This window comes from Leptolyngbya sp. BC1307 (assembly GCF_002286735.1).
Lineage (GTDB): Bacteria > Cyanobacteriota > Cyanobacteriia > Phormidesmidales > Phormidesmidaceae > Phormidesmis.
On the sequence record NZ_NRTA01000021.1, the window covers coordinates 1 to 57671 of the forward strand.

Genomic DNA, 57671 nt, shown 5'->3' on the forward strand with positions numbered 1-57671 from the left:
ACAGGCTGATACTACTCACAAAAAGGCTTTGAAAACATTGTTATCCTTAAACTTTCAATCCTTCAAGAATGTCCATATATCAAGCGTCTAGAGTATACCCGGCAGCGTTGAAGCGACAGTCAGATGAAACTCCGTACCCAAATTCTGCAATTAATAACTTGCGAATTATTGAGCGAGGCAACTTGAGCCAAAGGTTTGAATGTACCTCACGCGAGCAAGAACCGCTATATTTCAGCATCGGTGACTCTGAAGATAATGACGGTGTCGTGGGTACAGGTAATCCGTAAGCATCGCTACTGCTGAGATGAAATCCTCGTGATAGGGTCTGTCGTCAGATCATAACTATAGGAATCTATTTGTGGAGCGAACATTTGTCGGAACCCTTAAGACGCTCTGGCGCTATCCGGTCAAGTCGATGCAGGGTGAAGCTTTAGAATTGTCAGAGATTGGGGAGGGAGGGCTGCTGGGCGATCGCGCTTACGCCCTTTGGGATATGAAAACAAGCCGGGTGGCCAGCGCCAAAAATCCTAAAAAATGGGCTGATTTGCTGAACTGTCAGGCAACGCTTGAGAAAATGCCCCAGGTCAGTGAGCCCATCCCCGCTGTGCAGATTTCTCTCTCAAATGGCACGACCGTGACGAGCGCCCAACCCGACATCGATGCGATACTCTCCGGCTGGATTGAAAGAGACGTACAGTTTCTCTCTTCTGTCCCTGAAACCCCCAGCTTGGATCAGTATTGGCCCGATGTAGAAGGGACCCCCCACCGAGACACCGTCACCGAGCTATTGATGCCGCCCGGCACCTTTTTCGATTCTTGCCCCATTCACGCCCTGACCGTAGCCACTCTCGAACGACTCAAAGCGCTCTATCCAGCCGGTGAGTTTGATCCCTGTCGTTTTCGGCCTAACTTGTTAATTGATACGCAGGCTGAGCAGGCAGACTTTGTCGAGCAGAATTGGATTGGCTGCGTTCTCTCAATCGGAGATTCTGTGACGCTCAAGGTAGATACGGCCTGTCCTCGGTGCGTGGTCACAACGCTGCCACAGCAGGGACTGCCGCATGATCTCGATATCTTACGAACGACCGCACAGCACAACGATGTGATTGCTGGGATTCGGCTGTCGGTCATGCAGGCGGGCACAATTCGCAAAGGAGATTCTGTCTGGATCGAGGCGATCGCTTCAAGTTAATCCTCACTCGGACTGATGGCTGAGAACCCCGGTCTTTCGGTCGAATCGTCAGGCGATCGCACCTGGAAGTGAACGCGATCGCTCAACTCTCCACTCTTCACTTCCAGCACCCAATTTCCTAGCTCCATCGGCCAAAAAACTTCATGCTCAGCCACAGTCTCCAAAGGCCGACCGTTCAGCCGTCACTCCACTGCCTCGCCCGCTGGTGCCGCAATCTTAAACGCTAGCCGGGCCGCATCCGCTGCCACAAAATAAGCATCCTCACGCGGCGTCAAAATTCTTAGCTCGCCGGTCGTCAAAGCCGCCTCAGGTTGACTCGCTAGCCACTCGTCATACTCCGGCGGTAGCTCAAAGGGCTGATCGGCTGAATGGTCATAGTCCGCCAGATCATCGGGCGCAAAATACTCTTCTACCACCGTCGTACAGTCGGCAGTTGGCTTACGCCCAGAAATCGCACAAATCGGTCGTTTCTCCCAGTCGGTCAGGGGCGGAAAGTTCTGCGGATCTTGCTTTTCGTGCAGATGCAACAGAATTCGCTGCCACAGCGGCGCGGCTCCCATCACCCCAGAGATTTTTAGTCGCCAGCGACTGTACAATCTGTTGAACCTGCGCCTGTACAAAATTTTGCAGGGGCAAATCGAGAGTTGTTTGTAGTTTGGCAGGGTGGGCGTCCGGCAGTTGCTCAGCCAGCCAAAAGAGAAAGTGGGGCGCGGCCTGAATGCCCGGCGATCGCTGCTGCAAATCTACCTGCTCTCCAGCCACCCGCTGAGCCTGCTGCAGATTCAAAGCGCCATCGGCCACCATGCGGCTGAGCACATAGCCCTGCCGCTGCTTCAGCGCCTGCCAGTGAAAATAAGGGTCTAAATCCACCGGGTTATTCGGCAGTGCTGCCAGCAAACTCGCCTGGGCCAGATTCAGCTCCGAGGCCGGAATGCCAAAGTAAACCTGCGCCGCCGCCTCTACCCCGTAGATATTGCTGCCCATCGGCAGGCGGTTAATATAAGCGGCCAAAATGTCATCTTTACTCATTCCCGCTGCCAAGCGCCAGGACAGCCAGACCTCACTGGCTTTATGCGCCAGCGTTCGAGGCGCAGACTCCAGCATTCTGGCGAGCTGCATCGTAATCGTCGAAGCCCCGCTGACAATTTCACGAGCCTGAGCAGCTTCTAGGAGCGATCGCCCCACCGCTCGCAAATCCAGCGGCCCATGCCGGTAAAACCGCTGATCTTCAGCCGAGAGAATTGCCTGGATAAAGCTGGGTGATACCTGTGCTAAAGGGACAACTGCTGTATGTTCCTGATCGCGGGTGAGAATTGTGCCTAAGCGGAGACCATGTCGATCGCTAAACTCCACCGCGAGCTGATTCTGCGCAATATCAACCGCTCGAATCGGAACCAGAGACGGAATAAACCGGATGACTATAATGCGCGCTAGTAGCCCTAACAGCCGCCGCTGCCAGAGATGATGAGGCGATTGAGCTCGCTTATACAGTCTGTTCATGACCTACATTTTATCGAGCCAGTGACGCTTTGACAGGCTCCCCGCGCTGAACAGCAAGGCATCGACGGATGGACCGACCCAGTGTCGCAAGAGCCATGAGACTATTGCCGCCACCGTTCTTGGGCATGGTTCAACTATGGGATTAGTCAATAATGACCCTTGAAATGTATTAAAAGTTAATCATGATTCTCATTCTTAAACGTACTCAGAGCAACGTACTCAGAGTAATTTGACCCAGAAACCTTAACTCTTACAGTCTGCTAAGTCGGTCAGTCTGCTAAGTCGGTAGGTGCTGATTTGCCAGGGCTTGATATGAGTAGGATACTCATTTGCGGTAGGCATTTCGAGGAGGTTTGTGTGAATTGGGTTGGGTATGGCGCGACCATCACTTTCCAAACTCGCAAACTCACCAAGCCCGAGCGTCTGGCTGCTCGCTAAAACTGCACTTTCACCATGCGCTTCGTAACAGCGCAGGACAAATTCGTTGGGATCTGATTCTGCAGGCTTGAGCGCAGAGAGAATTAGGTTGGGATTGTGGATTTGTAGAAAGCTGTGCGCCCCTTTTTTCAGGCTTTGATCTAACTGTTTGGGCTGTCCTTGATAGACAATAGGCGGAATATTCAGTTCGCGAGCATGGTGGACGGTGCGAGCTGATTGCCAGGTACCCGAATGAGGGTAAATAGCGTAGGTGAAATGGTGATGGCCTTTGTCAGCAGAAGGATCTGGCCAGATAGGAGACTTGAGGAGAGTAAGCCGCAGGTGGCTTGGGCCAGCGTCAAAGCCGTGTTTGCAGTCAGTCAGGATGCTGACGCCAAAATCTGGGCTGCCGATATCGGCCCACCGCAGCGCAGGTACTTCCCACTGAGCTTTTTCGGCGGTGGTCTGTGGGCGGGTGATTCTGCGAATGGCCCCAAACGGGATTTCGTAGGTAGCTGTTTCTGAGGAGACAGTAAAAGAGAAGTTTGTTTTTAGGAGAACTTGGGTTTCTTGCCAATCGATATCAGTTTCGATTTTTAGATAGGGAGTACCTATTTCAAGACTGTAGATATGGCTAATGGTCGATTGTTGAAACTGGTAGGTAACCCTTAGTCTTTGATAGATGTCACCGTTTTCGAGCCAGCGAATAGACTGCAGTTTGGGGGCTGGTAGGGGATGATTTGCATAGTCCGGATCGATATTCCAGGCGTCCCAATATTGGCCTTTGTCTTGAAATGCCTGGAGCTGGTTGCTGGAGGCGCTAAGGGCTTCTGTCTGGGTGATCTTTTCTACCAGGCTAGCAATACATCCTGTTTTAGGATCGAGGGTTGCTTTGAGAAATTCGTTTTCTAAAATATATTGTTCTAGTTGCAGAGCATGAGTAGGGCGATCGCCAGGACATAGCCAAAAGGACTGATAGCCAACAGCAGGAATATCGGCTGAGAAAGACACGTTGCAAACAGCCTGTCCTGAACGAACTGTAGAGCTTGTCTGACAAGGGATTGATTGGTTCTCTGAATTATAGATAGCCCAGTTGGGAGACAGCTTATCAGATGTCTCTGAGATTGGCAGAGTGATGACTGAGCTACGGGGCCAGCTGAGTGAATTAAATATGACGATAGGTTTAGCTTTTGGATGAGGCGGCTGGGAGAGATTAATTTGGCTGGCGATCGCCCCAATGCTCTCTCCTAAAACGCGCTGCCCAATGTCGCTAACTTTCTGCCAACCCTGATTGGCATCGACAAACACTTCAGGAATAGCTGTACCCGGCAAAATATCGTGAAATTGATTGAACAGTAGCGCCTTCCAAGCCGCTTCTAAATCAGCTTTGGGATAAGGCTGGCTGGCCGTGAGCTGGGCAATAGTCGCGAATACTTCAGCCTGATATAGCAAGTCTTCGCAGCGGCGGTTTTGCTGTTTTTGATCGGCGTGGGTGGTGTAGCAGCCTCGGTGGAGTTCCAGGTAGAGTTCGTTGTTCCAGGTGGAAAGAGGGGAAGGGGGCAGGGGAAGATTGTCGATGTAGGTGTTAGGAGTGATGAATGTTAGCTGGGGGAAGAAGGGTGACTTTTCCCAGCGCTGCGCTTTTTCGAGCATGTCGCGGGTGGGGCCGCCGCCATGATCGCCTAAGCCAGGCAGCCACAGGGTATTGGGTATCCCGGTGCTGTCCTCCCACTTTTTGGCATGAGCGGACATTTTTACAGGATCGATGTCGGAGCCGATGGGGGGGAGCATAAGGCTGAGGATGCGGCTACCGTCGGGAGATTGCCACCAAAAGAGCTGATGCGGGAATTCAGTGGTGTCATTCCAGGAGAGTTTGAGGGTGGCAAAGGTTTCGATACCGCCTTGGGTGAGCAGTTGGGGCAGTTGCCAGCAAAAGCCGAAGGAGTCAGGCAGCCAGGCGATTTTGCTGATTTGGCCAAATTTTTCCTGGCAGTAGCGCTGACCGTAGAGCAGGTGACGAGCGATCGCTTCTCCACTAACCAAATTAAATTCAGGCTCGATCCAAAGCCCGGCGTCAATGCTCCAGCTACCCTCTGAAACTTTTTGCTGAATTTGCTTAAATAGTTCAGGGCGGTTGCGCTCTAGCCATGCGAAGAGAGCTGGGCTGGAATGCGTGTAGGTAAGAGTGGGGAAATCTTTCTGTAAATCTAGAACAGATCGAAAAGTGCGTTCAGCAGCGTCCCAGGTGTCGGCAACCGGCCACAGCCAGGCCATGTCGAGATGGGCATGACCAACGCATTGAATCTGTCGCTGTTTGAGCGTCGCCGCTAAAGGGATAAGGTTTGCTCTCAGTTGAGCAAGAGACTGTTGAAAAGGGTGGTTTGCCAGATCTTGAACGGTTGCAGCCTTAGTTAAGCTGCTCCAAGCTAGCTGAGAGAGGGCGGTCTGTATCTGGGTTTGGCAGGCAGGTTCAAGGGTTGCTAAAACGGTGAGTTCGTCAGCGACAAAGCTGGGCTCGGGTGTGGGTGAAGCGTCGGGTAATTCGTAGAAAAGATGCGATCGCACTAACGCCCCCTCGTCATGACCGGGGCTAACCAGCCGCAGGGCTATTTGAAACGTCTGACCTGCCATGACGCCAGGGCTCAAGCAAATGCGGGTGAAGCATTCAAACAAGTCTCCTGTCTGCACTAAGTGCCCATCGACATAGATCTGCGCCTCATCAGCCCACCAGGTCAGCCCGAGCCGCAAACTCATGCCCGCCAAGGGATAACCGTGAAAATCAGACGGTACCGTAATCGTCTGATAAAGCCAGAGAATATGACGACCGCGCTCCCAAGCGATATGCTGGCGGTCGTTTAGAGCAGCAATAGGCGCGTTGGTTGTAAAAATGTCTGCCAGGGCGATTTCTTGAGAATGCTGCCGCCAATTGGCTTGAATACTCTGAGTATTAAGCTGACGCAGGCGGTCAAGATTGGCTTGGAGGGCTGAGGGAATGGCGAGATTAACGTCGGCAGAGGCCATAACTTCCGTTAGAATTTAGAGCAGCGAGGGGGCAAATGACATGACTTCTAGCCCATATCAAAGTAATTTATTACGGTTTGCGATCAGTCAGTATCGGCGCGGCAGGGATCGGCATCGCCGCGCTGTTCGTCAGGCCCGAGGGACGGCGACGCTGGGCGTGAGTTTAGGCGTCGCCCTGACCGTGTTTCCAGTGTACGCCCTGGTTAAGGCGTCTCGATTGGCCGGGCAAAGGCTCAAACAGTCTGTCAATAATATGCGTTTATCTGGCCGTCTATTCGGGTCGGATGCAGGTACGAACGAGCTGATAGACTTTTCGGACTTTGATGCGCTTCCTACTGCACTTGAGCCCTCGCCGAACGTGGGGCCTGCAAGCAGTTCAGAGACATCATTATTAATGGCGCAAACGCTGATGGCCGTTGGTGCTTGTCTTTCTCCTGTGCAGGTAAAGCTGCTGCGGGCAATGCGCAGTCAGTCGGACGATCTATCTACTGGTCTCTCTACTGCCGAGGCAGGTGCCTGCATGACGGGTCGGATTACCGCGATCGCCAGTGACTTAGAGACGCGATCGCTCGTCCTCGTCTTGGGCCATACCCTTGTGTGGCGCGGTCTGAGCGTAGCGCAGCAGCAGCAGCTTTGGGAGCAGATAGCCCGGCTCATCAGCGGCGGCTATCCCAAACGCAGCTCTTTTCAGGCTGGCACATCAGCGGCTTTTACTCCCAACCCAACGGCCAAAGTACTGCCGGGTCAGTCTCGCGGTCTGATGCAGCCTGTGCTCCTATTTTGGATTGAGGTGCTCAAGACCGTTGCTCAGCGGCAAAAGCGGTCTAAGCGTTTTAGCAGCCGTATTCCTAAGCTATCTAGCGGTTCTGGCAGACTGTCAGATTCATCGCCCAAACCGAGACTAGCGCCTGGGCCTGCGCTTATAGAAGCGGCTTCAAATTTACAGTGTGCCTTGCCCGCACATAGACCAATTACATCAGCAGTAAAGTCCGTGGGCAGCGCCAGCACAGCAGACTGGGAAGCAGATGTCTTGGCTGCGAGCTATATTGAGCACCCGTTAGAAAAGCTGCTGAAGTGGATGGATCAGATTTTGCTGTGGTTAGAAACTCACTGGCAGACGCTGAAGTCTTGGCTATCGTCGTCGGGATCTTGATGATTCTTGCCATAAGCGACTAAGCCCTGGCGCAAAAAAGAAAGCCATCGAATGACTTCCCTCTATTGAGAACAGTTAGCTCATGGCTACATAAAGTAATCTAAAGATGATGGCAGCATCAAATTACTTTTCTAGAACCATACTCCAACAGGCTAGTACTCGCGAGTTCTGATTTTTGAGAACCCTATTTCCCTTATTCATTGGGAATCATATGCGCAGATTGGTCTGATATTTAGTTACGCTGCAAAATTTTAAGCAACCGTTCATGAACGTTCTAAAAGCTGTCGCTGCCTCAGATTTTAAGTGTGACTTCCAGCATTTAGTCAGTCAAACGATTGAGATTATGGCCTGCTATGGGAGCGATTGCCGATACCGCGCCGTCAGTCCAGCGCTGACTGAAATCCTGCAGTGTTCTGCTGAAACCTTGGTGGGTAAAACAGATTCGGCGCTGGCGCAGATGGCAGATCAACCGGCTGACCTCAGAGCGTATTAGCCGGGCGATCGCGCCGCCTGCCGCTCCCATGACTGCTCTTGTTGGTGTTGAAATGCCAGGATTAGAGACCGCTTCACTGGCAAACTTGCCGTCTACTCACTCCCGCTCAGCCTCGTATCACTTTGACGGAAAAGTAAAAAAAAAATACCGGCAATCGCAACAACGTCGAAGCAACGCCGACCTATGAAATGGCCGAATTTATGCAGATTGTGCTCGACAGCATTCCCCAGTACATTTTCTGGAAAAATCGAGACTGCATGTACTTAGGTAGCAACCGTCGCTGGGCCGAAATGGCAGGACTGGGCGATCCAAACAATGTTGTAGGCATCACCGATAACGACCTGCCCTGGACCTCAGAGCAAAAAGACTGGTATGCGATGTGCGATCGCAAAGTGATGGAGACCGATACGCCCATGCTACGGATCGAGCAATCTCAACGTCAGGCCAATGGCGAGCTGAGCTGGCGAGAAACTAGCAAATTTCCCTTGCACGACACCGAAGGCAACGTCGTTGGCCTGCTGGGCACCATCGAAGACATTACCGAGCGTAAAATTTCTGAAGATCTGCTGAAACAGTCCGTAGAAAAGTTTCAAAATCTGGCCAAGCAGGGAGAACTATTGAACCAAATCTCAACTCAAATTCGCCAGTCATTAGAATTAGAATCCATTCAGCAAATCACAGTCAATGAGGTGCGACAGCTATTCTCCGCTGACCGGGTATTCATCTACCGCTTCGACTTAGACGGGAATGACCAGGTTGCCGTAGAATCTGTGACTGAGAGTGGTTACTCCATCCTGGGCAATGCCGGGATGAACGGAAGATTTCATCATCAATATATCGAACAGTATCAGGAGGGTCAGATTCGAGCCCTCCCCAATCTCACCACTGCAGACCTTGACGCGCATTACAGCGACTATCTGCAAATTCTCCAGGTACAGGCCAGTTTGACCGTGCCTATTCTAGTACAAGACACCCTCTGGGGACTGCTCATTGCCCACCAATGCTCAAAGCCGAGGGACTGGGAAGATAATGAGATTAATTTGCTGCTCACTTTAGCAGGTCAGGTCGGTGTTGCCATTCATCAGTCAACGCTATTTGCCCAGACTGAAAGCAGCGCTGCAGAGGCCAGAGAAAAAGCTCACCAGTTGGAGGAAAATGTTCAAGCGCTAAAGCGAGCCCAGGCACAGCTTATCCAAACTGAAAAAATGTCCAGCCTGGGACAGATGGTGGCAGGCATCGCCCACGAAATCAACAACCCAGTGGGTTTCATTCATGGCAATCTCAGGCATGTAGAAAACTATATTCGCGACCCAGATAACGCTGCGTACCGAAGCCTGCGCCGATAATATTGTCATTAGCCTCACTGACAACGGTACGGGGATTCCACCCGCGATTAAAGATCGAATTTTTGATCCCTTCTTCACGACGAAAGCGGTCGGAAAAGGCACCGGTATGGGGATGGCGATTAGCTATCAGATAGTAGTTTAGAAACATCATGGCCAGATTGAATGCTTCTCTGAAGAAGGCATTGGCACCCAGTTTGTGATCACAATTCCAGTACGACTGCCAGCTGCTGTATAGCGACGACAGTGCCCCTTACCTGTTCGTTTTCAAGAAGTCTCAGGTTACGAGTGCTAAAAATTGCTCAACTAAAGCGGTCCCCAGATGCATCCGGGAACCGCTTTAGTTCACTGAGTAGTACCCCTTTTTGCTTTTCGTTGCGGACGGCTATACCTTATACAAACCACTCTTCTACGGCTTCTGCTTTGGTGTTGGTATTGCGTGATAGCGTTTGCCGCTCAAAGTCCATATGGATAGAGCGGGTTTGCTCGCCGTCTTTAGCCACTGCCACAACCGGATAGCGCAGCACGCCATCTTGGAAAGACATTTGGAACCGGAAAGTGCCATCGGCATTGAGCGTGATTGGCTGACCGTCGATGGTGACCGTCGCATCTGGCTCAGTCGCACCGTATACGATTAGCTCAGCGTCCGCTATCAGCCAGAACTTGCGAGGCTTAACCGGGGGCGCAGAAGCAAATAGTCCAGCGCCAGACATATTGATGCCAGAAGCTGTTGGCAGTGCCCACAGCCCAGCGCCAGACGGAAAGACAAAAGAACTAACCGCTTGCTCAGGCACCTGCTGCATAGAGCCAAACAAAGACCCCGCTATCCGCTGCGCCTCAAGTGACTGAGCGCGAGCAACCATTTCGTTGTAAAGCGGATTTTCACCAGTCAGTCCGGCGGCCTGTCCGGCTGCTCCTGCTCTTTGGGTAGGCGAGACTAGCTGGGTAAAGGTGCGGCTTTGTAGACCTGCTTGCCATTCGATGGTGAGGAACTGATCTTCTACCCAGTCGGAGGGGTAAACCGGTGGAATTCGCATAGAAGCCGAGCGCGTCAGCACCAACCAGCGACCATCGTCACAGATATAGCCAATTTCTACGGTGTAATCGCGATCGCTTACTGGCACCGGCAAATACCATTCCCGCACCATCTCCCCACATTCGTACTGCTGCAGGCTGTGCGGGCTCTGACTGTTGATATCAATATCGGTGACATCGTAAAACCGCAAGGCCAGGCGGCTACCGCCCTGATCGCGAAGCGACTGCTTGTGCTCATTGGGAATATCCCAGTAAGCGTAAGCCCACTGCGGGTCTCTAGTAAGCAACACAATCCGGCTTTCGCCATAGCCACTCGGCAATTCGCTGAGGTTATCATCCACCGTCGCTAGCGCTGCCATATCTGGTCTGGCCGCTGTCGGCATGGCGACGGCTGTACCGGCGCTGCTATGGCTACTTTCTAACTGGCCAACGGCTTGATTTGATGGCTGCATATAACCCTGTGCCGGATTGGCATACTTAGCCGCTTCCGCCTCTGTTTGTCCATCTACAGCGGCGGCGACGGGTGTACGCACGCCTGCTGCTATCTGCTTTTGCTTAATGGCAGCCACTAGTTCCACCTTACGCATCCGGCTGTAGCGTGAGACTTCGTATTCGCTAGCAACTCTGCGGAGCTGGCGCAGCGTCATTTCCTCTAGCGGAATGTTGGGTGTAGGGGATGACATAATCGGCTGTTCTCCTAGCTGAAGGGCAATCGTGATCCCGTGGAAGTCCGCAGATGCCTCTAGAGGGCATAGCACTGGGATCACTTTCGGGATCAATGTCGTCATAATATGACAAAAAGCTGTATGGGGATCAAGAAAACCTGCCTATTTATGCCAAAAGCACGCCGATCTACAGGGTTTCGGGATCAAAAAGTCATTAAATCATGACATAAGTGGGATCTGTACTCGATCCCGCAGGCGCAGTTTGGCATCCGTCTTCTAAACCATTCCTGAGATAGCGCTGATTCAGTCGATAATAAGGCCAGCAAAAAGAGAGGAAGCACTAAAGGCATGGGAGAAAACGCAGATTCTCACAGCAGCGCTGGCGGCAGTCGACTTATCGGGAGAGTTTTGCCGGTGGCTGTGCGGCTTTGGCTACTTTCTCAGGTAGAGCAGGCAGACGATCTGTCTTTGCAGTTAGAGGGGCGCGATCGCGACATTCTCACCGGCTATCTGCCCAAAGTGACCGTCTCTGCTGAGCAGGCCGTTTACCGGGGTATTCGTCTCGGCCAGGTGCAGCTATCGGCGATGGATATTCGGATTAACCTGGGGCAGGTGATTCGCGGCAAACCGCTGCGGCTGCTAAGGAAGTTTCCGGTATTGGGAAAAGTGGCGCTGACAGCTGACGATCTCAACGCTTCACTGGTCTCTCCCCTGCTAGCTGAGGGGTTAGAGAACTTTTGGAAATCGCTCTTGCGGCAAACCCCGGCGCTAGTGCCCATTGTCGCAGCTCGCTACGGACAGCTGCCGCTGCAATCGGATATGAGCTTTGGGCGATCGCAAATTTGTCTGGGCGATCAGAGTCTTGGGCTGAGCTTCTACCCCCAGGTACCCGGAGAAACCGCCGCTAATCCGATCATCCTCGGCACCCAGCTCACCGCTTCAGAGAATTTGCTGCGGCTAGAGTCTCCCCGCTGGCTAGAAACCTTAGATGACCTGAATAATCCAGCCAAAGGCGTGCTGATTAAACCGCTCGATGGATTTCAATGGAATTTAGGGAAAGACGTTCAGCTCACCCGGCTGACGCTGAGCCCGCAGCAGTTGGTGTGTCAGGGGAAGCTCAGCGTCAATCCTTAGCAAACGCCTTAGTAAACGTGGGTAGAGACTCGGGCACAGACGAATTAGTAGCGACCGATCAGCGGTATCAGATAGACCACAAAGTAGTAAACCAGCGGCGCTGTAAAGACGTAGCTATCGGTGCGGTCTAAAATGCCGCCATGACCAGGAATCAGCGTCCCCGAATCTTTTACGCCAGCGTCGCGCTTCATTAACGATTCGGTCAGGTCGCCTAGCAGGCTGGAGATCCCAATAATCGTGCCGAGCGCCGCACCAGTTAGCCACCAGATCGGCCAGGCCATTGCCCAAGCACCCAAAATGCCGATACTGGCGCTGGCTCCCATGCCAAAAATAGCCCCTTCCACCGTTTTTTTAGGGCTAATGCTGGAAAGCGGCGTCCGCCCAAAGGCACGCCCAAACACATAGGCTCCGATGTCGGCTCCCCAAATACAGACAAACGCAATCAGCGTCACCGTCAGCCCAATCGGTAACGCTGACCAGCTGAAGCTAGTCGGCCAATAGCCCCCCCAAAGAAAATTAGCGGAATCGACGGGTCCCAGGTCTCTCAGCCGAATCCAAAAAGTAGGCAGGTAGCCGCCGTAAAACAGGGCCAAAATCGAAGCTGCTACGTCGGCGATGGTGGCAAACTTGGGCTGAAAAAGCAGATAAAAGCAGATGCAGGTGCCTGCTAGGGCCAAAATAGCGTCGGCAACAGGTGGGGAGAGATGGGCCGTAATCAGCAGCACCTGACTGACGATCAGAGTGGTTTTGGCAGCGGGGTTGATACCTTTGGCGCGCACTAGGTCAAAGACTTCTAGCTGGCCCAGGTAGACGATTATGCCAAACCCCACTGTGAAGTACCACCCGCCTAACGTAATCAGGGTGAGGGCAATAGCGATCGCGATAATTCCGCTGGCAATGCGAGTCCAGGGCATAGACGTATCAACTCAGATGAATGAGGTTCTCGGCAAGTTCTGACGGTAAAGCCTTTACAGTAAAGTTTTCACAGTAAGGCTTTCACAGTGCGAGAAGGCGTTGATAAAACACTACAGCAAAGTCTAGCCCGCTGGCGCAGAGATCCTGGCATTCTGAGAGCAAGCTGTGACAGCCGGTGCAATGCCGCTTGTGTTGCCAATTTATAGCGTTGGTCACTTGGCTTGAATACAGCAACGCAGGCAAAACCTTTGCATAGCAACAGGCCAAGTGACTCGCGTTACCCGAATGCATCCGGGTAACGCTATATGCGAACAGCCTATCAACATATTCCGCTGATATCATCGACCCAAAGACGCGAGGGCGGGCCGATTTACCGGCCAATCAGGGCTCAATCATCGGAAGATTAGCGGTACTGGGAGAGGCACTATTGACCCATTGCGACGGCCTGAAGCGGCTGAGGTCGCCCGGTTTGATAGCCTTGAACGTAGGCAATACCCTGCCGTCGAATCATTTGGAGCGTGGCCTCGGAGTCTATGCCTTTGGCGATTACCTGCACCGAACTATCTTGCATGGCTTGATGTAGCTGCGACCATAACCCTCTGCTCGGGCGACGAGTAGGCTGGGTGACCGCCGGTGTAAATTTGACATAGTCAATCGGTAAGTCGGTATTCAGAGCCATCATCGTCTGGCCGAGCGTGGCATCGTCTAAAGTCACCCGGCAGCCCAACTGCCGAAGGCCAGCCATTAGCTGACGGGTTTGCAAGGACCAGGTCGTGGCCACCGTAGCCGTCACTTCAAAGCAAAACAGGTTGGGAGCCAGATCGGTTTGTGCCAGCTTACTGGTAATCCGCTGCACTAAGCTGATATCAGCGACACTGTCTTGAGAGAGGTTGATGGAGTAGAGGGGGGAGCAAGCAGGGTCAGTGGAACCCGTGAGGCTAGCGTCTTGTCTTTGGCTAGCCCAGTCAAACACATAGCGAATGACCCAGCTATCTAGCGCGCGCATCATGCCGTGTCGTTTGGCTGTTGGCAAAAAGCTGCCCGGAAGCGCATAGCTATCGTCCGCATTACGCATTCTTATTAGCAGTTCTCTGTGTCCGGTTGCCTGCAGCTGAGCAGGCTCATCTACGTCAGCGCCAGTGATCGCCACCACCGGCTGTTGATAAAGCGCAAATAAGTTCTGCTCAAAGGCTTGATTGAGCTGATCTATGCGGCAGTAGCGATCGCCCTGAAGCTGATCTCGATAGGTTTGCAGGCTGTCTTTGCAGGCTTTTTTGAGCAAAAAGAAGGGACTTGCCAGAGTGCTGGTAAGCAATTCGTAACGGCAGTGTTCGACGACGCTGAGTTGCGATCTCGAAGGGTAGCGCAGCCTGTGCAGCAGCAGCTTACGAATATCGTTTGTCACATAGGCAGGAATCGCTAGAGGCCGCTGCCAAGCCTGCAGGCCGAGCATCCGAATATGAAATCGGCTGAGGCCAACGCAGCGCAGTAGCGTGATGAGATAGTCTTCATTCAAGCGATCGCTAGGAATGTCGTGATACACCACCATATCGGGGTTGTACCAGACTTCATGACCAGATTTTTGAATGTAGAGAATGGCTTCTAGGTCTTCGCTGGCTAAGCCCGCGCTTTTGCCTTTGTTATTGAGAAACAATCGAGCAGGTACCGACTCTAGCCATACCTGTTTGCGCACGACCAACCCCGCCGCTGGCGGCAAAATTTTATGGGCAGGTTCATAGCGGTGCGGCTCAGAACCGCGCTCGATAATGGCCAAGAAGCACTTGATATCGGTGAGTTCACAAGGTAGCTCTGTTTCAAACTGGCCATGAATCTGAGAGCCAAATACGCTCGCCTGCGGGTGAGACTGCGCAAACCGGTAGACCTGGGCCACCCAGTTTTCGGTCGGAAGGTTGTCGTCGTCTAGAAACGCGACCAGGCTACCTCTGGCAACTTCGACCGCACGCTGACGAGCAAAAGCCGCCCCTTGCTGAGCGGCAAAGCGATAGTGCAGCGGCCACTGGCCTGGCCAGCTAGCTTGATAGTTACGGACGACGATAGCCGTATCGTCAGTACTGCCGTTATCGCAGACAATAACCTCCCAATTAATCAGGTCGGTGCCTATCTGCGATCGCAGCTGGTCTAGCACTAGGGGCAGTCGCGCAGCGCCATTATGGGTCGGAATAGCAACCGTAATATCGAAAAATGGGGGTTGGGCAAGCTGTTCAGCTAAGTCGGACCAAGTTTTGGATTGCTTAGTATCTTGTGAGATTGGCAAAAGTGTAGCGCTAGTACCTGTCTGGTGACTATTTGTAGAAGCAATACCCGAGGCGAGAGAGCTGAGCGAGCCGAAATTTGGCATATATCAACTTAACTGTTCAGCAGTTGTGATGAAGGAACGGTAAATGGCAACCTTAGAGGCACTGCACTGGGGTAATTTGACCATGAAAAATCCATGATGATTCACGACTGAGTGACATCTTCAAACTTCCTTTAAATTAGGTAGCTTCACGGGTCAGTGATTCCACGGACAAGTGATTGTACGGGCAAGTAGTTTCACGGAGAAGGCGTCTACCGGTCAGTAGTTTTGGTAACGCGTACCAGCGTTAGCGAACTGCTTGACTACCCGTCTTACTCCAGCTTGTCGCCACTGATGACAAAGATCGGATTGACCGAGGCAAAGACCTGACGATTGCCCCGCGTTTCTAGACGGTTGACAGCAGGCTGAGCCACTTCAATGTTGCGCATGTGCAAGGCTGCAAAGGTTTCTGAAGCGGTGTAGAGGGCTTCTAAATTACTGGCGGTAACGACAATGCGGCCATTGAAGATGAGTTTATCCCAGGCGGTTTCGAGCGTAGCTTTGAGCGGTGCGCCCTCGATCAGGATGCAGCTTGGTTTGCCCTCGATCTGATGCAGGCACTCAGGCGCACTGCCAGAAATCACATCGACGTTGCTGACTTCAAAGCGATCGCAATTCGTCTGAATCAAGCTAGCGACCTCTTCGTCGCGCTCAACGGCGGTAACTTTGCCGTGAGGGCAGAGCAGCGCCGCCTCAATCGCAATCGTGCCTGTCCCCGCCCCGATATCCCATAGGTGAGCGTCGGCCTTGAGCCGTAAGTAGCCCATTACCAATAGACGAACTTCTCGCTTGGTCAGCGGAATGCCGGGTAGCTGCTGAAAAAGCTGGTCGGGAATGCCGGGGGTCACGTAGGGCCAGAGTGCAGACATATTTGTTTCGAGGGCTGAGAAAAGCGGCTAGCAAGAGAATCCTATCAAGTGCTGATTGGCTAGGGCTGGATCACGCGCATTGTCTTTAGAGACGGATCGCTGCAGCCTGTGAGGCAACCGCCCGCGCTGAGAATGGCTTGCAAGTGGGCGATCGCTGCTGCGCTGATCGGTTCGCCGGGGAGCAGGGCGGGAATGCCAGGGGGGTAGGGACAGATGGTTTCTGCGCAGATATGGCCGATGGTTTGGTGAGTGGGTAGAGGGGTTTTGCGGGCGAAGAAGGCTTGGCGGGGCGTGAGCGGGGGGGGGAGGGGGGAGGGGGGGACTTCGGCTATGCTCAGCCGCCGAAGAGGGAGGGAAGGGTGCTGGCTGAGCTGCTTAAAGGCGGCGATGAGCTGGGTGATGTCGGCGGTGGTGTTGCCCAGAGAGACGATGAACATCAGGTGGCGAAGGGCAGGTAGCTCGGCGGTGACGTTGTGGTGATTGTGGAGTAGGTCGTCGGCGGTGAAGCCGGTGATCCCCAGATCTGAGACATCGATGGTGAGACGGGTGCGATCGCCGATAATTCCGCTGCCATCCGTGGCAGGCTGCAAAACTTTCAATCCGGGTAACCCGTTCAGGGCGGTGCAGGCTTGATCTGCCAGCGCCAGAGTGCGAGCCATCAGCGAGGTTCCGGCTGTCGCCATCTGGTGGCGGGCCGCGTCCAGGGAGCCTAGCAGCAGATAGCTGGGGCTGGTGGACTGAGTGAGCTGGAGGGATTGGGTGAGGCGATTGCGATCAATTCGGTTGCCTTGCACATGCAGTAAGGCCGATTGGGTAAAGGCACTGAGAACTTTGTGGGCCGACTGCACGGCGATATCTGCGCCAGCGGACAGGGCGGTAGTGGGTAGCTCAGGGTGAAAGGCAAAGTGGGGGCCGTGGGCTTCGTCGATGATTAACGGAATGCCGTGCTGGTGAGTGATCTGAGCGATCGCCTTTAGGTCTGAGCAAACGCCGTAATAGGTGGGGGAGACGAGCAGCACTGCTTTAGCATCTGGGTGGGCAGTGAGGGCAGTGGCGATCGCTTCAGGCGCTACGCCCAAGGGCATATCCCACGCCGCGCTGTAGGTAGGCGATACGTAGACAGGGACAGCGCCCGACAGAATTAGGCCAGAAACCGCAGAACTATGAAGATTGCGCGGCAAAATCAGCTTATCGCCGGGGCCGCAGGTGGCTAAAATGGCAGCTTCAATCCCGCAGGTAGAACCATTGGCCAAAAACCAGGTCTGCTCAGCGCCAAAGGCATCGGCAGCGAGGCATTGAGCTTCCAAAATCACGCCTTCAGGAGCAAAGAGATTGTCCAGTTCGGGCAGTTCGGGCAGGTCAGCGCGAAATACGGCAGTGCCAAAAAGCTGCTGCTGGCGGGCAGAAATTCCCTGGCCTCGCTTGTGTCCGGGCGTGTGGAAAGCTGCGTTCGGGCGGTCGGCGCAGCGCTGTAGAGTGCTCAGCAGCGGCGTGGCGGTCTGGTCTAAAGCGTATGTTTTCAGGGGCTTCTGAGAATTAAGAGGAATAAGATCAGGCCGGGTCGCAGCGAACTTCAATCATAAAGCCATCAGGATCGTAGAAGTAAATGCCTTGACCTGTAGGCCGAATGACTGGGCCAGAGAAGTCAATATCGGCCTGACGTAGCAGCGCCATTGCCTGCTCGAAGCGGTCAGCGGCGATATCAAAAGCCAGATGATTCGCTCGGGTAAAGCCCTGTTCAGGGTCGGGATTCGGTGGGGTCAGCTCGGGCTCCCAAAAGAGATCAAGAATGGTGCCGTCAGGCGTTCTAAAATTGGTGACTTTGCCCTCGGCAACCAGCTTGACCAAGGTTTTTGGCACCTCTTCGCCCGTGAGCCGATGCAGACCTAAAAGCGTGCCGTAAAAATCACAGGATGCCTGCATGTCCTGCACGTTGAGGGCGATATGATGGACGCTACGCAGCATTCCCGGTGTGAGACCGACGGCTGCCTCTGAAGCACTGGCTGCGGGCTGATTAGGGTGACTGGCGGTGAAGGTCATAGTTTTGAGAAGCTATAGATGAGCGTAAGCCTATGAGCGAAGTTGATGCGTGAGGAGAGATCGCACTCATGAGCGCTAATTGAGCAGCTAGGTGATTTTTAGTAATAATAATAGGAGCTTTATATTTGAGCTGAAGAATTGAAAAGCTAATTCTGAATATTCCTCTTACCCGCATCCTAACGCCGCTATGAAAAGCCTGTTTCTAGACCGTTTGCAAAGTCGTGAGCGTCCGGTTCTTGTGTTCGACGGCGCGATGGGGACCTCTTTGCAGATGCAGGAGCTGACAGCAGAAGACTTTGGCGGCGCGAACTATGAGGGCTGCAATGAATACCTCGTCGAAACCAGGCCCGATGCCGTGGAGAAGGTGCACCGGGGCTTTTTGGAAGTCGGCGCAGATGTGATTGAGACCGATACCTTTGGCGGCACGGCGCTGGTATTGGCTGAATATGACCTGGCAGATCGGGCTTATGAGCTGAACCGGAAGGCGGCAGCGATCGCCCGTAAAGCAGCCGATGACTACTCCACCCCCGAAAAACCCCGCTTCGTCGCCGGTTCCATCGGCCCCGGCACTAAGCTGCCCACGCTGGGCCATGTGGACTTTGACACGCTCAAGACAGCCTATATCGAGCAGGTAGAAGGGCTTTACGACGGCGGCGTAGATCTGATGCTAGTCGAAACCTGTCAGGACGTGCTGCAAATTAAAGCGGCGCTGAATGCGATTGAGGAAGTCTTTGAGCGCCGGCAGGGTCGCCTGCCGATAATGGTTTCGGTCACCGTAGAGCAGCAGGGCACGATGCTGGTCGGGTCAGAAATTGGCGCGGCCCTGACGATTTTAGAGCCTTTTTCCATAGACATCTTGGGTCTCAACTGCGCGACTGGCCCGGCGGAGATGAAGGAACATATCAAGTATCTATCGGAGAATTCGCCGTTTATTATTTCCTGCGTGCCGAATGCCGGACTGCCCGAGAACGTGGGCGGTCAGGCACACTACCGACTGACGCCGATGGAGCTGCGGATGTCGCTGATGCACTTTGTAGAAGATTTGGGCGTGCAGATTATCGGCGGCTGCTGCGGCACGCGGCCCGATCATATTGAGCAGTTAGCTGAGCTATCGAAGGATTTGACGCCGAAGGAAAGAGCGGTGGGCGATCGCACCCAATTCCCCCCTTACGGCGACCTGCCCTACATCCCTGGTGCGGCTTCTATCTATAGCCCGCAGCCTTACGAACAAGACAATTCCTTTTTGATTGTCGGTGAACGGCTGAACGCCAGCGGCTCTAAAAAGTGCCGGGAAATGCTCAACGCCGAAGACTGGGACGGCCTGGTAGCGCTGGCCAAGTCTCAGGTGAAAGAGGGCGCACACATATTAGATGTGAACGTGGACTACGTGGGGCGCGACGGCGTGCGCGACATGCATGAGCTGGTCTCGCGACTGGTCACCAACATCACCCTGCCGCTGATGCTCGACTCCACCGAGTGGGAAAAAATGGAAGCGGGCCTGAAAGTGGCAGGCGGCAAGTGCATTCTCAACTCTACTAACTACGAAGACGGCGATGAGCGCTTCTTTAAGGTGCTAGAAATTGCCAAGCGCTACGGCGCAGGGGTGGTGATCGGCACCATCGACGAAGATGGCATGGCGCGCACCGCCCAAAAGAAATTTGAGATTGCGCAGCGGGCCTACCGGGATGCGGTGGAATATGGCTTTCCGCCCTATGAGCTGTTTTTTGACACGCTGGTGCTGCCAATTTCTACCGGGATTGAAGAAGACCGGGTGAATGCCAGAGAAACGCTTGAAGGCATTCGTCTGATTCGCAAAAATCTGCCCGGTTGCCACATCATGCTGGGCGTTTCTAACGCTTCTTTCGGGCTTAATCCGGCGTCGCGCGTGGTCTTAAACTCGGTGTTTCTTAACGAAGCGATGGCGGTGGGAATGGACGGGGCGATCGTCAGCGCCAGTAAAATTTTGCCGCTGGCGAAGATTGACCCTGAGCATCAGAAAATTTGCCGCGATCTGATTTACGACAAGCGTGAGTTCGAGGGTGACGCCTGCACTTACGATCCTTTGGGTGAACTGACGACACTGTTCGCAGGGAAGAGCACCAAACAGCTTAGAACCACTCAGGATGAAAATCTGCCGTTGGAAGAACGGCTGAAGCAGCACATTATTGACGGCGAGCGCATCGGTTTGGAAGATCAGCTCGCTAAAGCGCTAGAGAAGTATCCGCCACTGGAAATAGTCAACACCTTTTTGCTCGACGGCATGAAGGTGGTGGGCGAGCTATTTGGCTCAGGGCAGATGCAGCTTCCCTTTGTGCTGCAGTCGGCGCAGACGATGAAAGCAGCGGTAGCTCACTTAGAACCGTTTATGGACAAGGCTGAGTCAGACAATAGCGGCAAGGGCACGGTGGTGATCGCAACGGTAAAGGGCGATGTGCATGATATCGGTAAAAATCTGGTCGATATTATCCTGTCTAACAACGGCTACAAGGTGGTGAATATCGGCATTAAGCAGCCGGTGGACAACATCATCGCGGCCTACCAGGAGCACAATGCCGATTGCATTGCGATGAGCGGACTGCTGGTGAAATCGACGGCCTTTATGAAGGACAATCTGGCCACCTTTAATGAACATGGCATTAACGTGCCGGTGATTTTGGGCGGGGCAGCGCTGACGCCGAAGTTTGTCCATGAGGACTGTCAGAATGCGTATAACGGGCGGGTGATTTACGGCAAAGATGCCTTCGCTGACCTGCACTTTATGGATGCGCTGATGCCCGCGAAAAAGGCGGCGCAGTGGGACAATCTCGGGGGATTTGCGGACGATCATCCGATGAGCCGAGTGGCAAAAGTCGCCGTTAATAATGCGCCCGAACCAGAGGAAATCGCCGCTGCCGAGCCGACGATTATTGACACTCGCCGCTCCGATGATGTCGCAATTGATATTGAGCGGCCTACGCCGCCGTTTTGGGGGCCAAAGGCACTGAAGTCAGCAGATATCCCGCTAGCGGAGCTGTTTGACTATCTGGACATGCAGGCGCTGGTCGCCGGGCAATGGCAGTTCCGCAAGCCAAAGGGCCAGTCCCGCGAAGAGTATGACGCTTTCCTCGCAGAAAAGGTAGAGCCGATTTTAACGCACTGGAAACAGCGAGCTGTCGATGAAAAGCTGCTGGACCCGAAGCTGGTTTATGGCTACTTTCCCTGCTTGGCAGAAGGCAATACGCTTTACCTGTACGACTGGAAATCGGCGCAGAGGGGCGAACCTAGTGAACCAGTGACTTCGTTTGAGTTTCCGCGTCAGCGCTCGATGCGGCGGCTTTGCATTGCTGACTTCTTTTTGCCAAAAGATCAAGCGCAGCCCGGTGAGTACGATGTCTTTCCGATGCAGGCGGTGACGGTAGGCGATATTGCCACCGAATTTGCCGCCAAGCTCTTTGCTAAAGATAACTACACCGACTATCTGTACTACCACGGCTTAGCGGTGCAGATGGCCGAAGCGCTGGCCGAGTGGATGCACATGAAAATTCGCTGCGAGCTGGGTTACGCCGATCAAGAACCAGAGGGCATTCGCAATATCCTGGCGCAGCGCTATCAGGGGTCGCGCTATAGCTTTGGCTACCCGGCCTGCCCGAACATGCGCGATCAGGTGAAGCAGCTCGATTTGTTAGATGTCAGTCAGATTGGCATGCACATGGATGAGAGTGAGCAGCTTTATCCTGAGCAGTCAACGACGGCGATTGTGACGTATCACCCGGCGGCGAAGTACTTTAGCGCCTAGATTAGGAGGACTTTCTACCAGCCAGCCTCGGCCTGCTGAAGAACGTAGGTAGCGATCGCCTCAATCTCCTCAGCCGTCAGTCGGTCGGCGTAGGCCGGCATGGCTCCTTTGCCCTGGGTGATGAGGTGGGCGATCGCCCCTATCTCTGCATATCCCCGCCGCACCAGCGTCTTTTGTTTAAGGTTTTTACCCCGGCGAATAATATTGCCACCGTGGGCATGGCAACCGGCACAGTTGAGGCTAAAGAGCGCTTCTCCTGGTGGCGCTGCAGGGGCTGAGGTGGGCTGAGTAGTCTCAGTCAAAGAGACCGGTGCAGACTGACCAGCCAAGGCTTGAGCAGCAACCTGATCGATCTGGGCAACCCACAGCAGCCCCACCATTAGCCCGACTATCGCATGAGAGAAAAGAAGATCAAAAACCCGCCAGCCACGCATAAAAAGAAACCATTGCTACAAAACTAATTTCTAAAGAGATACCTATACTCAATGGATGATAGAGGCTTACAAATTCAGCTTTAGATGAGCCGTCTAGACCATATACTTAATGAGTAATAGGTAAATTTAGCAATAAAACCTAATAAGCAATATTTGTTGAGGTCACGCTTTGTGAACCTGATATTGCTAGTTCAAGGCCTAATCCCTACAGCGTAAGTGTATAGGTAACCTGCCAGATAAAGGCTGAATACTTTTAGCCTTCACCTGGTCCCGCTGGCTTCGTCTAGATTTAACATTCACGCTGATCTAAGAAAGTCCTTTGTCTGCACAGTTTCTCATTGGTGTTTTCGTTCCCACTGAGTCCCTGGCTGATCTACTGCGTCAGCTGCTAGCTCAGAAGAGTTTTGTGGTGAGCTGGAGTCAGTCGGCAACGGACTTTACAGACTGGGTGATCAGCAATCGTCACCGCATCGACTGCCTGATTGTGCAGTCCTCAGAAGCAGCATTTCAGGCTTTGCGAGAGCTAAAGCGACGCGATATCTTGCTGCCAGCGCTGACAGTTGATCACCCTACAGGTTTTGATCGCTCAGAAGACTCTACTGGGCCGATATCCGGGCCTGAAGCCGCTCTAGAAGGCAGCAGTAGGGCAGCAGCAGATGAAGCGATCGCCGAGTCAGTCAGCCAGCGAGTGTTCTCCTACCATGAAGCCGTTGCTGCTCTCGATATTGACGACTTAGACGGCGTCGATGAAGCCATTCGGCTAGCGGTCAAGCGCTACTTACAGTTGCCCACCGATGAGACTAAGGCGCAAGCCGCCAAGCAACCTGAGAGCGCTACCGACGAGCGCGATAAACGCCTGTTTTTACTGAGCTTGCAGCAGCAGCGCCTGACCGAAAAGCTGCAAGAACGTCTGGGCTATGCCGGTGTGTATTACAAGCGCAATCAGCGAAACTTTTTGCGCCACATGAGTGCATCGGAGCATCACGAATTTTTAGACAAGCTGCGCCAGGACTACCGGCACATTATCTTGAACTACTTTGCTGACGACGGCACAGTCAACCAAAAAATAGACGACTTCGTCAACGTCGCCTTCTTTGCCGATATGTCAGTCCCCAAAATTGTCGAAATTCATATGGAACTGATTGACGATTTTTCTAAGCAGCTACAGTTAGAAGGACGTAACGAAGAAATTTTGGCAGACTACCGGCTCACGCTGATTGATGTCGTTGCTCATCTGTGTGAGATGTACCGTCGGTCAATCCCCAGAGGTATGTAGTCTTCTCACGTAAACTTAACGAACATGGAGGGATTCGAACCCCCGACCCTCAGAACCGGAATCTGATGCTCTATCCAACTGAGCTACATGTCCTCGGCTAGGCTAAGCACGCTAAAAGCAATGCCGCTAGTCTAGAGTTAAAATTCTATCATCTCTGTGCCGATGCAGCATAGTCAGATTTAAATGCCTCGGCTCTGCCGTCTCAGTTTTAAAGGTAAAAGTCGTTTGCCGAGGGCGGTTGGTCGGCCTCGGCTGTCGAGGTGGGTTCGTCACTGAGGGCAAGCATCTGAAGGATATTGTCGCCGCTGTCAGAGGTGAGAACGCCTGCTTGCAGAGTGTCCCACGTGGGGGTGACTGTCAGTAGGAGCTGCTGGCCTTTACGGGTTACGCTAAGTAGCTGAGTGCGGCTATCTTCACCCGCTGCGATTTTTAGCCAGCCTTTGCTCACCATCCGGTCTACAGTGCGGCTGACGGTAGATTTTTCCATGCCGAGAGTTTGCCCGAGCTGACCGGGGCGAATTTGAGTTTCGCTGATGATGACGGCCAAAATATTCAGCTGGTTGACGGTCAGACCGTAGGGGCGGAGGGCTTCGTCATAAAGCCGGGTAATAGTGCGATTGACCTGTCGCAACCGGCGGGCCACGCATTCTTGTGACATCTGTCGGGCGATTTCTTGGGCTTGCTTTTGAGTAATTTCTCCGGTCGAGACCATTGCAGCAGTCGGTTAAAAAGGAGTTAGCCAGCGGCGGGGGCGCACGGTTGAATATACAACTCGCAGGCCGATTTTGCTAGCAAAACGAGGTAATTCCCCGCAAAGGCTACATCCAGCGGTATCAGCAACCTTTAGTGTTTGGTCGCTGACCGCTGAGTGCGAACCGCCAGTTAGTTATCATCTCTAAGCCTGTCGAGTCCATCCAGGACGATATCGAGCCCAAATTCAAAATCATGAAGGCCATCGTAGCGGCCTTCGGCAACGTGATGGCTGAGCAGGTTCATGTAGGGATACTTATCAGCCGGAATCATTGGTAGGTAATCGGTGGCCGTCGCGGAATAGTCTGCTGCCTCTATCGGAAAATTCAGTTCCTGAAGCGTAAATCCGTAGATATGGCTATCGATCACATTCCAGGCATGATCGGCCATTTCATATGAAAAACCTGCTTCAAGCAGGCAGCCCAGCGTGGTATCTACATAGCGCAGCATCGCTGGGCCAACATTGATTCGGGAGACCAGCGGCATCGTCGCCCAGGGGTGGCGCAACAGCACCTCATGAGCTGAGGTCGCACGCTGCCGCATGGCTGTTTTCCAGTCAATACTCAGGTCAGGTACCTTGATTTCACTTACTACGATATCGACAATGCCATCTATGATGTCATCTTTATTGGCCACATGGTTGTACAGCGACATTGCTTTGACACTGAGCGCTTGAGCCAGCTTTCGCATCGAAAGCACCTCGATGCCGCCTTCATCAGCCAGATGCATAGCCGTGCGCAACACCCGTTCCTTGCTCAAGGGGACTCGGGATTTTGTGCCTAAATTGTTCGTCTTTGCCATTGAAATTTTTTCGTTGTCGTTCACCGCAGATAGAGATAGACCTATCCCCATTTTGAGGCGCTAGGTTTTAATCTATCTTGACAGACTTACACTGTATGCTAAACTTACGGCGTAAGTCAAAATAGCTAAAGTGACAGAGGCTCACAAGATGAAGGCAATCGTCCAGTCTGAGTACGGCTCAGCAGATGTTTTGCGACTAGCGGAGGTCGCAAAGCCCGTTTGCGATGATGAGAGTGTATTGGTGAAGGTGGAGGCGGCGTCTGTCAATGCGGGCGACTGGCATTTGATGACTGGCGATCCGTTCTTCCTGCGCCTGATGTTTGGCGGCCTGCTGAAGCCGAAAATTAAAACCCTGGGCTTTGATGTCGCCGGGCGAGTGGAAGCGGTGGGCAAAAACGTTACCCAGTTTCGCTCGGGCGATGAGGTGTTTGGAGATATTTCCGATTATGGATTTGGCGCTTTCGCTGAATATGTCTGCGTCCCGGCAGCGGCATTAGCGCTAAAGCCCGCGACGCTAGCCTTCGAGCCAGCTGCCGCTGTTCCGGCTGCGGCAGTGACCGCTTTGCAGAGTTTGCGCGATTGCGGACAAGTGCAGCCGGGGCAAAGGGTTTTGATCAATGGGGCCTCGGGTGGCGTGGGCTCATTTGCGGTACAGATTGCGAAGGAGCTGGGCGCTGAGGTGACGGCTGTCTGTAGTACGAGTAAGGTAGATATGGTGCGATCGCTCAACCCAGATCACATCATCGACTACACAAAAGAAGACATTACCCAAAACGGCCAGCAGTACGACCTGATCTTAGATGCAGCGGCTTACCGCTCAGTTTTTGACTATTTCCCTACCTTGAGTTCTGAGGGCACCTATGTGATGGTAGGCGGCTCCATTGCTCGTTTATTCCAGGCGATGCTCTTATCACTTTGGTTCTCAAAGCCTCATCGCCGAAAAGTGAAATGTCTGGTGGCAAAACCCAATCAAGCCGATTTGATTGCTGTGAAGGATTTGATAGAAGCTGGAAAGATTGCGCCTTTCATTGACCGAGTTTATAGCCTGAACGAGGTGCCTGCCGCGATTCGACATCTTGAACAAAGACAGGTTCGCGGCAAAGTTGTTATCCGTGTTTGATATTGTTGTTTAGCAGTCCGATGACGCTCGTCACTTATCATGTGACCTTAGCAGGAACGATACTGCTTCCTATGAAGCCTGATAGAGATATTTGCACACCCAGGATCGGCGGCGTGAGCGCAACCTAAAAAAGGAATTCACGGTCATGAAAAAGATAGGTGCAGGACTCATTCCCATCTCTGGGGGAATTGTCCTGACAAATTTTGATTTCACGTACGATAGTTTTGGCCGGTTCGATCTGTTTCCAGACTTTGTTGGATATGGCCTAATCGCTATGGGGCTGGGCGGCTTAATACGGCTGTCTAAACAGTTTGCGATCGCTCGCCTCTGTGCATGGGTGCTCATGCCCATCGCAATTATCAGGTGGCTGTGTCCGCCAACGATTCTGATGGCCTTTGAGTGGGTGGACACCGGACTCAATGCCGTCATGATTTGGATGCTGCTCAGCGGCATTAGGGATTATTCAGCTAGAGAGCATCAGTCTTATCTTCTCAAGTGGTCGTCCGTTTATCGGATCGCCTATGTCGGGTTAATTTGTGTTGCCCCGATGATGTTAAATGTCGTCTCTCCTATCCTCCCACCACCACCACCCGGTGAATTAGGAGTAATCTTCGCACTAGGTCTGGTAGCGGCCTTTTTCTGGGCAATTTCACCTTTCATGATTTTGGATCTCCTTGTCCATTTCAAAAGAGATCTTGATAAGCGTGCATTCCGTTAATTGGTTACTTGGAAATGAATTTAGAACAATATGGCCTACAAAAAATATTGGCCATATGAACAAGCGTTACTTTAGCAATAGAATTGATACCTTCACTATAGAGATTTACTTTCAGCATCGCTAGATTTTAAGAGACTTTACCCCTTCGCAAACAAAGAGATCAGTATGACGACGACTCTAACGGTTGATTCAGCAACAGGTACGCTATTGATATCTGAGGCGCTGGCGAAGCCGCTCTCTGAGAGAATTGCCCAGATCGATACCTACTTAAACGCCTGTTCCCAAGCTGGTGAATTCTCAGGAAGTGTTGCGATCGCTCGCGGCAAGGAAGGCACGATCGCTCGGAGCTATGGGCAGGCCAACCGAGAGCATGAGGTGCCCAACAATCCTCAAACCAAGTTTCGGATCGGTTCACTTGCCAAGCAATTCACAGCGGTTTCTATCCTACAGCTATAAGAGAGAGGGGTAGTCCTAAACGAGTAAGGATATTTCTGTCAATGAGGGGATGTGTGATCGCTCCCCCATTCCCGATAATGTAGGCGTAGCAATCCAAACCTTCTCCGTGTTTTCCCTTTTGCCCGCTTGTCCCAGTTGCGATTCTGAAGCTGTGGTTAAAAATGGCTTTATTCACAACGGTAAACAGAATCATCGTTGTCAAGATTGCGGGCGGCAATTCGTAGCGAACCCTGAGAACAAGATTATTAGCGACGAAACGAAATCGCTGATTGATAAACTTCTGTTAGATGTTAGAGAAGATTCCGATGGCTGGCATTGCTAGAGTCGTTAACGTTTCTGAGCCATGGCTGCAAGGGTATGTCAATGAAAAATACGCCTCGGTGCCCCGCCAAGTGAACGTTCGGCCAAAAAAAAGGCCGCTTGACGATTCAGTGCGACGCAGCTTGGTCTTTTGTCGGCAATAAGGACAACAAGCAGTGGATTTGGCTGGCTATTGACGCAGCAGCCGGAGAGATTGTCGGGGTCTTTATCGGTCGGCGTAGTCGAGTCGGCGCACGAGGACTCTGGCGATCGCTGCCGCCTATCTACCGACAGTGTGCTGTCGCTTACACAGACTTCTGGGAAGCTTACAAGCAGGTCATTCTGAGCAAACGTCACCGCCCGGCAGGAAAAGAAACGGGACAAACCAACCGCATCGAACGCTTTAATTGCACCTTACGTCAACGGGTATCGAGATTAGTGCGTAAAACATTGTCGTTTTCTAAGAAGTTGGAAAATCATATTGGTGCCATTTGGTACTTCATTCACCACTACAACGAGTCCTTACCTGTTTAGGACTACCCATCACATAGGGCGATCGCTGGATCGGGTCATGAGTAAGCAGGAGACAGGAGACAGGAGGCAGGAGAGCAGGAGAGCAGGAGGCAGGAGGCAGGAGGCAGGAGAGCAGGAGAGCAGGAGACAGGAATCAGGAGGGAGCCGTAGATATACTTCTCAACGTCGCTGGCTGAAGTCATAGCACAAGCGTTTTCTAGCTCTGTGTACAGCCAACCCTACTCTGCGACAGGGCAAACGCATCTTAACCTGCCAAAACTTTGAGTAGGTAGTCGTTATCCCAACCAGCCCGTAATCGCTTATTTTTAATGCCCAATTTAGCCGTATCCTCCTGATTGAGCGCACTCAGCGCCAGATGTCGCAGCAGTGCCAAGTTTTCAGGCGCATGACCAAAACGAATGCGGCAGTCATCTTCACAGAAGGCAACATCGAGCACCTGGCGAAAGCGAACTGACGTAATAGCGAAGCTCTCAGCTAGTATGCCCATTCACCTGTCTGACCGACTCCACCATGGCAGTGCTAGTCAACTGAGACCACTTTTCTGCATCGATTAGACCTTTGACGATGCCTAAGCTCCAGCATCGGCGCTTTTCAATGCGCCCGTGGCTGGTCTTGAGCCACGACCTGCTCAGCGATCGCCTATCAGTCCGGCATCTCTCCCCCCAGTTTTGCCTTCACCTTCAGCTTCATAGAAGCAGGTGGAGCCATCGTCAAGCCTCTACGAGAGGGTAAAACAGGCCGAGAATGCAGCAGCGCTAGCTGATAGTCAGTCAACAAGGTGGCTACACTTAGCTTGAGTTCCATCATGGCGAGCGCAGAGCCAATACAGTAGCGGTGGCCACCACCAAAGGGCAAATACTCATAAGGGGCAAACTGCCTTTCCAAAAATCGCTCCGGGCGAAACTGCCGGGGCTCAGGGTAAATATCCGGGCGCTGGTGAATGATGTAAGTCGCTGGCAGCAGAGCGGTTCCTGCTTTGAAACGGTAGCCAGCCATCGTCATCGGTGCGCGTAACTGACGCACAAACGTTGTTGGCGTAATCGGAAAAATTCGCAGCGCTTCCTGGCAAACAGCCGTCAGGTAGGGAAGTTGAGAAATCGCTATGGGGTCAGGCTCGGGGCCTAGCGTGGCCAGTTCAGCCCGCAGCTTCTGTTGCACTTCTGGCAAATGGTGAATCCAGTACAGCGCCCAAACAATCGCCGAGGCAGTGGTCTCATGCCCCGCTAAAAGCAGCGTGACTATCTCATCATGGAGTTCTTCATCAGTCATCGCTTCGCCGTTCTCATCTCTTGCTTGGAGCAGTAAAGTGAGAATATCGGTCTTTTCGTCCGGGCTCACGCCGGGTTGACTGAGAGCGTTGCGGCGATCGCGAATTTCGGCATAGATCAACGCTTGCACCGCTTCTCGCAGGCGAACAAACTTTCCCCAAGGACTCCACGGCCCCCAGTCTTTTTGCAGCCCTGGAAAAAAGAGAAAGCTAGCACTAATGGGATAGGCAAACGAATCCAGCAGCGTGCCCATCAGATGCTGCAGCTGGGAGAGCCGCACGCCTTCTCTCAAGCCGAAAACAGCTTGCAAAATCACCCCCAGGGTAAGATCTTGCATAGGCGGGCGCGCCACAATCGACTGCCCGGGTTGCCAACCAGCGCTGACCTGGCGAGTAATATCTACAATGAGTTGGGCATAGGTACGCAGGCGATCGCCATGAAAAGGCGGCATCAAAAGCTTGCGCTGTCTTCGATGGGGAGCACCATCCAGCAGCAAAATAGACCGCTCACCCACCATAGTCTGAAGAATTTTATTCTGCTGTCCGGTGATGACCTTGCTGTCATCAAGCGCAAAGATCTCTCGCACGACCTCGGGGTCGCCTACATACACCAGCGGCGCAGAACTCTCTCCGCCGATTTGAAACATCGGTCCATAGCGCCGAACGTTATCATCCATGTACCCCGTAGGCTGTAGGATGAGCCGAAATATCCGCAGCATCCGTCGTAGCCCCTTTGCCTTGGGGCCATCAATCTCCCGGTACGCAGGGCGGTTGGATTGAGCCGCTGTCTCTACCACGTCAGTCGTCATCAAGTTACATCCGGTCGTTGGCCTTATTCATGATAGTAGAAGCGACAGGGTGTAGATTTCTAATAGGCGCGTACAATTTAAGAAACCAACAACAGATTGCCTCGGCTATTTCCGATATTTTTCTAACAGCGCGGAGATGTCTTCATAGCCATCGGCGCTGATAACGGGCATCAGCTGACGACGGTACTTTTCTAACGTTTGCTGAAACGTGGCTTCACCTAGCTGCCCCTGCAAAATAGACGTGAGCCCGGCGGCCTGTCGCCATTCTTCTGAGCCCACACTCGCTAGCAGAGACATGGCAATCACACTGAAGAAAACCGCCTGCTCAGTCTGCTTGAGCCCGTGGTGGGCTTCGGCTATGTACAAGAAATGTAGCCCGCGCAGATAGATGTTGGCAGACGCATTGATAGTCTCTGTTCCTTTTGCCAAAATGTCGAGACCTGCTTGGGGGCGATCGCACATGACGTAGGCAATGCCCAGACTGTTGTAGGCTAGCGCCTGACTCTGCAAGTCTCCTTGCCTGACCGCTAGCTCCAATCCTTGGTTGAGATAGGCGATCGCCCCATCATAAAGCGCCGCATCAATCACATCGGTTGCCCGGCCTTGCAACACCTGCGCGTAACCCAGATTTACCAGCGCATTCGCCTCGCCAATCCGGTCTCCTCGCTGCCGTGCCAGAATGAGCGCTCGCTGACTGGTAGCAACGCCCTCAGCATAGTCTTTTTCTAAAACTGCATTGCGCGCTAAATGGCACAGATCTGCCGTCTCACAGGGCAGGTCTCCAGCGGCTTGGGCAATCTCTAGCGATCGCTGGTAAAACCGCTTCGCCTCTGCCGCCCGCCCCAACATCTGCCGGGAATAGCCCAGCAGCGTTAAAATCCGCGCCTTTTCCTGAGTGCCCTCTACCTGACTGAGCGGCTCGCTGAAGTAGTCCAGCGTATCTTGCAGATAGTCTCCTGAGAAAGAAGCGAACACCCCGCCATAGAGCGGAAAGTCATCTCTTTGAGCAAACGTCCGCAAAATCTGTAGCATCAGCTGAAAGCTGCCGTCACCTAGCGCCTGGTAGGAGCCCGCACCGCTGCTTCTAAACCCCTGTGCCAGCCGTCCCCAGATGGCCGCAAAAATGAGAGACGTACTGTACGAAAGCTGCTTACCCGCCTTAGCGCTGTAGGGCTGCTTGTCAAACCAGGTAATCAGACTGCGCTGCACAAAATGCAGGACGACGGCCAAATTGACCCAACTCGCAACATCTACCGCCGTTCGGGTCACCGCCTCGACGGCTTCACCTTGAGCTAGCGCCGTGAACAGCAGCTTGGGCAGTCCGACTGACGCTTTTTGCCAGACTGGCCACGGACCGCCCCGATCCCCCGAGCCAAACCCAACCGCCCCACCTGCCGGCTGATACAGCCAGCTCACCAAGTCCGCTTCCAGCCGTTCATAGCTTGCTAGCCCTGCCAGTATTCCCTGTTGCCAGGGTGCCAACTCTTCTGTATCGCCTAGCGCCTGAGCGAGCTGTTGGAGCTGCTTACGGTTGAGACTATTGGGCTGATTAGGATCGATCAAACTCAAAAATACGATGGGCCGCTCTGAAGCGTCTGCCTGGCAGAGCTGGTCGGCAGCGAGGGTAATCCCGCTGGCAGCCTGTCGATCTGCCTGGCCCTTTTGCCACTCGCCTTCAATGGTTTTAAGCGCCCGTAAAATGCGCGGAGCTTTAAGCGAGCCTTCTAGCTGACCTTCGATTTCGGTAATGCGGCGCAGCAGCGATCGCTCAAAAATTTCTCCCGTGCCGCGCTCAACCGCTTCTTCTAGCTGCGATCGCACCTGCTCTTTTGAGCGCACATTGCCCTTCAGCGTCTGCTGCACGATCCCATCAATCAACGCCAGATACTGCTCTGCCAAAGATTCACCCGCTGCCACTTCAAGCCCTCCTTCTTTTTTAACGCTCTGCCAAAGCCCTGTACAGCCAATCCATGATCGGCTCGCTTTACAGCTATTGTAAGCAGCAAACCTCAACTAACGGCCTCAGCGCATCAAGGCGACGCCGAAGCCCAATGTCTGCTTGGCAATCTGTATCAGCTCGGGTTTGGCACCGTCGAGATCAACGAGGCCGTAAGCGCATGGGTTCGAGGTATACTGTCAGTGGGCGCAGTTCTGGACTTCTTTGCTAGATCTGTGCTTCTTTTGTAGGTGTCAGATTTGCTGTGTGGTAAGCGCGCCCTATGAATTATCCATTTCTACGACCTGGTTTGACCTGCGGCTTATTAACAGGTGCAGTCGCTTTGGTGCTTTCCCTGTGGACTCCGGCGATCGCCCAAGAAGCCCCTGATTCCCCATCAGTTCCTGCCGCCGCTGACGCTAACCCTATTTACTTTGCCAGACAGCTGCGTCTAGTCGATGTGAGCGTTCCTAATAAATGGCAATTCCGCGCGTCAGAATATCTGTTTACCATCGACATTCCATCAGCGGCATCACAGCCGCTAGAAAGATTGGTCTTCACCCAAATTGAAGGCGCAGATTACCCTCGGTATAGCACTCGTGATACCCGTGCTTTGGAAGCGGGCGATCGCCAAACTCCTCTAACTCTTAGCCAGGTCGAAAATAATACCGACGACAGAACGATAACCGTCGTATTTGACCCGCCAGTCGAGCCGGGCCGACAGATCACCGTTGCCTTAAAAGCTCATCACAACCCGCGCGACGGTATTTACCTTTACGAGGTGACGGCAGTTCCTCCAGGCATAAGCGGAGCTGGTCAGCGCGTTGGTCTGGGGCGACTAAATTTTTACGAAAGAGAATCGCTAGGCAGACGACGCTTTGGCATTCATTAGAGTGACTTATGGCGGTTCCTGGACGCATTCGGGAACCGCGAGTCACTTTGCCCGTTTCAACATAAGGTTTTCAGCCGATGTGATGTACCTCAGCAAAGTGACCAGCACTGTAAATGCTTTGCGCTTTCTTACCTGTGCTATTTATAGCTTTGGCCAATTGGCTCACTACATTAGCGATCGCTAGAACCGTCGTGTGCTGAGGGCTAAGTGGCTAGCCGTCGTACGTAGGCGTAGCCTTCTCTGCGAGTATACATCCGACGACGGCTATACTTTATCGTTAAAGACTAAGAATCTGCGGCTGATTGGGTCGATGAACTGTTCAGAGGCGTGAGCAGCATCACTTGCGAGCCGCGCTCGTAGTCAAATATTTCTTCAATACGATAGCTTTCGGCAATAGCACCCTTAAACTCATCTTTGATGGGCTCAGTATAGTCAATCACCACCCACCAGCGATCATATCCCAGCGGCATCTGAGTCACCCACTGCTGTGCATCCGCAGGCATTTCTACTTCGTAAGTCGGACGCCAGAGGATATCGGCATCGCCATCGTAGTAGCGATTCAGGGGCTTTAAATAGTGGTATCCCCAAACGATGGCGTCTCCTGGCTGTTCATACTGCTCAATGGTGGCAATATTAAACTTATAGTCTGGACGTTCTTGCACCGTATAGTAGTGTACTAGCCCGCCGCCCGCCGCGATTAAATACGCTATGCCCATGACGACAGCAGCGATCTTCCACTGCCGCCAAAGGCGAGTAAATCCTGCGGCTAGTAAAATAAAAAGGTAAGGAATCACAAAGAGAAGATAGCGATTTACCCAAATTGGCGTTGAGATATAGGAAAACACAACAATGGGCAATAGCGGCAAAATAAACCAGGCCGTGACCCATAGCAGAGCAGGCGATTTGTGTTTGCCAATCAGGGCGGCTCCTATTAGCCCAGATAGCAGTAGGGTAAACACCTTATAAAAGAGAGCAGCGATCGCATTCTCTTGGGCTTCGAAGGGCCACACGGTGAAAAACTTGAGCGGGCGGATCAACCGGCCTAGTCCTGGCGGCGCTGCATCAGAATGATGAGCAGCAAAATTAGAAGAGGGCGAAGATTCTTGAACGACCGATAAAATAGAGGGCGACCATAACACTATCAAAAGCAACAGCCACTTACCAAAGCTGAAGAGTACTGCCCGCTCCCGACGAAACCGCAGGCAGATAATCAGCACATCAGGTAAGAGCAGCGTGACATTGAGCGGCACCGTGTAAATCGCCAGTAAACGGAACAGCGACCAACCCGCTAAAGCCCGCTGGCTCGGGCGCTGAGGCCGCTCAGTGAGCAAGGCGTCCGTCAAAAACAGGGTGCCTGCCAAACCCAGGCACAAGCTCAACACATACATCCGAATCTCTTGAGCATGGTTGATAAATAAAGGCGAAACCGTCAATAGCAACGCCGCCATCAGGCCCTCTGCTTCCCCACTCAGGCGACGCCCTAGCCGGTATATCAGAAACACGCTGACGATAGCGAAGATCACCGATAGCGATCGCAGCCAGGCATCGCTACTGCCAAAGCGCATCCAGAACATCAGCAGAAAATAATAGAGCGGCCGCAGCTGATTTTCTCTATAGGCAGCCAGCGGGCTCTGGTCAGCATCTTGTATGCTAGTTAGCTCATCTAGCCAGAGCCCCTCACCTTCTAGCTGGTAGGTGAACAAAACCGTAGCAGCTATTAGAATAGAAGTAATAGGTAGCCAGCGATCAAGCGATCGCGGCTTTATCCGAGAGCCGTAAGGAGATGGCGGTGTTTTGATAGTCATAATGTGTATATCCCAGGCGATCGCTACCCGCCAAGGGCATATGCCTGTAAAAAGTTGTTTGAATGATAATTCGCTTCTCAATTAGCACATAATTATGTCAATCCAGGCGATGCTTAGTTGCCTGGTCTTGCAAGTACCTTTGAGAGCATTTTGTCTCGCGAGTGCCAGCTTTCGTCAGCTTTTTTCTTCTGAGGGCAAAGTTGCCAGCACCCTCCTATTCTGCCCAGTTTGGAGCTAGATCAGTCTGCCGCCGACTCGCTCTCTGACGCGATAAATGGGTTTATTTTGTGACTCGTGGTAGGTGCGCATTAGCAGTTCAGCTAGTAAACCAACGCAGAATAGCTGAACGCCCGCTAGAAAGAGCACGACTGCTAAGAGCAGCAGTGGGCGATCGCCGATCCCTTGTTGCAGCACTATTCTTACAAAACCCAGATAGAGCCCTAATACAGACCCTGCCCCTATAGAGGCCATACCTAAACTGCCAAAGACATGCATCGGTCGAGTTAGGAAGGTCTTCATGAATGAGACAGTGAACAAGTCCATGAGGACACGAAAAGTTCTTCCCAGGCCATACTTACTTTTGCCGTGCTTACGCGCATGGTGGCGCACTGCCACTTCAGTGACTTTAGCGCCTTCAATGAAGGCTAGCGCGGGTAAAAAGCGATGTAGTTCGCCATAGAGCTTCATATCTGCAACCAGCTCAGCTCGGTATGCCTTGAGCGAGCAGCCATAGTCGTGCAGTTTTACCCCAGTGACTTTGCCGATGATAAAGTTGGCAATTTTAGAAGGCAACAGCCGGGTCAGAGCCGCATCTTGCCGGTTCTTGCGCCAGCCACTGACCAGGTCATAGCCCTCGGAGAGCTTAGCTAAAAGCGGTAAAATATCTTGAGGATCATTTTGCAGATCGCCATCTAGCGTGACAATTACCTGGCCCTGAGCATTTTCAAAACCGGCGGCCATCGCTGCAGTCTGGCCATAGTTGCGCCGTAGGATAATCGCCTGCAGATGATTATGGTTTGCCGCTAACTGCCTCAGGAGATCAGTCGAACCATCTTGAGAGCCATCGTCTACGCAAATAATTTCATAGCGATCAGGGTAGTCGGCAACACCCTGTTCTACTCGCTTAATTAAGTGAGGCAGCGTATCGACCTCGTTGTAAATAGGGATTACAATCGAGAGCGCAATCTGAGATGAAGCCTGGTTTCCATAAGGGTTGGTAACGGCTGCTAGAGCGGGGTTGTGCTTAAGAGCACTGGGCACTTTTGCATCAGATAGAGAAGTCACCACGGGCTGAGTTCCTATAGTTTGGTTAAGTGGGTCTGGTTTAAATGGCTTAAGCTGAGAAGCGGCCTGAGGTTCAAAAATCGGTCTGAGTCAGGCGTGCGCCTTGACTACGCGATCCTCGAATAGACTCTCTGGCAGTTTTCAGAAAAGCTCTAAGCACATTTGCTAGGAGTTCTTTCAACCAACACTAACGCTAAACTCCTCTATCTCTAGGACTAGATAATCAGCTTTATTTAGTCTTTATAGAATTGTTTTTTGCCTTTATTGCATCTCTTGTTCGTAACGATATGTGAGGTATCTAGAGTTCTGCTTCAAGAAGCTGGCCTCATCAATTTGGCTTCGCTGGAGATTCTTTTGATGATTTATCTAGCGGGGCAAGCAGCATGACACTAGAGCGTTGCTCATAGCTAAAAGTCTGCTCGATATTGTAAGCGGCTTTAAGCCTGTTTTCGACCTCGGTACTGAGTGATTTGGGATCGTTTATGACTACCCACCAGCGCTTGTACCCTTTCGGAAACTGGCTGACCCACTGCTCGATCCCATCAGCCGTATCGACATCTTGCACGTTGCGCCAATAGGTATCAGCAGCGCCATCGTAGTAATAATCTAAGGCATTCTCCCACCGGTAGCCCCAGATAATGGCATCTCCTGGCTGTTCGTACTGTTCAACAGTTTCGAGGTTGAACCGATAGTCTGCGCGGTTTTGTACGGTGTAGTAATCGGCTAGCGCTCCGCTAATGGCGACTGAGTAGATAGCAATTGCTACAATTGCTCCGCTTCTCCACTGCCGCCACAGACGAGTAAAGCCTGCCGCCATCAAAATAAAGAGATAGGGGCTGACAAAAAGCACGTAGCGGCTATCCCAAATCTGCGCTGAAAATAGAGAAAAGGCGACGATGGGGATGAGCGGAATAACGAACCAACCGGCAGTGAGTAATAGGGTGGGCGATTTGTGTTTACGGATCAGGCCCGCGCCAACCAGCCCGGCCACCACCAAGGTAAACAACTGATAGAGCACGTGTAGAACTTTGCTGCCCTGAACGACAAAAGGCCACACCATCCAAAATTTGAGCGGGTACACCAGATTTCCGAGCCCTGGTGGTTTTGAATAGGCTAGCCGCTTCTCAGCGTAGGTGGTGTTGGCAGCCGCTTCCTGCACAACCGATAAAACAGACGGTGACCACAGAACAAACAGCAACAGTAGCCATTTGCCAAAACTAGTCAGAATCTGGCGCTCTTTGCGAAAGCGCAGCCAGATTGCGATCACATCTGGCAAAAGCAGCGTGAGATTGAGCGGAAACGTATAGATGGCCAGCAGCCTAAATAAAGACCAGCCTGCGATCGCTCTCTGGCTTGGCTGCTGAGACCGCTCAGTCAGCAGCGCGTCGGTCAAACAGACAGTGCCTGCTAATCCTAAGCAGAGGCTCACGACATACATCCGCACCTCTTGAGCATGGTTGATGAAGAGCGGTGATGTTGCCAGCAGTAGGGCGGCAATTAAGCCTTCGGACTCTCCGGCTAGGCGGCGTCCAAGTCGATAGATTAAGAAAACGCTAATGACAGCAAAGACAACTGAGAGCGATCGCAGCCAGGCATCACCACTGCCGAAAGCCATCCAGCCTTTCAATAAAAGGTAGTAAAGGGGACGTAGCTGGTTTTCTTTATAGACTGCGAATGGACTGCCGGCAGCATCCTGTACGCTGAACAGCTCGTCAGTCCACAGGCTCTCCTGCCCTAAGCGATAGGTAAACAGGAAAGCAGCAGCGCCGAGAATCAGAGAAATTGGTAGCCAGCGATAGGCCGGTTTAGTACTCACGCGAGAGGGCGCTGGCTCTAGCCTATTTGTCGTCATAGATCCCCGCATCTAAGAATGCTGTCGCTGTGCAAATGCTCTCCTCAAAATATCTGCCGAACGTCTCTTAGAACGGTGACTTCTCTGGCTAACAACAGCTAAGGAAGCTCAGCTCAGCGTTCAGATAGATATTTTCAGTTGAGTTTTTTGTTTAACCAACGCTACCGTCAAACCTCTGTATTTTCCCCTAATCTTGATTACCTTTATGCAGTCTTTATAGAACTGCTGCCGTGGCTCTACTGTATCTTCTGGTAACAGGGCTATCCACCAAATTTCTACGCGGCTAAACGCTTTAAGTGCGATCGCCCTCTGCCTGAGCTGAAATTCGAAACGCCCAGTCCGACTCATACGGCGGTTGCCAGTCGAAAGTTGCCTCTGGTGCGACTACTTCGATTTCTTCGTAAGGCGATCGCGTATCCACAGCGACTATCTGCATAGGAGCGGCAATTTCCCTCAGATTGAACTGCAGGGTTTCTGGCTGCTCCGAATAGCAAATCGCGGCTTGATCGCTATCTCTTAGACAATAGCCATCGCTGATCAAGTCATTGTCGGGCGTCATGCCGACAGAAAAAGCGCTGTCAATAAACCTACTGTAGGTTTTAATCTCTTCTTTGTTGGGATAAGGCTCAGAAAACTCTTTACCTTCGGGCTTGTATCCCCAGATATTGGCAACGCCGCCCGCCATAGCCGAATCCCAAAGCCCCTGGCGAGTTAGCTCAATGTCGTAATCTTTCTCCGGATATCGAGTAGGTACCCGAAAACGAAAGCGATCTTCAGAGAAAGCAGGGCGCTGATTAGCTTCTTTCAAGTGATCCCGGTAGTCCTCGTAGCTAGGACGGTGCCACTCCCACGAAACATAGTCCAATTTCGAGCTAATCTCTTTGTATTCGTTTTTATGTCCTCTACCGCCGATCATATGGTGATAGCTAGAGTCCGCCTGTAGCTTCGCCCGAAACTGCTCTATCTCTTCTGCTTTAGCCCACTCAAACAGATCAAATCCGTAGCTGACCGTCCAACCAGGAATGGGAGCAAGCCTAGCGACAATTTCGGTATAGAGCAAATCAGCATCTACCCCATAGGTAGAAGGGGTTTCATTTCTAGATTTATCTCCCCATATCCAGAAGTGAGTGACTCCTCCATGGCGATAGGTCTTTAAAGCAACAGCTTCGAAGTAGCCCGGATTTTCTATGAAGTCTCTTAGGTTAGTAATATGAAAACCGGTAAAGCCATGACCGTCGATGAATTCGTCGAGCCCAGCATCTATATCAGGTTTGTCATACATTACATATTGGGGCACAAAAGCTTTGCCAGTCGCTGATCGGATCCACTTGCTGCCCTCAGCAGCGACAAAGCCTTTGGCATAAGCGGGTCTATCAGCATCAATGTCGATGTCTCCCCCTGTGCTGAATGTCCAAACACCTTTCTGAGTAGGCGTAAAGCGAAACTTAGTTTGATCGTTTTCCTGAAAAGTCAATACCTGCTGCTGCTCGCCACTTTCGTGTCGAATACTCACCGTCTGATGAGGCGCTCCAGAAGCGGGTATTTCGTAACATTCCCAGACTGGATGAGGTGCCTGATCGGGCAAGAGACAGCCTTCCTCAAACCGAGCAGCTAGGGCTTCAGAAATATCTGGTGAAGGGTAGAGTGCTGGGCGCATCATTGCCAGGGCTATCACAGCAGCAATGCTGATGACAAATAGAGTCAGAAGCTTCCAGAGTTTCATGCCAATTGCGTTAAAAAACGGTTCTTTAAATTTGTTTGACGTAGTAGGATTTCTATTAATTTACCGGATCAGTTTACGCGCATATTATCTTAAGGGTTGCGTTTATCTTCATAAGAAGGTGCAGCTGTCCTAGCCATTTGCTGAGGAGACGCCATCCCTTCACTCACAAGCGGGTAGACTAACCCGCCCAGACCGGCTGCCAGTAGAGTCTTAAGGCGCATCAGCAAGGCGACAGAGATGGCGACGGACGGATTGATACCGAATAGACCCAAGGTAAAGCTATAGGCAAACTCCGTCAGGCCAATGCCACCAATGGAAAAGGGTAGATTCATGATAAACATCATGATGGGCACTGCCACTAACATACTGATGAAGCTGATGCTGTTGTCGAAAGCTAACACACTCACCCATACGTTACAAACCGCTAGAAAGTAAAATAATAGGGAGTTGAAGGTGGCTAGCCACAGGACCTCGGGCTTATCTTTATAGACCAAGACGGCCTCTCTAAACTTTCCTATTTTCTTAAGAAAGGCAGGTACGAAAGCCAGTCTGCGACTAGGCCCTCTGCCGGTGAAGTACCGGTTAATCAGGTTAAACGGGCGGGCGTCAATGATTATCCAGCAGATGAACGCGACCCCAATTACGCCGATAAGGAGCGTAGCGGTTAACCAGGGCATATTGAACATCTGTAGGTTGACGACTACGGCGATCGCAGCCAACACCACCAGCATCGCCAAGCCGCTAAACCGCTCGACAAAAACAACGGCTGCTGAGTCGGCATAGCGCCCTGTATATCTGCCCAGTTCGTTAATACGAATGACATCACCGCCAATACTGCTAGGAAGCACCAAGTTGAAAAAACGACCCACCATGTAATAGGCATAAAGTCGCCATAGCCCCACCTTCAGACCGCAAGCACGAGCCAGATAGTACCACTTAACTGAGCTGACAAAATCCATCAGAGGGACAAGCAACACAGCCACTAAAATGAGCCATAAATTAGCCCGAGAAAAGGTTGCCAATAGATCTTGCCATCCCTTAACCGTTAACAGCCCTGCCTTGTGAAAAACATAGACGAGCAGTGCCGTAGTAACGACAATGCGGATGAAATGCAGACCTGATTTTCTCTTCATGGCGATTGCTCTACTGGCTGATTCATTAGCTCTGATCCATTAGCTTGAGAATTTGTGCGAGAGCGAAATCTTCAGTGAAGAATACTACTAGGTGAATACATAGGAAAATGCCGAAGCCTGACAACCAAGAAAGACGGATATCGCAGCGCTGAAACATAAACAATGCCCCAGCGCTGAGGGTCTCCGGCATGAGGGCTACGGCATCAGACATCGGCCTGCACCACGTAATTTTCCTGCCTATACAGGAGTGGAGAAGGCTTTTTATCGTTAGGGATTACGATATAAGCCTTCTCCACTTCTTCCATCTCGCTCTGTATGCGAGACTCGCTCCAGCCCAGTTCCTGAGCCATTAGCTCGGCGCATACCCGCAGCGCTTTTTCACCAGGATATTCCAGGCTGGCCAGATCGGTTCTTCTAAAGACAACATCAGTCAGCTTTTCAGCTAGCTCATCGCGCATGGCGTGGATGACTTCAACCTTCAAAACAGTGCTGTCTGGGATCACGTCTGCCCACTCCGGATTCTCGTCTAAGTAGGAGAGAACCAGCGGATACTTTGAGCCGTATGTGTTCACCAAGTGCAGAGTAACCGCTTCGCTGAGGCGCTTGGACTCTGACTGGATAGCCTGCTGCTTGAACTTGTCCAAGAATTCAATATCACCACCCCAAAGAGGAACCTTGTGAGTCGTGCAGGCCGACAATTTTTTCAGCTTTTTGCAGACAATGTCGATAGCCTTTTGGGCAACATCACGGGCTGTTGTATACTTTACGCCAACCACGCTGACAAGGCCCTCAAGCTGATCTTCTTTAGCATGATCTAAGATCTGGTAGTGCTTCTTAGGTGCGGCTGAACCTGATTCATCGGCTGGCACGATCCCCCAGAGAATATGCCGAACGTCTTCCCGGGTAAGCCTGGCCGCCGGATAGCCATCATTGATAAGATCAATATAGGTTTGGATTTCTTCTTCGGTGATAGTCACTTTTGCCGGATCGTCGTCGCAGGCCAGGTGCAGTGACCCAATCATGGAATAGCCGCGCCAGGGAATGGCAAAGGTGAGACTAGACTTTTTATCGACAATCGCCTGCTTGTCCTCGTACATCGGTTTGATGGGGAACGTTAGGGCATGCTCAGTGGTGAGCGGGCGAGTGAGTAGCGTGAAGGCTTTAGAGGCATGAACCTGACGACCTATAGACGGCTTGCCTGAAAGATTCAGCGTCTTGACGATTTGCGGGCCAGAGGCGTTGACGACGGCCTTCGCTTTGATAGTGAAGGTCTCACCCGTCAGGCGGTCTTTAGCCTCAACCCCAGTGATGCTATTGCCAGACTGGAGGAAATCAGTAACTTCGGTGTAGTTGGCGACGCTGGCACCCTGCTCCACAGCGGAGCGAATATAGGAGAGCAGCAGCCGCTCGGTGTTATGCATTTGACCTTCAGACCAGACAGCGCCTCCCGTTAAGTTTTGAGTGTCAATTTCAGGCGCGATTTTCAAGACCTCTTCTTTTGAGATCATGTAAGAGTTGGGAATTCGGCGGGCCGGGTCTTTGAACCAGCGTCTGTCTGGGCTAAATAGATCAAAGGTTTTGATATAGATGGCCATGGTTTCTCGGCCTTTGATCCCGTGCCCGTAGATCGGCAGCAGATAGGGCTGAGAATCGACCAAGTGAGGGGCTCTCTCTAGGAGGAGATTGCGCTCGCGGATGGACTCACGCATACGCTTAAAGTCTGCATGCTGCAGGTAGCGCAGCCCGCTGTGGGCAATCTTAGAGCTGTTTGACGAAGTGGCTCCGCCAAAGTCGTTTCGCTCTAGCAGGGCGACTTTTAAGCCGCGCAAGGTTGCATCCCAAACGCAGGCTGCCCCGTTAATACCGCCTCCAATGACCAAGAGGTCGTAGTCTTGGTTCATTAGCGCTTGGATGTTTCGCTTCATGCTTCACCTCAAAAGTATAGTTGTTAAGCTGTTTGGTTCTCTGAGCTTGGAATTTCCTTGACAGTTGTGTCTGCTCGGGAAGAGCGATAGTGAAGACGGCCGTCATGCCTATCCATTAGGAGCTGTGGTAGTTAGTGGCTCAGTTGATACAGGTGTTGATACAGGTGTTGATACAGGTGTAGCAGTAGCCTCTTTTTGCCCGACTACTTTGGCAGGTATTCCCATGGCGATCGCATTAGCAGGAATATCCTTAGTGACAATCGCCCCGGCTCCGACAATCGTGTTGTCGCCAATCGAAACACCGTCTAAAACTACCCCCTTAGCGCCTATCCAGCAGTTTTCTCCGACTAGCGTTGGCCCGTCTGAATAGCTACTCTGATCGGCTAAGGGAACCGCTGAACGATAATCGTATCTGCCGCCACTCATAATATAGTTATAAGCGGCAATGAGGGTACCCTGGCCGATAACTAGCCGCCGCTTTGAATACACTTCACAATTCGCGCCAATATTTACCCGAGACTGTATTTCTATATCGCCATTTTTGCAGTAAAGGATGGTATTACGGCCAATAAACACGCCGTCTCCAATGCTGATACCAGAATTGGTCTCGCCTTTGGCATCGAGCACGCAGTTATCATCGATGATCACATTGCTGCCAATGCTAATTTTGTGTGGGTGTCTGAGGGTGACGCCCCGGCCAAATACTACGTTTTTACCCACGTCTGCCAAGAGAGACGGATAGAGTTTGCTTCTGAGATAAAGGCCCAGGGCACCAGGTAGGTTGCTACATAGGAGGGTGATGAGTTCAAACTTAAGCAGACTGCCTGCATCGACTTTACCGATGGTCAGGGCGGCATACTGCTGCCAGCGTGGGATCTTGCCCTGACTAAACTCTCTGACTTTAAAGTTACCTGATTCCATATTTAATTAGCCTTTTAATGATGTATATATGCCCGGTCAGTAGCGGTAGCAACAAGTAGGATGCTCTAGAGGGAGATCCACTGCTGGTCTAGATACCACTGGGCCATTTCTTTAAGCCCTTCCTGGTCAGAATGACGCGGTTTGAAGCCTAGAAGATCTCTGGCTTTTGAAGTGTTGAAGGAGCGGTCTTTAGTGTAGAAAGCCAGCCTTCTACGATAGATCGGCGGTTCGATGCCAAGAGGGCGAAAAACTAGCTCGCAAAAGTCTGCCAGGGCAAACAGGGGAGCTGCTGGCAGCTGAATGAATTTGATAGATTTTCCGTAGTATTCACCAATCAGTGAAACCATCTCTCTAAGAGTGATCGCGCGCTCACTGCCGCAGATAAACGTCTCTCCGATCGCCTGAGGATGCGTTGCGGTCAGCAAAAAGCAGTCAGTTAAGTCGTCAACGTGAATGAAGTGCAGTAGATTGCTGCCGTTGCCGATAGCGGGTACCCAGCCTTTGGCAACCATTTTATAAATTTTCAGCAATCGTTTCTCGCCGGGGCCGTAGATGCCAGCAGGACGCACGATCGCAACCGGCAGTCCGGTTTCTTCTCCAAAAGACTTAATCCACTTTTCGCCTTCAAGCTTGGTGTCCTGGTAAATATCTCCTGGCGACATGGGGTAGGTTTCATCAGCCGGAGGGTGGGCGATATGACCATGAACGCCGATGGTAGAGACATGTACCAAGCGCTTGAAGTCAGGCTGCTGGAGGGCGGCTTTAGCGAGCAACTGCGTGCTTAAGACATGGACATTGTAATAGCCCTGGTCAGGAGATTTGGCCTCTCGGAACGGCGTCACCATATGGAAGATATAGTTGACGCCAGCCACTGCCTGCTCAATGAGATCAGCGTCGAAGACATCGCCTTTGATCCACTTTATTGGGAGACCTTCGAACTGTTTGATATTGGAGGTGGGGCGGGCGATCGCTACTACTTCAAGCCCCTGTTTAACCAGCTTGCGAACTAGAACAGCACCTGTAAAACCGGTTGCGCCAGTTACCAAAACGCGACTTCCTGATGGCAGTTGTAGGGCCTCACTGAGGCTAGCTGAATCAGCAGTCGGTGAATCAGCAGTCGGTGAACCAGCAGTCGATGAATCAACCATGAGTAGCTGCCTCCTGTTTAACCTGTTTGGTGAGCTTAAGAATGACGGGAGAGCCGAACTGCTTGGAGAGCCCCAACTGCCGCGCTCCGCCCTCTAAGAATGAAGATATTTGAGGTTTGCCCAACATGCGGTGCAAAACCATGGGCCAGAAAAACTGAGCATAGCGCTGATGCCGCCGCTCCTGGCGAGAATTGCCCACACTTAGGTCTAAGCTCTGAGCGTAGTCCAGCAGTTCGGTTTCGTCGTAGCAGGTATAGGGCCGGGTATTGCCCTCGACACCTTTTTTGAATGAGAACAGCAGCGGCGTAATGTAGTTAACGCTGCGCAGCGTTGGATAGTCTACTAGTACGGCTCGCTTGGCGACGCGAGCTAGCTCACTCAAAAACTGCTGCCACTGCTCTACATGCGCTAAAAAGCGATAGCTAATCACCACATCAAACGAGTTGTCGGCATAGGGCAACGCCAATACGTTGCCGACTTCAAACTGACACTGCCCTGCCTCTACCAGTGAGCGAATTCTGGTCTGGCAGCTTTCATCACTGCCGAGCACCGTGACCGTGTGCCCTGCGGCGATTAGCTGGGAAGTGAGCTGACCGTGGCCGCCGCCGACTTCTAGTACGCTAGCTTTAGGATAGGGCGCAAGCATGGCCAAAGTCGCCTCTGACTGTACGCGCAGCAGCCAGGCTCCGGTTGGTCCGGCAAACCTTGAGGCGTAGGCTTCTGAGGAAGTTTCAATATCGGCAGTTTCTGGAAATTGTTTGGTAGACATCATGGCGGTGCTAACAGAAGGACGCGGATGGACGAGATCAGCTCAGTCTGAGCAGAGACTGATTTTTCAGGAAGTGCCAGGGTGACTGCGGCTGGCCATACGCTTGGACGACTGGCTGTGGCCCCAGCAAAATTTGCTTCAGGCTCTCACCGGGCCGATCCGTATCGAGGTGACCTTGGGTGACAAAGCCGAAGCTACCGGCTCGCTTCACTTCATAGGCCAGAGGTAAAGGATCGGTGCCAGGTAGCTGTAAGCGCTGCTGACAGTAGTCAGGCAGGGGCCAAAAGCTAGGGCGACCGCCATTATCTCCAGCAAAAAGAGGGCCATCAGCGGCCTGTAGCTGCGCAGCGACGAGCTGACCGCGTTTGCCCAGCCATTTACCAACGCCCCAGGGCAGCACCGGTAACCCACCGGCAGCGGTAACAGCTGCTAGCGTATCTTCTAGACTGAGGCGATCTTCAATCGCAGCGGCAGTGAGCAGCGCTAAGACTTCAATTCCTTCTTGCGTAACGGCCTGTCGTCCGGCAGCTATCAAGAGAGTATGACCCGAAGAATGCTTGAACCAGAGAGTGGCAGCTTCTGCGGTTGGGCAGATTTCCCAGTCTGTTGGCGGGTTGCCTTGTTTGTATCGGCTTACCAGATCGGCGAAGGCGTTGACTCCGCTGACCTCTGCTAGTAGTAGAGCCGCCGTTAAAGGCTGGTTTAGCCCTAATTTGTCGCTTTGATGCTGAAAATTAGCTAGGGCGGATTGTAAAAACTGTGTCAGATCAAAACAGGGATGCAGATGAACATGGGCATCCACGAGTAAAGAAGGTAGATCGGTTGATAGGGTCATAACCTGACGGGCGGCGCTTAAAAGAGTAGTGAAAACTGTAGGCTGTGAATTTGGCAGGGCGATCGCTAGCGAGAGACCTGATGATCAGCGCGTGCCTTCCAAATTTGTAAGCCGCTGAGCAGTATCAGCGAATAGAGGAGTTCGGCACCGATGAAGATCAGGTGGCTGTTATCCCACAGGCCACGCGAGTAATGCACGCCCGGAAACAGGGCGAATGGCGATTGAAAATATTGGGAACTCAGCGGCCATAAGAGAGGAATGCCGCGACCGCCAGCCGTGAACAAGTCCAACAGAAGATGGGAGCCGTAGAGCCCGAAAGTAAAGCTGAAGAGATTACCGTAGCTAGACTGAGGGCGATAGCGATGGACGAGCCAGGCAAGTAGGCCGCTGACAATCAGCGCCGCCAGCAGGCTGTGAGAAGGGCCGCGATGAAGCTGTAAACCGGTTAACAGCTGTCCTAGAAAGTCCAGATCGGGTGAGTTGGCAACAAACAGACTGTAGAGGGCAGCGGCAGGCGTTATCGGCCAGAGCCGACTGGGGATGATATTCTTGACAATCGGCAGACGAGTCAGGACGTAGCCTGAAACCGAATGGGCAATGGGCGAAGGCATGGTGACAAACTCCTGATGACAGCTCCTGATTACACTAAGCCAACGACGTTAAGCGAGGACTATACCGGACAGGGCGGACGGACAGACACCTGCCCAGACGACTGCTGCTCAGAGGGCCGCCCGGATCGCTGCTGTTCGAGGTGTTGCTGCACCTGCTGAACTTCGGCCTGCCGCTTTTGGGGGCTCCAGCCTAGGGCCTCACCCATAATGTGCCCACACAGCTGCAGCACCTCGTCGCCAGGATGACCGACCGCGCCCAGCTCTGTCCGGCGGAAAACCACGTCGCTGAGGGTCTGAGGCATCGTATTTCGCAAATTGTATTTAACCTCTGCTGCTAGAACCCTCTGATCGCTAAGGGACGAGGCGTCATGCTCTAAAGCAGAGACCTGCTGTAAGACTTTAGGGTAGTTGGCCCCATAATTGTGGACTAGCTGCTGTAGGGTTTGAGCTGGAATTTTCTGACCGTAAGTTTTGACCGCAGCCTCTGTAAACCGCTGAAACTGTGAGATTTGCCCGCCGTAAAGGGGCTCTTGATGAGAGAGAGATAGGGGCGAAATCTGGCTGCGATCGCGAAACACCCAATCAACCGCCCGGCAAGCCAGGTCGCGCGCAGTCGTATACTTCACGCCAGCGACAGAGAGCAGGCCGCTAAGCCCTTCGCGGCGGTGGTCTTTAAGCTGAAACTGCTTGGTGAGCTGAACCTCACCCGTCTTTGAGGAAATGCCATAGCTGGGCAAGAGTCCCGTATGCACCCACTGCACATCGTCAGGGGTGAGGTTAAAGCTGGGGTATGCCTGGTTGATGTCGGCTAAAAAGCTCTCAATTTCGGCACTGGTGGCGCTCGGTGGCTTACTGTGACCTGAGTCGGGGCCATACCAGGTGCCCACTAAGGAGCGCGATCGCCAGGGAGCAATAAAAAACAGACGGCTGCCTGGCGCTCGGCCTGTGATCCCGACGGCGCACTTTTGCTGCGGGCCAAATAGGGGACGGGTGACCAGGTTCATCGCCTTAGCGAGCGGCTGTGGGCCAGCTACCTTCTCAATGGCGCTGGAAATGAGCTGGTTAATCCAGGGGCCGCTGGCATTGACAATGGTTTTCGCCTGAATGGTAAAGCGATCGCCTGTTAGCTGGTCTTGAGCGGTGGCGGCGACGACGCGATCGCCTTCTTTGAGCAGATTGACCACACGGGTATGGTTCGCCACCTGAGCACCGCGCTGAGCCGCTGACTGCAGGAAAGCCAGCACTAGCTGCTCTGAATTGTAGACCTGGGCGTCGTAAAAACAGGCAGCGCCCGTCAGTCCTTCGGGGGGTAAGTCGGGCAGCTGTGCTAGACACTCTTGCTTCGAGAGCATTTGGCCAGCGGGAATGTGCTTTTGCGGATCGGTGAGGTAGAGGTTGCGATCGCAGCTAATCCAGTCGTTGATCTTGAGGGCAGCCGTCATGGCCTCTTTGCCTTTAAGGCTGTGGCCATAAGTCGGCACCAGCACCGGCAACGGATGGACCAAATGAGGCGCAATCCGCATCAGCGTTTGGCGCTCTCTGATCGACTGGCGCATCCGCCGTAAATCAGCCGTTTGCAGATAGCGCAGTCCGCCGTGAATCACCTTGAGGCTATTGGCCGACGTACCAGAGGCAAAGTCAGACTGTTCTACTAGCGCTACCGACAGCCCCCTTAGAGTGGCTTCCCAGGCTACACAGGCACCGTGAATCCCGCCGCCAATGACCAGTAGGTCGAATGACTGATCAGACAGGGCGGGCAAGTTTCTCTGCATGCTGGTGGTGATCTCCGGTAAAAATCTGGCGGGTCAAGTGTCGCTTGCAGCGGCTGATTTTGTAAGCCTGTTTTGGCGTAACGGCAGGGCAGGCGTTACGCCTGTTCTGCCCTTATCAGCGGCGACTCAGCTAAAGACGACAAAGTTGAGCTTAGCGATAGTTCGCTGTGGAGCCAGTCGTATAGTGACGAGAGTTTTTGTGAAAAGGCTTCGTAGTTATGGTCTTTAGAAATGTAGGCTTGGGCCGCTGTGCCCAATTTTTGCCGCAGTTCAGGGTGAGCAATCAGATGCAGCATACCGGCAGCGAAAGCCTCAGCCTCAGGCTCAGCTAGCCAGGCTATCTGCTCATTGAGAACCTGAGTATGGGTAGTCAGATTAGTCGCTAGCAACGCCTTGCCGCTATCTAGATAGGAGTAAAGCTTCATCGGCGTATTGTTACCCTGAATGCGGGGGGAGACCACGATATCGGCCTGCGCTAAATACTGATTGAGCAGCTGAATAGGCCGAGGGCCAATGAAGTGAACATTGGCATCGATCTCGTACTGAGTAGCCTGCGCCTGATATCGAGCGATATCAGGCGCATTGCCGCCCACAACGACTAAGTGGGCAGTCGGGGCATCCTGTAAAACTTTAGCAAAGCTCGCGAGCAGCAAGTCGATCCCCTGATATCGCTCTAAATTACCCACATACATGAGCAATGAGCCTTCGATATAAAATCGTTCTTTGAGGCGCTCTTTAGAGGTTGTTTCAGGACGCTGCAGGGTGGTTTTCATAGCTTTACGCAGTAATGGCTTTACGCAGTAGTAGAATCGGCGTGGTAGTTGAGGAGCGAAATGTCGGGAATAACGACAACTTTATTCGGTTTATGCTGCTGCACTTCGAGCGCGAGCGACTGGCAGACCGCGATGACCGCTTTGGCATTATGAACAGCAAAGCCTTCACAGGGTTGCAAGATCGCCTTCAAGAATTCCAGCCGAGGATATTTATCAAAGATCTGTTGGACTAATGAAGAATCCATGTCGTAGATATAGGGAATGCCAAACAGCTTTTTGATAATCAGCGCGATGAAAACAGCTTCTTCGCCAGCATGAATGAGATCGTAGCGATTGCTTTTGGCGAGCCTGATAGCCTGAAACAGTAAAAACAGATCGCAGACTACTTTTTTCCAGGAAAAGCCCGGGCGGATATTCTGAATGAACTTGAAAGCAGGCGTGCGGTAAAGCGTCACGTTGGGATAGTGAACATCGCTGCCTTCTGGAAACGCAATCACGTCTATGGTTTCGCCCCGCTCAGAGAGCACCTTCAGAACCAGGTCTGCTGCGATCGGTGTGCCTCTGGCTTGATAGAAAGGATGGGGAGCCAACATTAGAATGTTCATATCGCGTTAACTGATAATTTTTTGTTGCCAAGATCACAGCTAAGTCGATTCACAGAGCTGAGTCAGGTGTCAGATCACGGACGCACCTTAATAGACCGAGCACGTCTAGTCAGATCCACTTGGTTAGCCGCGCTTAAGTACACATATAAACGATGGTGGCTGGCAAAAATCAGAAAATCCGCTGGGTTTATGCAATGTTTATTCTTGCTACTCGTTGTTTAAACTAGTCATAAATACTGAGCCTGACTCCATCCGCTGCGCTAGCTAGCAAGTATTATTTGTCTAACGGCAGGCTGCGGGACAGCTGACTGCATAGGCTGACTGCATAGAATTGTCTAGACTGACAAGCAGTCCCTCCTCCTTTTTAAGCTATGAACCGGGTTCGGCCTGATCATCTATCGTCTGTCGACACTACTCCTTTGGGCGCGGCTAGAAACCACTATCGGGAGGCTACTCAGGCTTGCGTGGTCACAGCTGGACAGATGCAGCAGATAGAGCAGCGGATATTTGAGGCTGGTATGCCAGTAGAGGCGCTGATGGAGAAGGTCTCTGGACAAATTGCCCGCTGGTTTGTCGCCCGCTATAAAACGCTGTGGAACCTCGCTGCTGGCCCAATTGGTATCCTCGCTGGCCCTGGCCATAATGGGGGCGATGCGCTGGTTGTGGCTCGCGAGCTGTACCATGCTGGCTACGATATACGGATCTATCAGCCATTTCCTCGGTGTAAGCCGCTGACACAGCAGCATAGCCGATACGCCAAAAGCCTGAACATTCCCTTCGTCGATTCGCCGCAGGATTTGGCAGACTGCGCAGCAATTGTAGACGGCTGGTTTGGCTTTGGTCTGACGCGCCCGATTACCGGCCAGCTAGCGACCGATATTGGGCTGATCAATCAGCAGCAGACGCCTGTTTTTAGCATTGATTTGCCCTCTGGCATCCATACCGATACCGGTCAGGTGATGGGAGCGGCGCTCAAGGCTGACTATACGGCCTGTTTGGGCCTGTGGAAGCGGGCTTTTATGCAGGAAAACGCGCTTGCCTATTTGGGTGATTGTGAGCTGATAGATTTTGATATTCCCCTGGCTGACGTGACGGCAGTGCTGGGCGAGGTGCCGGCGGTGCAGCGAATTACCCGGCCTGGCGCGATCGCTCACCTACCGCTCAACCGCTCACTGACAGCGCACAAGTACAAGGCCGGTCATCTGCTGCTGATTGCTGGCTCTCGTCAATATGCCGGTGCTGCTTTGCTAACGGGGCTAGGAGCGATCGCCAGCGGCGTTGGTATGCTCACCCTAGCTGTGCCCGAGTCGATTCGGCTGGCCCTACTGCCACAGCTACCGGGCGCTCTGCTGATAGGTTGCCCAGAAACGCCATCCGGGGCGATCGCTCATCTTCCTGACTCGTTAGACCTGGAGAAGTATGACGCGATCGCCTTTGGGCCGGGGCTGACCACCGCTGTACCCAGTTTGCTTCAGTCCATCTTTACTACCGGCTGTCCCCTGCTGCTCGATGCCGATGGACTCAATTTGCTGGCCAAAGGCGACCCGATCCAGCAGCTTCAGTCGCGATCTGCCCCTACCGTGCTCACGCCCCACATCGGCGAGTTTAAGCGGCTCTTTCCCGACATCTACCGACAGACCCAAGATCAGGATCCTGGTGAAAGTGCCCTGCAAGCTGCCGCTGCTAGTAGCGCTATTGTTTTACTGAAAGGGCCAAGAAGTGCGATCGCCGCTCCCTGCCCATCGGCTCGCCTATGGTTTAACCCTGACAGCACGTCAGCGCTGGCCCGAGGCGGCAGTGGCGATGTGCTCACCGGGCTCATTGGCGGTCTGATGGCAGCAGCAGCAGCAGCGGCTAGTCCAGATCCGACAGCTATCACGCAAGCCGTCCTCAGCGCTGTTTGGTGGCATTCTCAGGCGGCGATCTACGCTAGCGGGCAGCGTACCTTACTTGGAGTCGATCCGCTGCACCTGACCCAGGCGTTAGATCCGGCTTTACAAGCGGCTATCAGCTCCGGCGTGAGGTGAAGCAATAGGTAAGCAGGGGACAAAGCATGTTCATCCCAATGTTTTTTCAATAGACTGCATGGCTGACCTGCCTAGTTGGGTCTGGTATAGAGCGATCGCATAGCTGAACTAGAGTGAACCGTAGATGAAGATTTTACTGCCTGCGCCAGATCTAATTTGGCATGAAGCTTGCGTGAAGATGATGTGGCTAGTAAAAACCCCTAGAGCCCTTAGTGATACTTTAGTTGCACGGTGGTACATTTACCCAGCGAGCGATAAATATGAATTTTAGTACGAAGCGTAGAAACCTGCACCTCAGGGAATTTCGAGCTGCAAATATGTATCCATACATCAGTGCGCTTCGTCCTCATCACTGGACGAAGAACCTAATTATTTTTGCTGCGCCGCTGTTCAATTTTAGTTTTAACATAGCAACTGTTCTTAACAGTTTATTTGCATTCTGTTTGTTTTGTTGTATCTCAAGCAGCTTTTATCTACTCAACGATATTGCTGATATTGAGTCTGATCGGCGTCATCCGGTCAAGTGCGAGCGACCCATTGCCGCTGGCAAAGTGCCAATTTCGGCAGCGGCGGGAATGTCGTTGTCTTTGCTCGGTGGGTCTATTGGCTTAGGGCTGTATCACTCTTTCTCTTTGGGGCTGACACTAATTTGCTATGCCCTTTTGCAGCTAGCTTACAATCTCAAGTTAAAGCGAGTCGTACTACTGGATATCATTGTAATTGCCAGTGGCTTTGTGATTCGAGCCTGTGCGGGTGCAGTGGCGACAAGGGTTGATTTGTCGGTGTGGTTTTTAGTCTGTACTGCCATGCTGGCGCTGTTTCTCGCGATTGAAAAGCGTAAGGCTGAATTGCGGCGGGGGGGTAGCACGCGATCAGTGCTCAAACGCTATTCTCCGTCTTTGCTGCTGCGTTTAGAGAATGTCGCAACGACGGGAACGCTGATGAGTTATGCCCTGTGGAGCGCGGGACTGGGCTTAGAAGGGGCAACAACGCCCTGGATGATGCTGACGTTCCCATTCGTTTTATACGGCGTGTTTCGCTATCAGCTGCTGAGTGATCCGCACGGTCAGCCCGGCGATCAGCAAGAAATGGCTAAGGAGAGAACCGAGCGCCCAGAAGGTGTGCTCTTGACAGACAAGCCTTTGCTACTGACTGTCTTTATTTGGGGCCTAGTCGCGTTTTCTATTCTGTGGCTTGAGCATCAGGGCTTAATTCAATAATTCGAGCGCCGCTCTCTCGAATGATGCTCACTGGACTAATAGATATGAAAAGATGTCACATCCGATCTTTATAGGGCTGATTTTAGTAACGGTTGGATTAAATACGCTTGCTCAAGTGTTGTTTAAGTCGGGTGCCGGCGATAGTTTGCTAAACGTATATCTGTTGGGTGGTGTAGCTGCATATGGTCTGAGTACGCTTGTCTATATCTCAATTTTGGGCAAGCTCAACTTGTCGGTGGCTTATCCAGTGGTGATTGGCCTGACGGTGGTGTCAACAACTATTATGGGAGCGGTCGTGCTGGGAGAAAAAGTCTCTTCTATCAACTGGGCGGGGATAGGTCTGATGATTAGCGGTCTGTTTGCAGTGGCTTACGGCCGCACGCTGTAGATTTTACCGTTAGGCTAACTGAGCATTGACGCTGCGGGAGTAGGATTTGCTGTATTGGGAGCGCAAAGGGTCAACTTTATGATGCCTGACTTTTTAAGTATAGTGAGCTTAAAACGTTTGACTAATCTGGCGTGGGGCGCTCGCCTGAACCTCTTTATCGGTCTCATACTTGCCATCATCGCCAGCGTTATCGCCTATTACTGCGCCGAGCTGATTGGCCCAGAGCTGTTCGCCATTGGCCCTTACGGTGACACCTGGTTTGATTCTGATGTCGCGGCTTATTATAAGACTATCGCTAATCATCAAGATTCCACTTTGCACAAGCGGACTTACAAGCATCCGCTACTCTCACTGGCGTTTTGCCTGCCTATCTATCTACTGCAAGCAATCCATGTGCCGTCTTTGGTGGCTGTGCGGATAGTGATAGCTGGTATCGCTGCGGTTTGGCTAGTAAGTCTTTTTGGCTGTCTCCGGCTGATGGGCTGCCGCCTGCTAGAAGCAGTTTTGCTCAGCTTATTGGGATTGCTCAGCGCGGCAGGACTTTTCTGGCTGACGGTTTTAGAGTCTTTTGGACTGGGTTCGATTGGCCTGATTTGGGCCTTGGCGCTGGTCGCGCTGGCAGAAACGCGGCGGTTGGCTGGGGGCTGGGGGGTGGTAATTAGCCTGGCGACGCTGAGCATTACGGTGACCAACTGGATTTTTGGTCTGGTGGCTGTGGCCTTAGCCTATACCTGGAAGCAGATGATTTGGGTAAATGGCGTTGCTTTGCTGATCTTTGGGGTGCTGGTGGGCGCGCAGCAGCGGCTGTTTGGAAGCGCGTTGCCGCTGTCTATTCCCACTAAAGAGCTGAGGTATTTCCTGTCTGCTGAGGCGGGCGGCCCTTGGAATGTGATTCGGGCTTTTGTTTGCCATACTATAGTGATGCCTGCTATCCAGGTGATTCAGCATCCGCGCACGGGTTTGCCGATGATGACGGTTCAGTTCTCTGCGCCGGGAGCGGGGCATGGGTGGGGGGCGATCGCCGTAGGTCTCTGGTTAGGTCTAGTCACGCTGGGTCTGTGGCAGCTATTCACGCTGAAAGCCCATAGGCAATTACGGCTAATGATAGGCATCTCACTGCTCGGGCAGCTAGGGCTGCATTTGGTCTATACCGGGCGAGAAACCTTTCTCTATTCGCTACATTTTCTACCTTTTTGGCTAGGTCTGGTCGCGTTGGGCGGACTAGATACGAAACACTATCTCCGGCGACGTTTGTTTATTACCCTCCTGATCGCACTTTTGATCACAGGGGGGATCAACAATCTGACTCAGTTCGCTGAGGCAAGAGCGTTTTATCACGGCGCTTATCCGGTTGACATAGAGACAGAACCCAAGGCCTGATGCAGCTCGATTTGCCTTGAAGGCTTCAAGTTTGAGCAAGACTGATATGTGGAGACGTTTGGGAATCGCATGGTTCGTTTGTCGCTGACCCCAAAGAGTGTAATTGACTACTGGCAGCAGCTAACGCCTCTGACTAAGGGGCTGCTGATTTTATTGGCTGTCAATACGATAGTTGTTTTACCCTCCGTTCTTGTATCGCTGAGCGATCGCTACATTTTTGACCTAGCGGTCAGACCCAGAGAGATGCCGCAGTACCATCTGCTGAAATTTCTCACAGTGCAGCAAGATCTGGACTCGTGGGAGCCGATGTGGCAAGCGTTTGAGCAGCTCAAAGCCGCGCCTAAAGAGCCGCTGTATGCCGAAATATTTTTCGATCAGCACACCAAGTTTCAGTATCCGCTGACCTCTTTACTGCTGTTCTATGCGCTGCAAGCTGTGTTAGCGCCGTTCACTTCTCACTATCCTCAGGCTCTATATGCTGTACTGGCGATCGCCTCCTGGATCTCTTTTGTCGGTCTACTCGTTGTTTCAGTCAACATCTTCAATACCGCTTGTCAGCAAACAAACGCAATACGCCCTCAAAATTCTGAACAAATTCTCAGAACTGTTCTTTTAGTATTGCTCGGGTTGAGCTTTTACCCGGCAATTCGTGCCTATAGCTTGGGTCAGATTCAGGCATGGATCAATCTGCTGTTCGCCGTTATGCTGTGGTGCTGGATGCGCGAGAAGCAACAGATTGCCGGTGTGTTAGGGGGGCTAGTCTGTCTGGTCAAGCCTCAGTATGCGGTGATTTTGCTGTGGGGGCTGCTGCGCCGACGCTGGCGATTTGCGATCGCCTTTTTTGCGGTGACGGCTGCGGGCTGGCTGGTCGCCTGCATCATGTTTGGCGTTGCTAATAATCTGGACTATTTACAGGTGCTCTCTTTTATCTCAAAACGGGGAGAGGCTTATTTTCCGAATCAGTCGGTCAACGGTTTATTGAATCGTTTGCTATTTAATGGTAGCAACTTAACCTGGACAGCCGATGCCTTTGCGCCCTTTAGCCCCTGGGTTTATATCGGGACGTTGGCCAGCTCAGTACTACTGCTAATCGGTGCGCTGCGACCGGCTAGAAATCGGCGATCGCGCGGCCATACGGTCGATTTTGTCTTGGTATCGCTGACGGCGACAATGGCATCTCCGGTGGCTTGGGAGCATCACTACGGCATTTTGCTACCAATCTATGCGCTGCTGCTGCCTCAGCTTTGCCAGTATCGGATCTGGGGTGTGCTGACGCTACCCCTGCTAGGGCTGAGCTACATCTTAGCTAGCAACTATTTCTACATTACCAAAAAGTTTGCGGCTCTGCCGCTGCTGAATATTGCGCAGTCTTATCTATTTTTTGGGGCGCTAATCGTATTGCTGATCCTTTATCGGCTGCGCGATCGCGTCACTTCTCAACCGCCTGACCAGCCGGATCAAGTCCCCATAACCGAACGGTCGTGATGCCATCAAAGCCTGAGCGATCGCTTACCATAGCCGTCTTTGACTTTGACGGCACCCTGACGCGATGCGATTCATTTTTTCCTTTCTTATGGGCACTCGTAGGCCGCTGGCGGTTTTTTTGGGGAGTCGTCCGCTTGAGTCCGATACTCGCGGGATACAGCCTCAAGCTCATTCCCAACTGGCGAGCCAAAGAATCAATGCTCACCTATTTTCTAGCGGGCAAGTCAGCGTCTCAGCTAGCTGCCTTTAGCCAGCGCTTCGCAGACGATGTCTTACCTAAGCTCCTGCGGCCAGAGGCGATCGCGCGCCTGAGATGGCATCAGCAACAGGGGCATCGCACCATTGTAGTCAGCGCCTCTTTGGAAATTTACCTGCGGCCCTGGGCGACACGAATGGACATCGATCAGGTCATCGGCACTCGACTGGAGAGCCACCGTGACCGTTTGACCGGGCGCATTTTAGGCAAAAACTGCTACGGCCCTGAAAAAGTCAGCCGCTTACAGTCTTTTGTGGGTCAGTCGCAGCCTGTGCTCTATGCCTACGGAGATAGTCGGGGCGACCATGAGCTGCTAGCCGCCGCTAAGTATCCTTACTACCGCAAGTTTCAGGACTAAACCGCTGAGTTAGGGACTATCAGGACTCAAATCAAATCCGCAAATTAGTGGTCGCGCGGTATGCTTGTAGTTTGAGCCGGGTCAAGCTTTTGAGATTATTGCCTGTAACCGCCCGTGTTCACTGCTGACAATTTTCTGAATGAATGCTACTGCAAGAGTGCTTTTGATATCAGTTCGTTAACCTATCAAAGCGATAAACT

At 52.5% G+C, this 57671-nt stretch carries 47 protein-coding genes, 1 tRNA gene and 2 pseudogenes; 19 read left to right on the forward strand and 31 right to left on the reverse strand.

Features of this window, described 5'->3' with window-relative positions:
- Positions 1 to 358 precede the first annotated feature (358 nt).
- Positions 359 to 1192 carry an MOSC domain-containing protein gene (locus CKL79_RS12655; protein WP_121969947.1) on the forward strand — a complete coding sequence of 278 codons (834 nt, stop codon included), beginning with the start codon at positions 359 to 361 and terminating at the stop codon, positions 1190 to 1192.
- Here CKL79_RS12655 and CKL79_RS23495 read toward each other — a convergent pair.
- The 4 genes from CKL79_RS23495 to CKL79_RS12665 form a co-directional block, all read right to left on the reverse strand.
- The gene (locus CKL79_RS23495) at positions 1189 to 1347 is read right to left on the reverse strand and encodes a hypothetical protein (RefSeq protein WP_205879077.1); all 159 of its coding nucleotides are present in this window, start codon (positions 1345 to 1347) and stop codon (positions 1189 to 1191) included. The genes CKL79_RS12655 and CKL79_RS23495 overlap by 4 nt on opposite strands.
- Positions 1348 to 1374: 27 nt before the next feature.
- Positions 1375 to 1608 carry a hypothetical protein gene (locus CKL79_RS23500; protein ID WP_205879078.1) on the reverse strand — a complete coding sequence of 78 codons (234 nt, stop codon included), beginning with the start codon at positions 1606 to 1608 and terminating at the stop codon, positions 1375 to 1377.
- A 22-nt stretch (positions 1609 to 1630) separates the two neighbouring features.
- Positions 1631 to 2692 (reverse strand): transglycosylase domain-containing protein, encoded by a 1062-nt coding sequence (locus tag CKL79_RS12660; RefSeq protein WP_205879079.1) that lies wholly within the window; start codon positions 2690 to 2692, stop codon positions 1631 to 1633.
- A gap of 243 nt (positions 2693 to 2935) precedes the next feature.
- Positions 2936 to 6130 (reverse strand): alpha-mannosidase, encoded by a 3195-nt coding sequence (locus CKL79_RS12665; protein WP_121969948.1) that lies wholly within the window; start codon positions 6128 to 6130, stop codon positions 2936 to 2938.
- A 40-nt stretch (positions 6131 to 6170) separates the two neighbouring features.
- On the opposite strand from CKL79_RS12665, the gene CKL79_RS12670 reads away from it, so the two are divergent.
- The 4 genes from CKL79_RS12670 to CKL79_RS22895 all read left to right on the forward strand — a co-directional run bounded on the left by CKL79_RS12670 (position 6171) and on the right by CKL79_RS22895 (position 9264).
- Positions 6171 to 7283: a hypothetical protein gene (locus tag CKL79_RS12670; protein WP_121969949.1), complete on the forward strand. Its 1113-nt coding sequence runs from the start codon at positions 6171 to 6173 to the stop codon at positions 7281 to 7283.
- 265 nt (positions 7284 to 7548) lie between these two features.
- Positions 7549 to 7776 carry a hypothetical protein gene (locus CKL79_RS12675; protein ID WP_121969950.1) on the forward strand — a complete coding sequence of 76 codons (228 nt, stop codon included), beginning with the start codon at positions 7549 to 7551 and terminating at the stop codon, positions 7774 to 7776.
- A gap of 188 nt (positions 7777 to 7964) precedes the next feature.
- Positions 7965 to 9122: a GAF domain-containing protein gene (locus CKL79_RS22890; protein WP_141242204.1), complete on the forward strand. Its 1158-nt coding sequence runs from the start codon at positions 7965 to 7967 to the stop codon at positions 9120 to 9122.
- Between the two features lie 7 nt (positions 9123 to 9129).
- The gene (locus CKL79_RS22895) at positions 9130 to 9264 is read left to right on the forward strand and encodes an ATP-binding protein (RefSeq protein WP_276300166.1); all 135 of its coding nucleotides are present in this window, start codon (positions 9130 to 9132) and stop codon (positions 9262 to 9264) included.
- 247 nt (positions 9265 to 9511) lie between these two features.
- Here the strand turns inward: CKL79_RS22895 and CKL79_RS12690 are convergent, their stop codons facing one another.
- Entirely contained in the window at positions 9512 to 10837 is a 1326-nt protein-coding gene (locus tag CKL79_RS12690) for a DUF4912 domain-containing protein (protein ID WP_121969951.1), read from the reverse strand.
- A 330-nt stretch (positions 10838 to 11167) separates the two neighbouring features.
- On the opposite strand from CKL79_RS12690, the gene CKL79_RS12695 reads away from it, so the two are divergent.
- Positions 11168 to 11953, forward strand: a complete 786-nt coding sequence (locus CKL79_RS12695) for a DUF2993 domain-containing protein (RefSeq protein ID WP_121969952.1) — start codon at positions 11168 to 11170, stop codon at positions 11951 to 11953.
- 44 nt (positions 11954 to 11997) lie between these two features.
- On the opposite strand, the gene CKL79_RS12700 is transcribed toward CKL79_RS12695, so the two are convergent.
- The 5 genes from CKL79_RS12700 to CKL79_RS12720 form a co-directional block, all read right to left on the reverse strand.
- Entirely contained in the window at positions 11998 to 12867 is an 870-nt protein-coding gene (locus CKL79_RS12700; protein ID WP_121969953.1) for a phosphatidate cytidylyltransferase, read from the reverse strand.
- Between the two features lie 425 nt (positions 12868 to 13292).
- Positions 13293 to 15143: a hormogonium polysaccharide biosynthesis glycosyltransferase HpsE gene (gene hpsE / locus CKL79_RS12705; RefSeq protein WP_240518840.1), complete on the reverse strand. Its 1851-nt coding sequence runs from the start codon at positions 15141 to 15143 to the stop codon at positions 13293 to 13295.
- Between the two features lie 353 nt (positions 15144 to 15496).
- Positions 15497 to 16093, reverse strand: a complete 597-nt coding sequence (cbiT, locus tag CKL79_RS12710; protein ID WP_121969955.1) for a precorrin-6Y C5,15-methyltransferase subunit CbiT — start codon at positions 16091 to 16093, stop codon at positions 15497 to 15499.
- A 59-nt stretch (positions 16094 to 16152) separates the two neighbouring features.
- A complete protein-coding gene (locus CKL79_RS12715) occupies positions 16153 to 17616 on the reverse strand; it encodes an aminotransferase class I/II-fold pyridoxal phosphate-dependent enzyme (protein WP_121969999.1) in 1464 nt (487 codons plus the stop codon).
- A gap of 28 nt (positions 17617 to 17644) precedes the next feature.
- Positions 17645 to 18058 carry a VOC family protein gene (locus CKL79_RS12720; protein WP_240518847.1) on the reverse strand — a complete coding sequence of 138 codons (414 nt, stop codon included), beginning with the start codon at positions 18056 to 18058 and terminating at the stop codon, positions 17645 to 17647.
- A gap of 262 nt (positions 18059 to 18320) precedes the next feature.
- Here CKL79_RS12720 and metH point away from each other — a divergent pair, with 262 nt between their 5' ends.
- Positions 18321 to 21908, forward strand: coding sequence for a methionine synthase (gene metH, locus CKL79_RS12725; protein WP_121969957.1), 3588 nt, complete (start codon positions 18321 to 18323; stop codon positions 21906 to 21908).
- A gap of 14 nt (positions 21909 to 21922) precedes the next feature.
- On the opposite strand, the gene CKL79_RS12730 is transcribed toward metH, so the two are convergent.
- Positions 21923 to 22342: a c-type cytochrome gene (locus CKL79_RS12730; protein WP_240518842.1), complete on the reverse strand. Its 420-nt coding sequence runs from the start codon at positions 22340 to 22342 to the stop codon at positions 21923 to 21925.
- Between the two features lie 319 nt (positions 22343 to 22661).
- Between CKL79_RS12730 and CKL79_RS12735 the strand changes: the two genes are divergently transcribed.
- Positions 22662 to 23618 carry a circadian clock protein KaiA gene (locus CKL79_RS12735; protein ID WP_121969958.1) on the forward strand — a complete coding sequence of 319 codons (957 nt, stop codon included), beginning with the start codon at positions 22662 to 22664 and terminating at the stop codon, positions 23616 to 23618.
- Positions 23619 to 23637: 19 nt separating this feature from the next.
- On the opposite strand, the gene CKL79_RS12740 is transcribed toward CKL79_RS12735, so the two are convergent.
- From CKL79_RS12740 to CKL79_RS12750, 3 genes are all read right to left on the reverse strand, one after another.
- Positions 23638 to 23711: transfer RNA gene (locus CKL79_RS12740), tRNA-Arg, on the reverse strand.
- 115 nt (positions 23712 to 23826) lie between these two features.
- Positions 23827 to 24330: a MarR family winged helix-turn-helix transcriptional regulator gene (locus tag CKL79_RS12745; RefSeq protein ID WP_121969959.1), complete on the reverse strand. Its 504-nt coding sequence runs from the start codon at positions 24328 to 24330 to the stop codon at positions 23827 to 23829.
- A 170-nt stretch (positions 24331 to 24500) separates the two neighbouring features.
- Positions 24501 to 25169 carry a TetR/AcrR family transcriptional regulator C-terminal domain-containing protein gene (locus CKL79_RS12750; RefSeq protein WP_121970001.1) on the reverse strand — a complete coding sequence of 223 codons (669 nt, stop codon included), beginning with the start codon at positions 25167 to 25169 and terminating at the stop codon, positions 24501 to 24503.
- 148 nt (positions 25170 to 25317) lie between these two features.
- Here CKL79_RS12750 and CKL79_RS12755 point away from each other — a divergent pair, with 148 nt between their 5' ends.
- The 4 genes and pseudogenes from CKL79_RS12755 (at position 25318) to CKL79_RS12770 (ending at position 28297) form a co-directional block, all read left to right on the forward strand.
- Positions 25318 to 26289: an NAD(P)-dependent alcohol dehydrogenase gene (locus CKL79_RS12755; protein WP_121969960.1), complete on the forward strand. Its 972-nt coding sequence runs from the start codon at positions 25318 to 25320 to the stop codon at positions 26287 to 26289.
- Positions 26290 to 26434: 145 nt separating this feature from the next.
- Positions 26435 to 27007, forward strand: coding sequence for a hypothetical protein (locus CKL79_RS12760; RefSeq protein WP_121969961.1), 573 nt, complete (start codon positions 26435 to 26437; stop codon positions 27005 to 27007).
- 165 nt (positions 27008 to 27172) lie between these two features.
- Positions 27173 to 27463, forward strand: coding sequence for a serine hydrolase (locus CKL79_RS12765; RefSeq protein WP_121969962.1), 291 nt, complete (start codon positions 27173 to 27175; stop codon positions 27461 to 27463).
- Positions 27464 to 27581: 118 nt separating this feature from the next.
- A pseudogene (locus CKL79_RS12770) lies at positions 27582 to 28297 on the forward strand (IS1 family transposase).
- A gap of 244 nt (positions 28298 to 28541) precedes the next feature.
- Here the strand turns inward: CKL79_RS12770 and CKL79_RS12775 are convergent.
- From CKL79_RS12775 to CKL79_RS12785, 3 genes and pseudogenes are all read right to left on the reverse strand, one after another.
- Positions 28542 to 28733, reverse strand: a pseudogene (locus CKL79_RS12775) (ISAs1 family transposase); the annotation flags it as partial.
- 206 nt (positions 28734 to 28939) lie between these two features.
- Positions 28940 to 30373 carry a cytochrome P450 gene (locus CKL79_RS12780; protein WP_121969963.1) on the reverse strand — a complete coding sequence of 478 codons (1434 nt, stop codon included), beginning with the start codon at positions 30371 to 30373 and terminating at the stop codon, positions 28940 to 28942.
- Between the two features lie 105 nt (positions 30374 to 30478).
- Positions 30479 to 32290 carry a tetratricopeptide repeat protein gene (locus tag CKL79_RS12785; protein ID WP_121969964.1) on the reverse strand — a complete coding sequence of 604 codons (1812 nt, stop codon included), beginning with the start codon at positions 32288 to 32290 and terminating at the stop codon, positions 30479 to 30481.
- Between the two features lie 302 nt (positions 32291 to 32592).
- Between CKL79_RS12785 and CKL79_RS12790 the strand changes: the two genes are divergently transcribed.
- Entirely contained in the window at positions 32593 to 33201 is a 609-nt protein-coding gene (locus tag CKL79_RS12790) for a DUF2808 domain-containing protein (RefSeq protein WP_121969965.1), read from the forward strand.
- A gap of 284 nt (positions 33202 to 33485) precedes the next feature.
- Here the strand turns inward: CKL79_RS12790 and CKL79_RS12795 are convergent, their stop codons facing one another.
- The 14 genes from CKL79_RS12795 to CKL79_RS12865 form a co-directional block, all read right to left on the reverse strand.
- A complete protein-coding gene (locus CKL79_RS12795) occupies positions 33486 to 35006 on the reverse strand; it encodes a glycosyltransferase family 39 protein (RefSeq protein WP_121969966.1) in 1521 nt (506 codons plus the stop codon).
- Positions 35007 to 35240: 234 nt separating this feature from the next.
- Positions 35241 to 36191 carry a glycosyltransferase family 2 protein gene (locus tag CKL79_RS12800; protein ID WP_121970002.1) on the reverse strand — a complete coding sequence of 317 codons (951 nt, stop codon included), beginning with the start codon at positions 36189 to 36191 and terminating at the stop codon, positions 35241 to 35243.
- A 427-nt stretch (positions 36192 to 36618) separates the two neighbouring features.
- Complete coding sequence (locus CKL79_RS12805) at positions 36619 to 38142, reverse strand: glycosyltransferase family 39 protein (RefSeq protein WP_170944053.1); 1524 nt, start codon at positions 38140 to 38142, stop codon at positions 36619 to 36621.
- Between the two features lie 292 nt (positions 38143 to 38434).
- Positions 38435 to 39865: a hypothetical protein gene (locus tag CKL79_RS12810; protein WP_121969968.1), complete on the reverse strand. Its 1431-nt coding sequence runs from the start codon at positions 39863 to 39865 to the stop codon at positions 38435 to 38437.
- Positions 39866 to 39954: 89 nt separating this feature from the next.
- Positions 39955 to 40998, reverse strand: coding sequence for a lysylphosphatidylglycerol synthase transmembrane domain-containing protein (locus tag CKL79_RS12815; RefSeq protein WP_121969969.1), 1044 nt, complete (start codon positions 40996 to 40998; stop codon positions 39955 to 39957).
- Positions 40999 to 41201: 203 nt separating this feature from the next.
- A complete protein-coding gene (locus CKL79_RS12825; protein ID WP_121969971.1) occupies positions 41202 to 42923 on the reverse strand; it encodes a glycerol-3-phosphate dehydrogenase/oxidase in 1722 nt (573 codons plus the stop codon).
- A gap of 108 nt (positions 42924 to 43031) precedes the next feature.
- Positions 43032 to 43844 carry an acyltransferase gene (locus CKL79_RS12830; RefSeq protein WP_121969972.1) on the reverse strand — a complete coding sequence of 271 codons (813 nt, stop codon included), beginning with the start codon at positions 43842 to 43844 and terminating at the stop codon, positions 43032 to 43034.
- Positions 43845 to 43909: 65 nt separating this feature from the next.
- Complete coding sequence (locus tag CKL79_RS12835) at positions 43910 to 44992, reverse strand: NAD-dependent epimerase/dehydratase family protein (RefSeq protein WP_121969973.1); 1083 nt, start codon at positions 44990 to 44992, stop codon at positions 43910 to 43912.
- On the reverse strand, positions 44985 to 45764 hold the full coding sequence (locus CKL79_RS12840) for a methyltransferase domain-containing protein (RefSeq protein WP_121969974.1): 780 nt from the start codon (positions 45762 to 45764) through the stop codon (positions 44985 to 44987). The genes CKL79_RS12835 and CKL79_RS12840 overlap by 8 nt, the downstream gene beginning before the upstream one ends.
- Positions 45765 to 45798: 34 nt before the next feature.
- On the reverse strand, positions 45799 to 46596 hold the full coding sequence (locus CKL79_RS12845) for a hypothetical protein (RefSeq protein ID WP_121969975.1): 798 nt from the start codon (positions 46594 to 46596) through the stop codon (positions 45799 to 45801).
- Positions 46597 to 46661: 65 nt separating this feature from the next.
- Positions 46662 to 47207: a metal-dependent hydrolase gene (locus tag CKL79_RS12850; RefSeq protein WP_121969976.1), complete on the reverse strand. Its 546-nt coding sequence runs from the start codon at positions 47205 to 47207 to the stop codon at positions 46662 to 46664.
- A 59-nt stretch (positions 47208 to 47266) separates the two neighbouring features.
- Positions 47267 to 48979, reverse strand: a complete 1713-nt coding sequence (locus CKL79_RS12855; RefSeq protein WP_121969977.1) for a glycerol-3-phosphate dehydrogenase/oxidase — start codon at positions 48977 to 48979, stop codon at positions 47267 to 47269.
- Positions 48980 to 49074: 95 nt separating this feature from the next.
- A complete protein-coding gene (locus tag CKL79_RS12860; protein WP_121969978.1) occupies positions 49075 to 49752 on the reverse strand; it encodes a glycosyltransferase family 4 protein in 678 nt (225 codons plus the stop codon).
- Positions 49753 to 49772: 20 nt separating this feature from the next.
- Entirely contained in the window at positions 49773 to 50357 is a 585-nt protein-coding gene (locus tag CKL79_RS12865; RefSeq protein WP_121969979.1) for a glycosyltransferase family 4 protein, read from the reverse strand.
- A gap of 371 nt (positions 50358 to 50728) precedes the next feature.
- Between CKL79_RS12865 and CKL79_RS12870 the strand changes: the two genes are divergently transcribed.
- From CKL79_RS12870 to CKL79_RS12895, 6 genes are all read left to right on the forward strand, one after another.
- Positions 50729 to 52384, forward strand: coding sequence for an NAD(P)H-hydrate dehydratase (locus tag CKL79_RS12870; RefSeq protein WP_121969980.1), 1656 nt, complete (start codon positions 50729 to 50731; stop codon positions 52382 to 52384).
- A 317-nt stretch (positions 52385 to 52701) separates the two neighbouring features.
- A complete protein-coding gene (locus CKL79_RS12875; protein WP_240518844.1) occupies positions 52702 to 53604 on the forward strand; it encodes a decaprenyl-phosphate phosphoribosyltransferase in 903 nt (300 codons plus the stop codon).
- Between the two features lie 52 nt (positions 53605 to 53656).
- Positions 53657 to 53992 (forward strand): SMR family transporter, encoded by a 336-nt coding sequence (locus CKL79_RS12880; RefSeq protein WP_121969982.1) that lies wholly within the window; start codon positions 53657 to 53659, stop codon positions 53990 to 53992.
- A 117-nt stretch (positions 53993 to 54109) separates the two neighbouring features.
- Positions 54110 to 55372: a hypothetical protein gene (locus CKL79_RS12885; RefSeq protein ID WP_141242205.1), complete on the forward strand. Its 1263-nt coding sequence runs from the start codon at positions 54110 to 54112 to the stop codon at positions 55370 to 55372.
- Positions 55373 to 55441: 69 nt separating this feature from the next.
- On the forward strand, positions 55442 to 56857 hold the full coding sequence (locus tag CKL79_RS12890) for a glycosyltransferase family 87 protein (protein WP_121969984.1): 1416 nt from the start codon (positions 55442 to 55444) through the stop codon (positions 56855 to 56857).
- Positions 56857 to 57471 (forward strand): HAD-IB family hydrolase, encoded by a 615-nt coding sequence (locus CKL79_RS12895; protein WP_121969985.1) that lies wholly within the window; start codon positions 56857 to 56859, stop codon positions 57469 to 57471. The genes CKL79_RS12890 and CKL79_RS12895 overlap by 1 nt, the downstream gene beginning before the upstream one ends.
- Positions 57472 to 57671: the final 200 nt, after the last annotated feature.

Bases quoted from the DNA above. Each gene is read 5' to 3' on its own strand.
- CKL79_RS12660 (WP_205879079.1), bottom strand. From the start codon at position 2,692: ATGAACAGACTGTATAAGCGAGCTCAATCGCCTCATCATCTCTGGCAG.
- CKL79_RS12665 (WP_121969948.1), bottom strand. From the start codon at position 6,130: ATGGCCTCTGCCGACGTTAATCTCGCCATTCCCTCAGCCCTCCAAGCC.
- CKL79_RS12670 (WP_121969949.1), top strand. From the start codon at position 6,171: ATGACTTCTAGCCCATATCAAAGTAATTTATTACGGTTTGCGATCAGT.
- CKL79_RS12675 (WP_121969950.1), top strand. From the start codon at position 7,549: ATGAACGTTCTAAAAGCTGTCGCTGCCTCAGATTTTAAGTGTGACTTC.
- CKL79_RS22890 (WP_141242204.1), top strand. From the start codon at position 7,965: ATGGCCGAATTTATGCAGATTGTGCTCGACAGCATTCCCCAGTACATT.
- CKL79_RS12690 (WP_121969951.1), bottom strand. From the start codon at position 10,837: ATGTCATCCCCTACACCCAACATTCCGCTAGAGGAAATGACGCTGCGC.
- CKL79_RS12695 (WP_121969952.1), top strand. From the start codon at position 11,168: ATGGGAGAAAACGCAGATTCTCACAGCAGCGCTGGCGGCAGTCGACTT.
- CKL79_RS12700 (WP_121969953.1), bottom strand. From the start codon at position 12,867: ATGCCCTGGACTCGCATTGCCAGCGGAATTATCGCGATCGCTATTGCC.
- cbiT (WP_121969955.1), bottom strand. From the start codon at position 16,093: ATGTCTGCACTCTGGCCCTACGTGACCCCCGGCATTCCCGACCAGCTT.
- CKL79_RS12720 (WP_240518847.1), bottom strand. From the start codon at position 18,058: ATGCTGCGTAGCGTCCATCATATCGCCCTCAACGTGCAGGACATGCAG.
- metH (WP_121969957.1), top strand. From the start codon at position 18,321: ATGAAAAGCCTGTTTCTAGACCGTTTGCAAAGTCGTGAGCGTCCGGTT.
- CKL79_RS12730 (WP_240518842.1), bottom strand. From the start codon at position 22,342: ATGCGTGGCTGGCGGGTTTTTGATCTTCTTTTCTCTCATGCGATAGTC.
- CKL79_RS12745 (WP_121969959.1), bottom strand. From the start codon at position 24,330: ATGGTCTCGACCGGAGAAATTACTCAAAAGCAAGCCCAAGAAATCGCC.
- CKL79_RS12750 (WP_121970001.1), bottom strand. From the start codon at position 25,169: ATGGCAAAGACGAACAATTTAGGCACAAAATCCCGAGTCCCCTTGAGC.
- CKL79_RS12755 (WP_121969960.1), top strand. From the start codon at position 25,318: ATGAAGGCAATCGTCCAGTCTGAGTACGGCTCAGCAGATGTTTTGCGA.
- CKL79_RS12760 (WP_121969961.1), top strand. From the start codon at position 26,435: ATGAAAAAGATAGGTGCAGGACTCATTCCCATCTCTGGGGGAATTGTC.
- CKL79_RS12765 (WP_121969962.1), top strand. From the start codon at position 27,173: ATGACGACGACTCTAACGGTTGATTCAGCAACAGGTACGCTATTGATA.
- CKL79_RS12780 (WP_121969963.1), bottom strand. From the start codon at position 30,373: ATGACGACTGACGTGGTAGAGACAGCGGCTCAATCCAACCGCCCTGCG.
- CKL79_RS12790 (WP_121969965.1), top strand. From the start codon at position 32,593: ATGAATTATCCATTTCTACGACCTGGTTTGACCTGCGGCTTATTAACA.
- CKL79_RS12795 (WP_121969966.1), bottom strand. From the start codon at position 35,006: ATGACTATCAAAACACCGCCATCTCCTTACGGCTCTCGGATAAAGCCG.
- CKL79_RS12805 (WP_170944053.1), bottom strand. From the start codon at position 38,142: ATGACGACAAATAGGCTAGAGCCAGCGCCCTCTCGCGTGAGTACTAAA.
- CKL79_RS12810 (WP_121969968.1), bottom strand. From the start codon at position 39,865: ATGAAACTCTGGAAGCTTCTGACTCTATTTGTCATCAGCATTGCTGCT.
- CKL79_RS12815 (WP_121969969.1), bottom strand. From the start codon at position 40,998: ATGAAGAGAAAATCAGGTCTGCATTTCATCCGCATTGTCGTTACTACG.
- CKL79_RS12825 (WP_121969971.1), bottom strand. From the start codon at position 42,923: ATGAAGCGAAACATCCAAGCGCTAATGAACCAAGACTACGACCTCTTG.
- CKL79_RS12830 (WP_121969972.1), bottom strand. From the start codon at position 43,844: ATGGAATCAGGTAACTTTAAAGTCAGAGAGTTTAGTCAGGGCAAGATC.
- CKL79_RS12835 (WP_121969973.1), bottom strand. From the start codon at position 44,992: ATGGTTGATTCATCGACTGCTGGTTCACCGACTGCTGATTCACCGACT.
- CKL79_RS12840 (WP_121969974.1), bottom strand. From the start codon at position 45,764: ATGATGTCTACCAAACAATTTCCAGAAACTGCCGATATTGAAACTTCC.
- CKL79_RS12845 (WP_121969975.1), bottom strand. From the start codon at position 46,596: ATGACCCTATCAACCGATCTACCTTCTTTACTCGTGGATGCCCATGTT.
- CKL79_RS12850 (WP_121969976.1), bottom strand. From the start codon at position 47,207: ATGCCTTCGCCCATTGCCCATTCGGTTTCAGGCTACGTCCTGACTCGT.
- CKL79_RS12855 (WP_121969977.1), bottom strand. From the start codon at position 48,979: ATGCAGAGAAACTTGCCCGCCCTGTCTGATCAGTCATTCGACCTACTG.
- CKL79_RS12860 (WP_121969978.1), bottom strand. From the start codon at position 49,752: ATGAAAACCACCCTGCAGCGTCCTGAAACAACCTCTAAAGAGCGCCTC.
- CKL79_RS12865 (WP_121969979.1), bottom strand. From the start codon at position 50,357: ATGAACATTCTAATGTTGGCTCCCCATCCTTTCTATCAAGCCAGAGGC.
- CKL79_RS12870 (WP_121969980.1), top strand. From the start codon at position 50,729: ATGAACCGGGTTCGGCCTGATCATCTATCGTCTGTCGACACTACTCCT.
- CKL79_RS12875 (WP_240518844.1), top strand. From the start codon at position 52,702: ATGTATCCATACATCAGTGCGCTTCGTCCTCATCACTGGACGAAGAAC.
- CKL79_RS12880 (WP_121969982.1), top strand. From the start codon at position 53,657: ATGTCACATCCGATCTTTATAGGGCTGATTTTAGTAACGGTTGGATTA.
- CKL79_RS12890 (WP_121969984.1), top strand. From the start codon at position 55,442: ATGGTTCGTTTGTCGCTGACCCCAAAGAGTGTAATTGACTACTGGCAG.
- CKL79_RS12895 (WP_121969985.1), top strand. From the start codon at position 56,857: ATGCCATCAAAGCCTGAGCGATCGCTTACCATAGCCGTCTTTGACTTT.